The 55,253-nt window shown below is 72.3% G+C and carries 53 protein-coding genes and 1 tRNA gene (1 of these 54 running past the window's edge); 16 read left to right on the forward strand and 38 right to left on the reverse strand.

Translation table 11 applies throughout. From position 1 onward, the window contains the following. Positions 1-33 precede the first annotated feature (33 nt). From ACSBPG_RS28875 to ACSBPG_RS28885, 3 genes are all read right to left on the reverse strand, one after another. Positions 34-1,185, reverse strand: a complete 1,152-nt coding sequence (locus ACSBPG_RS28875; RefSeq protein ID WP_435540708.1) for a DUF6538 domain-containing protein — start codon at positions 1,183-1,185, stop codon at positions 34-36. 10 nt (positions 1,186-1,195) lie between these two features. Next, a tRNA-Glu gene (locus ACSBPG_RS28880) sits at positions 1,196-1,271 on the reverse strand. A gap of 72 nt (positions 1,272-1,343) precedes the next feature. Beyond that, positions 1,344-1,748: a hypothetical protein gene (locus ACSBPG_RS28885; protein WP_435540709.1), complete on the reverse strand. Its 405-nt coding sequence runs from the start codon at positions 1,746-1,748 to the stop codon at positions 1,344-1,346. 257 nt (positions 1,749-2,005) lie between these two features. Here ACSBPG_RS28885 and ACSBPG_RS28890 point away from each other — a divergent pair, with 257 nt between their 5' ends. Beyond that, a complete protein-coding gene (locus ACSBPG_RS28890) occupies positions 2,006-3,805 on the forward strand; it encodes a PHA/PHB synthase family protein (protein ID WP_435540710.1) in 1,800 nt (599 codons plus the stop codon). A gap of 144 nt (positions 3,806-3,949) precedes the next feature. On the opposite strand, the gene ACSBPG_RS28895 is transcribed toward ACSBPG_RS28890, so the two are convergent. The 6 genes from ACSBPG_RS28895 to ACSBPG_RS28920 form a co-directional block, all read right to left on the reverse strand. Further along, complete coding sequence (locus ACSBPG_RS28895) at positions 3,950-4,513, reverse strand: OmpA family protein (RefSeq protein WP_435540711.1); 564 nt, start codon at positions 4,511-4,513, stop codon at positions 3,950-3,952. A gap of 246 nt (positions 4,514-4,759) precedes the next feature. Further along, positions 4,760-5,278 (reverse strand): gamma carbonic anhydrase family protein, encoded by a 519-nt coding sequence (locus ACSBPG_RS28900; RefSeq protein WP_435540712.1) that lies wholly within the window; start codon positions 5,276-5,278, stop codon positions 4,760-4,762. Positions 5,279-5,343: 65 nt separating this feature from the next. Then, the gene (argC, locus tag ACSBPG_RS28905; RefSeq protein ID WP_435540713.1) at positions 5,344-6,396 is read right to left on the reverse strand and encodes an N-acetyl-gamma-glutamyl-phosphate reductase; all 1,053 of its coding nucleotides are present in this window, start codon (positions 6,394-6,396) and stop codon (positions 5,344-5,346) included. A gap of 118 nt (positions 6,397-6,514) precedes the next feature. Next, positions 6,515-7,009 (reverse strand): 30S ribosomal protein S9, encoded by a 495-nt coding sequence (rpsI, locus tag ACSBPG_RS28910; RefSeq protein ID WP_435540714.1) that lies wholly within the window; start codon positions 7,007-7,009, stop codon positions 6,515-6,517. Between the two features lie 4 nt (positions 7,010-7,013). After that, a complete protein-coding gene (gene rplM, locus ACSBPG_RS28915) occupies positions 7,014-7,478 on the reverse strand; it encodes a 50S ribosomal protein L13 (protein WP_435540715.1) in 465 nt (154 codons plus the stop codon). Between the two features lie 183 nt (positions 7,479-7,661). Further along, complete coding sequence (locus ACSBPG_RS28920; RefSeq protein ID WP_435540716.1) at positions 7,662-8,138, reverse strand: PaaI family thioesterase; 477 nt, start codon at positions 8,136-8,138, stop codon at positions 7,662-7,664. A 232-nt stretch (positions 8,139-8,370) separates the two neighbouring features. On the opposite strand from ACSBPG_RS28920, the gene ACSBPG_RS28925 reads away from it, so the two are divergent. From ACSBPG_RS28925 to ACSBPG_RS28945, 5 genes are all read left to right on the forward strand, one after another. Beyond that, on the forward strand, positions 8,371-9,285 hold the full coding sequence (locus ACSBPG_RS28925; RefSeq protein ID WP_435540717.1) for a DMT family transporter: 915 nt from the start codon (positions 8,371-8,373) through the stop codon (positions 9,283-9,285). Positions 9,286-9,445: 160 nt separating this feature from the next. Then, complete coding sequence (locus ACSBPG_RS28930) at positions 9,446-10,252, forward strand: enoyl-CoA hydratase (RefSeq protein ID WP_435540759.1); 807 nt, start codon at positions 9,446-9,448, stop codon at positions 10,250-10,252. Next, on the forward strand, positions 10,249-10,767 hold the full coding sequence (locus ACSBPG_RS28935) for a CoA-binding protein (protein WP_435540718.1): 519 nt from the start codon (positions 10,249-10,251) through the stop codon (positions 10,765-10,767). Before ACSBPG_RS28930 ends, ACSBPG_RS28935 begins: the two co-directional genes overlap by 4 nt. A gap of 29 nt (positions 10,768-10,796) precedes the next feature. Further along, entirely contained in the window at positions 10,797-12,089 is a 1,293-nt protein-coding gene (locus ACSBPG_RS28940; protein ID WP_435540719.1) for an O-acetylhomoserine aminocarboxypropyltransferase, read from the forward strand. Between the two features lie 163 nt (positions 12,090-12,252). Then, entirely contained in the window at positions 12,253-13,104 is an 852-nt protein-coding gene (locus ACSBPG_RS28945) for an SPOR domain-containing protein (RefSeq protein WP_435540720.1), read from the forward strand. A gap of 56 nt (positions 13,105-13,160) precedes the next feature. Here ACSBPG_RS28945 and ACSBPG_RS28950 read toward each other — a convergent pair whose 3' ends face one another. Together ACSBPG_RS28950 and cutA are read right to left on the reverse strand one after the other, a co-directional pair. Then, on the reverse strand, positions 13,161-14,384 hold the full coding sequence (locus ACSBPG_RS28950) for an MFS transporter (RefSeq protein ID WP_435540721.1): 1,224 nt from the start codon (positions 14,382-14,384) through the stop codon (positions 13,161-13,163). An 81-nt stretch (positions 14,385-14,465) separates the two neighbouring features. After that, positions 14,466-14,789: a divalent-cation tolerance protein CutA gene (gene cutA, locus ACSBPG_RS28955; protein ID WP_435540722.1), complete on the reverse strand. Its 324-nt coding sequence runs from the start codon at positions 14,787-14,789 to the stop codon at positions 14,466-14,468. A 79-nt stretch (positions 14,790-14,868) separates the two neighbouring features. Here cutA and ACSBPG_RS28960 point away from each other — a divergent pair, with 79 nt between their 5' ends. Beyond that, positions 14,869-15,192, forward strand: a complete 324-nt coding sequence (locus ACSBPG_RS28960) for a hypothetical protein (protein ID WP_435540723.1) — start codon at positions 14,869-14,871, stop codon at positions 15,190-15,192. A 193-nt stretch (positions 15,193-15,385) separates the two neighbouring features. On the opposite strand, the gene ACSBPG_RS28965 is transcribed toward ACSBPG_RS28960, so the two are convergent. From ACSBPG_RS28965 to ACSBPG_RS28975, 3 genes are all read right to left on the reverse strand, one after another. Next, on the reverse strand, positions 15,386-15,670 hold the full coding sequence (locus ACSBPG_RS28965; protein ID WP_435540724.1) for a hypothetical protein: 285 nt from the start codon (positions 15,668-15,670) through the stop codon (positions 15,386-15,388). Between the two features lie 202 nt (positions 15,671-15,872). Further along, positions 15,873-17,561, reverse strand: coding sequence for a methyl-accepting chemotaxis protein (locus tag ACSBPG_RS28970; protein ID WP_435540725.1), 1,689 nt, complete (start codon positions 17,559-17,561; stop codon positions 15,873-15,875). A 28-nt stretch (positions 17,562-17,589) separates the two neighbouring features. Next, positions 17,590-18,234 (reverse strand): hypothetical protein, encoded by a 645-nt coding sequence (locus ACSBPG_RS28975; RefSeq protein ID WP_435540726.1) that lies wholly within the window; start codon positions 18,232-18,234, stop codon positions 17,590-17,592. A 427-nt stretch (positions 18,235-18,661) separates the two neighbouring features. Here ACSBPG_RS28975 and ACSBPG_RS28980 point away from each other — a divergent pair, with 427 nt between their 5' ends. Next, positions 18,662-19,858 (forward strand): E22 family MetX-like putative esterase, encoded by a 1,197-nt coding sequence (locus ACSBPG_RS28980; RefSeq protein WP_435540727.1) that lies wholly within the window; start codon positions 18,662-18,664, stop codon positions 19,856-19,858. Between the two features lie 21 nt (positions 19,859-19,879). Here ACSBPG_RS28980 and ACSBPG_RS28985 read toward each other — a convergent pair whose 3' ends face one another. From ACSBPG_RS28985 to ACSBPG_RS28995, 3 genes are all read right to left on the reverse strand, one after another. Further along, positions 19,880-20,380, reverse strand: a complete 501-nt coding sequence (locus tag ACSBPG_RS28985; protein ID WP_435540728.1) for an SAF domain-containing protein — start codon at positions 20,378-20,380, stop codon at positions 19,880-19,882. After that, positions 20,377-21,306 (reverse strand): shikimate dehydrogenase family protein, encoded by a 930-nt coding sequence (locus tag ACSBPG_RS28990; protein WP_435540729.1) that lies wholly within the window; start codon positions 21,304-21,306, stop codon positions 20,377-20,379. The genes ACSBPG_RS28985 and ACSBPG_RS28990 overlap by 4 nt, the downstream gene beginning before the upstream one ends. Positions 21,307-21,406: 100 nt before the next feature. Next, positions 21,407-22,300 carry a calcium-binding protein gene (locus ACSBPG_RS28995; protein ID WP_435540730.1) on the reverse strand — a complete coding sequence of 298 codons (894 nt, stop codon included), beginning with the start codon at positions 22,298-22,300 and terminating at the stop codon, positions 21,407-21,409. A 208-nt stretch (positions 22,301-22,508) separates the two neighbouring features. Between ACSBPG_RS28995 and ACSBPG_RS29000 the strand changes: the two genes are divergently transcribed. Continuing rightward, entirely contained in the window at positions 22,509-23,117 is a 609-nt protein-coding gene (locus tag ACSBPG_RS29000) for a DUF4142 domain-containing protein (protein WP_435540731.1), read from the forward strand. Positions 23,118-23,120: 3 nt separating this feature from the next. Here the strand turns inward: ACSBPG_RS29000 and ACSBPG_RS29005 are convergent, their stop codons facing one another. From ACSBPG_RS29005 to ACSBPG_RS29030, 6 genes are all read right to left on the reverse strand, one after another. Next, complete coding sequence (locus tag ACSBPG_RS29005) at positions 23,121-24,791, reverse strand: Na/Pi cotransporter family protein (RefSeq protein ID WP_435540760.1); 1,671 nt, start codon at positions 24,789-24,791, stop codon at positions 23,121-23,123. A 105-nt stretch (positions 24,792-24,896) separates the two neighbouring features. After that, a complete protein-coding gene (locus tag ACSBPG_RS29010; RefSeq protein ID WP_435540732.1) occupies positions 24,897-25,403 on the reverse strand; it encodes a hypothetical protein in 507 nt (168 codons plus the stop codon). Beyond that, a complete protein-coding gene (locus ACSBPG_RS29015) occupies positions 25,400-25,939 on the reverse strand; it encodes a hypothetical protein (RefSeq protein WP_435540733.1) in 540 nt (179 codons plus the stop codon). Before ACSBPG_RS29015 ends, ACSBPG_RS29010 begins: the two co-directional genes overlap by 4 nt. Positions 25,940-26,143: 204 nt before the next feature. Beyond that, entirely contained in the window at positions 26,144-28,549 is a 2,406-nt protein-coding gene (locus ACSBPG_RS29020) for a TonB-dependent siderophore receptor (protein WP_435540734.1), read from the reverse strand. A gap of 123 nt (positions 28,550-28,672) precedes the next feature. Next, positions 28,673-29,671 (reverse strand): FecR family protein, encoded by a 999-nt coding sequence (locus ACSBPG_RS29025; RefSeq protein WP_435540735.1) that lies wholly within the window; start codon positions 29,669-29,671, stop codon positions 28,673-28,675. Beyond that, entirely contained in the window at positions 29,672-30,190 is a 519-nt protein-coding gene (locus tag ACSBPG_RS29030) for an RNA polymerase sigma factor (RefSeq protein WP_435540736.1), read from the reverse strand. It lies immediately after the preceding gene. Positions 30,191-30,537: 347 nt separating this feature from the next. Between ACSBPG_RS29030 and ACSBPG_RS29035 the strand changes: the two genes are divergently transcribed. After that, the gene (locus tag ACSBPG_RS29035; protein WP_435540737.1) at positions 30,538-31,281 is read left to right on the forward strand and encodes a sirohydrochlorin chelatase; all 744 of its coding nucleotides are present in this window, start codon (positions 30,538-30,540) and stop codon (positions 31,279-31,281) included. Positions 31,282-31,299: 18 nt separating this feature from the next. On the opposite strand, the gene ACSBPG_RS29040 is transcribed toward ACSBPG_RS29035, so the two are convergent. From ACSBPG_RS29040 to ACSBPG_RS29080, 9 genes are all read right to left on the reverse strand, one after another. Then, a complete protein-coding gene (locus ACSBPG_RS29040; RefSeq protein ID WP_435540738.1) occupies positions 31,300-31,545 on the reverse strand; it encodes a hypothetical protein in 246 nt (81 codons plus the stop codon). Between the two features lie 123 nt (positions 31,546-31,668). Beyond that, entirely contained in the window at positions 31,669-32,301 is a 633-nt protein-coding gene (locus tag ACSBPG_RS29045) for an MBL fold metallo-hydrolase (protein WP_435540739.1), read from the reverse strand. Positions 32,302-32,343: 42 nt separating this feature from the next. Beyond that, complete coding sequence (locus ACSBPG_RS29050; RefSeq protein ID WP_435540740.1) at positions 32,344-36,144, reverse strand: AAA family ATPase; 3,801 nt, start codon at positions 36,142-36,144, stop codon at positions 32,344-32,346. Next, entirely contained in the window at positions 36,141-37,385 is a 1,245-nt protein-coding gene (locus ACSBPG_RS29055; protein ID WP_435540741.1) for an exonuclease SbcCD subunit D C-terminal domain-containing protein, read from the reverse strand. Before ACSBPG_RS29055 ends, ACSBPG_RS29050 begins: the two co-directional genes overlap by 4 nt. Positions 37,386-37,467: 82 nt before the next feature. Then, positions 37,468-38,385, reverse strand: a complete 918-nt coding sequence (locus ACSBPG_RS29060) for a M23 family metallopeptidase (protein ID WP_435540742.1) — start codon at positions 38,383-38,385, stop codon at positions 37,468-37,470. 162 nt (positions 38,386-38,547) lie between these two features. Further along, a complete protein-coding gene (locus tag ACSBPG_RS29065; protein ID WP_435540743.1) occupies positions 38,548-39,051 on the reverse strand; it encodes a PRC-barrel domain-containing protein in 504 nt (167 codons plus the stop codon). Positions 39,052-39,117: 66 nt separating this feature from the next. Next, positions 39,118-41,253, reverse strand: a complete 2,136-nt coding sequence (locus tag ACSBPG_RS29070) for a tetratricopeptide repeat protein (RefSeq protein ID WP_435540744.1) — start codon at positions 41,251-41,253, stop codon at positions 39,118-39,120. Positions 41,254-41,398: 145 nt separating this feature from the next. Further along, the gene (locus ACSBPG_RS29075; RefSeq protein ID WP_435540745.1) at positions 41,399-42,274 is read right to left on the reverse strand and encodes a ParB/RepB/Spo0J family partition protein; all 876 of its coding nucleotides are present in this window, start codon (positions 42,272-42,274) and stop codon (positions 41,399-41,401) included. After that, positions 42,264-43,289 carry an AAA family ATPase gene (locus tag ACSBPG_RS29080; RefSeq protein ID WP_435540746.1) on the reverse strand — a complete coding sequence of 342 codons (1,026 nt, stop codon included), beginning with the start codon at positions 43,287-43,289 and terminating at the stop codon, positions 42,264-42,266. The genes ACSBPG_RS29075 and ACSBPG_RS29080 overlap by 11 nt, the downstream gene beginning before the upstream one ends. Positions 43,290-43,456: 167 nt before the next feature. Between ACSBPG_RS29080 and ACSBPG_RS29085 the strand changes: the two genes are divergently transcribed. From ACSBPG_RS29085 to ACSBPG_RS29095, 3 genes are read left to right on the forward strand one after another with little or no spacing between them, the layout of a single operon-like run. Further along, a complete protein-coding gene (locus ACSBPG_RS29085; protein ID WP_435540747.1) occupies positions 43,457-43,711 on the forward strand; it encodes an acyl carrier protein in 255 nt (84 codons plus the stop codon). A gap of 5 nt (positions 43,712-43,716) precedes the next feature. Then, positions 43,717-44,982 carry an AMP-binding protein gene (locus ACSBPG_RS29090; protein WP_435540748.1) on the forward strand — a complete coding sequence of 422 codons (1,266 nt, stop codon included), beginning with the start codon at positions 43,717-43,719 and terminating at the stop codon, positions 44,980-44,982. Further along, positions 44,979-45,728 carry an SDR family NAD(P)-dependent oxidoreductase gene (locus tag ACSBPG_RS29095; protein ID WP_435540749.1) on the forward strand — a complete coding sequence of 250 codons (750 nt, stop codon included), beginning with the start codon at positions 44,979-44,981 and terminating at the stop codon, positions 45,726-45,728. Before ACSBPG_RS29090 ends, ACSBPG_RS29095 begins: the two co-directional genes overlap by 4 nt. Positions 45,729-45,747: 19 nt before the next feature. On the opposite strand, the gene ACSBPG_RS29100 is transcribed toward ACSBPG_RS29095, so the two are convergent. The 4 genes from ACSBPG_RS29100 to ACSBPG_RS29115 all read right to left on the reverse strand — a co-directional run bounded on the left by ACSBPG_RS29100 (position 45,748) and on the right by ACSBPG_RS29115 (position 49,165). Continuing rightward, positions 45,748-46,830 carry a helix-turn-helix domain-containing protein gene (locus tag ACSBPG_RS29100; RefSeq protein WP_435540750.1) on the reverse strand — a complete coding sequence of 361 codons (1,083 nt, stop codon included), beginning with the start codon at positions 46,828-46,830 and terminating at the stop codon, positions 45,748-45,750. 85 nt (positions 46,831-46,915) lie between these two features. After that, positions 46,916-47,461 carry a hypothetical protein gene (locus ACSBPG_RS29105; RefSeq protein WP_435540751.1) on the reverse strand — a complete coding sequence of 182 codons (546 nt, stop codon included), beginning with the start codon at positions 47,459-47,461 and terminating at the stop codon, positions 46,916-46,918. Next, on the reverse strand, positions 47,449-48,039 hold the full coding sequence (locus ACSBPG_RS29110) for a hypothetical protein (protein WP_435540752.1): 591 nt from the start codon (positions 48,037-48,039) through the stop codon (positions 47,449-47,451). Before ACSBPG_RS29110 ends, ACSBPG_RS29105 begins: the two co-directional genes overlap by 13 nt. A 16-nt stretch (positions 48,040-48,055) precedes the next feature. Beyond that, positions 48,056-49,165 (reverse strand): hypothetical protein, encoded by a 1,110-nt coding sequence (locus tag ACSBPG_RS29115; protein WP_435540753.1) that lies wholly within the window; start codon positions 49,163-49,165, stop codon positions 48,056-48,058. Positions 49,166-49,412: 247 nt separating this feature from the next. Between ACSBPG_RS29115 and ACSBPG_RS29120 the strand changes: the two genes are divergently transcribed. Next, positions 49,413-50,837 (forward strand): hypothetical protein, encoded by a 1,425-nt coding sequence (locus ACSBPG_RS29120; RefSeq protein WP_435540754.1) that lies wholly within the window; start codon positions 49,413-49,415, stop codon positions 50,835-50,837. A gap of 312 nt (positions 50,838-51,149) precedes the next feature. Here ACSBPG_RS29120 and ACSBPG_RS29125 read toward each other — a convergent pair whose 3' ends face one another. Then, positions 51,150-51,566, reverse strand: coding sequence for a winged helix-turn-helix transcriptional regulator (locus ACSBPG_RS29125; protein WP_435540755.1), 417 nt, complete (start codon positions 51,564-51,566; stop codon positions 51,150-51,152). 65 nt (positions 51,567-51,631) lie between these two features. Here ACSBPG_RS29125 and ACSBPG_RS29130 point away from each other — a divergent pair, with 65 nt between their 5' ends. Continuing rightward, positions 51,632-53,038, forward strand: a complete 1,407-nt coding sequence (locus ACSBPG_RS29130) for an ester cyclase (RefSeq protein ID WP_435540756.1) — start codon at positions 51,632-51,634, stop codon at positions 53,036-53,038. Between the two features lie 284 nt (positions 53,039-53,322). Here ACSBPG_RS29130 and ACSBPG_RS29135 read toward each other — a convergent pair whose 3' ends face one another. Then, the gene (locus tag ACSBPG_RS29135; protein ID WP_435540757.1) at positions 53,323-54,399 is read right to left on the reverse strand and encodes an HPP family protein; all 1,077 of its coding nucleotides are present in this window, start codon (positions 54,397-54,399) and stop codon (positions 53,323-53,325) included. Positions 54,400-55,197: 798 nt separating this feature from the next. Between ACSBPG_RS29135 and ACSBPG_RS29140 the strand changes: the two genes are divergently transcribed. Beyond that, positions 55,198-55,253: the 5' portion of a hypothetical protein gene (locus ACSBPG_RS29140; RefSeq protein ID WP_435540758.1), read on the forward strand. Its footprint extends 205 nt past the window's final position; only the first 56 of its 261 coding nucleotides appear in the window; it begins with the start codon at positions 55,198-55,200; its stop codon lies beyond the right edge, outside the window.

Consider the following 55,253-nt stretch of genomic DNA (forward strand, 5'->3'; position numbering starts at 1 on the left):
CCGCTGTCCGCAGCCTCATCGACGGCGACTTCGCTATCGCCTGAACAACAGCTCGCGCCAACCCCGTGAGCAATTACCAGAAAACAGCGCAACCAGCGGAAAATAGGTCTTGTGATTTCGCGGTATGAAATCCCCAGGCTCGTCGATTCGGCTCTCTGACTTGCATCCGCGATAGAGGGGAGCATCGAAGATTACAGTCAACTCATCTACCGTGTAGGGCCGCCGGGATGGACTGTCTTCATCACCATCTTTGTCTGGCAAAACCACAACTCGCCGGGTTGGATTGTCGTGCGCAAGATGATTCGGAATGGCAAACTCATCAAAAAAGCAACTAACGTTACTGATATAGCGGCTAATAGTGTCCTGCTTTAGGAAATTTCCATCCCCCTTGTCGCTCGGAGTGTCCATCAACAATTCATGAAACCTCTGCAAATCACGGGTGTCGATTAGGCCAACAGCCTTGCCATCCAGCAAATCCGTAAGAATTCGAAAACAACGCCTGTAATTATACACACTACTTCTGCTAAGATTCCTCTTTTCAAGAAATTCATCGAGGAATTCGGAAATCGGAAGCCTCGCCTTTTCATCCAAGCCCTTGAGCGGATTGGGGGTGACCTGCGCCGCGATCGCCTCCATGCGTTCAATGATCACGCTGATCTGCTCGGACGGGACGCCCGGAGCCGCTCCCCGGGCGAGAGCTTGTTGCAGGCCACGGTTCACCGTCTCCAGCTCGGCCGCCTTCACGTGCGCTTTGGTCCCGGCCAGCGCCGTCCGGATCGTGGCGGCGTGGTGACGGAACTCGGCCTGTTGTTCCGGCGGAAGCTTATCGAGGTGTTCGATGAGCATCGCCTCGGACCACTCAGTGGCCCGTTTCATGAATTCGAGAAACGCTTCGGCATCCGCCGGGAGGCTGGTCATGCGCAGTCTCGCCATGAGGGTCTGAACCGCCGCATGAATGATGGCGGCGCGAGACTTTGCCGTGACCGGACAGGCGGTGCCAAGCGCCTTCTTCAACTCTCTCCGTCCGCCCAGCAACGGCACGAGGTCTCGGGGAACCCGCACGCGATAGGAGTACGTTGCGCCACGTCGGAGGAGGAAGGATTGCAAGCCCACGGCGACCCCACTGGTACACACGAGTGGTACACAGGGCCGTTCCGGCTTCCGTAAGTGCTTGAGTTGGCTCACGCGCGGAAAATGGCGTCCCCAAGGGGATTCGAACCCCTGTCGCCGCCGTGAAAGGGCGGTGTCCTAGGCCTCTAGACGATGGGGACCGCGTGGACGCGAGAGAACTAGCGGGCGGACGCCGACAAATCAAGGCCTTTTCTGCACGCCCGCCCGCACGCTCAGCCGCCGGCGGGGCGACCCGGCGTCAGGTCGGGGCGGGGCGGCACGGTCACCGGTCCCAGCTCGCGCTCCAGCGCCTCCGCCGCCGCCTTGGCGGCGGCGCGGTCGCTTTCGAGGGAGCGCAGGTCGCGCTGGCGCTCCGCCACGGTGGGGATGTCGGTGGGGCGCTCGGGCACCGTCGCCAGGTTGGGATAGGCCTTCTCCTCGCCCGTCATCGGGCGGACCGGCGTCTCGGGCAGGTCGCGCCGCGCGCCGGTCAGGCCGCCGACCAGGCCGGTGTCCAGGGTGCGGTCGCTGCACCCCGCCGCCAGCAGGCCAGCCGACAGCGCCGCCGCCGACACGACCGCCGACACGACCGCCGCCAGCGCCGCCGGCGCCCGGCGCCCCATCCCACGAACCCGCATCCCGCTCCCCACACCCATGCGACCCCCGCCCTGCTGCCCGCCCGTCGGCGCGAGCGGAAACACGAAACCTTAACCGGACGCGTGTATGACGCCCCTGCACCATCCGGCAACGACCCGTCGCGGACCCCGGTTCCGCCGATTCCGGTCGAACCGCCGGCCCCCGGCACACGAAGCCCGTTTCAAAAACCAGCCGGCTTTGTATAAACCTGAGCTTGCCCCAACCTGAAGCCCAAACGCGACCAAAAAGGACCGCACCCATGGCCGAAAACCAGGCCCCCGACGTGAAGCTGCCCGATCCCGTCGAGCTGTCCCGCGCGATGGCCCGCATCGCCGAGCAAAGCCAGCGCCTCGTCACCGAGTTCCTGGCGCGCCAGACCGGCGACGGCGCCGCGGCGGGGAACCCCGACCCCATGGGCATCGGCAGCGCGTTCCTGGAGATGACGACCCGCCTGATGGCGGACCCGGCCAAGCTGATGAAGGCGCAGATGTCCCTGTGGCAGGACTATCTGACGCTGTGGCAGCGCACCACCCAGCGCCTGCTGGGCCAGGAGGCGCCGCCGGTCATCACCCCGGCCAAGGACGACCGCCGCTTCAAGGACGCGGCCTGGGACGAGAACACGCTGTTCGATTTCATCAAGCAATCCTACCTGCTGTCGGCCCGCTGGATGCAGTCCACCGTCAACGAGGTCGACGGGCTGGACGACCACACCGCCCGCAAGGTCGACTTCTACACCCGCCAGTTCGTCGACGCCATGGCGCCCTCCAACTTCGTCATGACCAACCCCGAGGTGCTGCGCACCACCGTGGAATCCGGCGGCGAGAACCTGGTGAAGGGGCTGGAGCATCTGCTGAAGGACCTGGAGCGCGGCAAGGGCGAGCTGCGCATCTCGATGACCGACTACGACGCCTTCCAGGTCGGCAAGAACGTCGCGGTGACGCCGGGCAAGGTCGTCTTCCAGACCGACCTGATGCAGCTCATCCAGTACACGCCCACCACCGCGCAGGTGAACAAGCGGCCGCTGATGATCGTGCCGCCCTGGATCAACAAGTACTACATCCTCGACCTGCGCGAGAAGAACAGCTTCATCAAGTGGGCGGTCGACCAGGGACACACCGTCTTCGTCCTGTCCTGGGTGAACCCGGACGAGACGCTGGCGCGCAAGTCCTTCGAGGACTACATGTTCGAAGGCCCGCTGGCGGCGCTGGAGGCGATCCGCACGCAGACCGGCGAGGAGGACGTCAACGCCATCGGCTACTGCCTCGGCGGCACCCTGATGGCGGCGACCCTCGCCTACATGGCGGCCAAGGGCGACGACCGCATCAAGTCGATCACCTTCTTCACCACCATGACCGACTTCGCCGAGGCCGGCGAACTGTCGGTCTTCATCGACGAGGAGCAGCTCTCCTTCCTCGAGAGCCAGATGAACGAGAAGGGCTATCTCGACGGCTCGAAGATGGCCACGACCTTCAACATGCTGCGCGCCAACGACCTGATCTGGTCGTTCGTCGTCAACAACTACCTGCTGGGCAAGGACCCGTTCCCCTTCGACCTGCTGTACTGGAACAGCGATTCCACGCGCATGCCGGCGGCGATGCACAGCTATTACCTGCGCAACATGTACCAGAAGAACCTCCTGGTGCAACCCGGCGCCCTCACCCTGGGCGGCGTGCCGATCGACCTGCGCAAGATCAAGACCCCGTCCTTCTTCCTCTCCACCCGCGAGGACCACATCGCGCCGTGGAAGAGCACCTACGCGGCCACGCAGATCTTCGCCGGCCCGGTCAAGTTCGTGCTGGCGGCGTCCGGCCACATCGCCGGCGTCGTCAACCCGCCGGCCGCCGAGAAGTACTGCTACTGGACCAGCACCAAGCTGCCGAAGGCGGCTGACGACTGGCTGAAGGACGCCCAGCCGACCCCGGGCTCCTGGTGGCCGGAGTGGAACCGCTGGGTGGGCAAGCACGCCAACGGCAAGGTCGAGGCGCGCGACCCGGCCAAGGGGCCGCTGCCGGCGATCGAGGAGGCCCCCGGCGCCTACGTCAAGGAACGCATCGTCTGACCGGGCTTCCGGGACGGCCGCCGGGGACACGCGGCCGTCCCCGCCGGCCGGCCCACTCCGCGACCGGCGCGCCATGAAAAAAGGCCCCGGGGGATCGCTCCCCCGGGGCCGTTCTCGTCGCGCCGGACGACGTTCGTCCCGTGATCAGGACGACGGCATGTTGGCGCCGCGCGGCAGGATCTGGCCGCGGCGGTTCGACGGCTCGCGGACGTTCGGGCCGGTCTGGACCAGCAGCTGCGTCTCGCCCACGCCCTCGGTGGTGATGCTGGCCGCGGGGATGCCCTTGGCGACCAGCGCCTGCTTGATCGAGGCGGCGCGGCGCTCGGACAGGCCCTGGTTGTAGGCGGGCGGGCCCGACGTGTCGGTGTGGCCGATCACGTGGATGCGGGCGTTCTGCCCGGTGCCCACCGCGGCGACGACGTCGGAGATGATCCGGTCGGCGGCCGGCGTGATGTTCGACTTATCCCAGTCGAAGAACACCTGGTACTGCGGCTGCACGGCCGGCGCCGCCACCGGGGCGGCGGTCACCGGGCACGGATAGCTGCCGGCGTGCAGGACGGGGGTCCCGCCGGCGCTCATCACCGGGAGGTTCGCCGCCGTGAGGACGGGATTGCACCACTGTGCGGTCTGAGCGAATGCCTGAGACGCGAAGCCGGCGATGATGATCGCCGACGCCATGGCCAGTCCGTTTCGCATGCTGCTTTTCATCTGTTCTATCCTCCGGTTACCCTCAGCATCTCGATGCGACCGGTGCGCAACGTGCCCGGCAACGCCACGGCAACCGTCCTAACGCGCCACCGTTGACCGCGATCCCAAAATGACATAGGGATCGAAGCCGTTCCTTCCCATCGTCCGGAAGCCCTACAGGACTCTCCGCCTGGGCACGAAACCGCCGGGATCACACCTACCACCGCACTGGCCGTTCGTCGAGTGGGTACCCCAGCGAAAGCGGCCTCATGTGTCCCGATAGACACGGGCGAGGTCGACGTAGAGGTTCGCCAGGCGAGCGAATTCGGCACGGTCCCCCTCCTCGACGTCGCGCAGCCGCCGCGCCGGGCTGCCCGCCCACAATTCCCCGGCGCGGACGCGCTTTCCCGGCGTCACCAGGGCCCCGGCGGCGACCATCGCCTCCGACTCGACGAGGGCGTCGTCCATGATGCAGGCCTTCATGCCGATGAAGCAGCCGGACTCCAAGGTGCACGCATGCAACAGCGCGAGGTGCCCGACTGTGACATCGTCGCCGATGTAGGTCCCCTGTCCTGTCGAGGAGACGTGGACGACGGTGCCGTCCTGGATGTTGGTGCGGGCGCCGACGACGATGGCGTTGACGTCGCCGCGCAGGGTGCAGCCGAACCAGACGCCGCAGTCGGCGCCGACCGTGACGTCGCCGATCACCGCCGCGGTCGGGGCCACGTAGGCGCTGGGGTCGATGCGCGGCCGCACGCCGCGGAACGGCAGGATGACACCGGACATGGAGGCCTCCTCGGACGCCCGCCGTCCCCCGCCCCGCCCGGCGACGGGGCGGGGGACGGCCGTGCTCAGGGGAACAACGGCGCCTGCTCGAGCCCCGTCGTCTCGCCCAGGCCCATCAGGACGTTCATGTTCTGCACGGCCTGGCCCGAGGCGCCCTTCACCAGGTTGTCGATGACCGAGACGATGATGGCGCCGCGCGCGGTGCGGTCCGGGAACACGCCGATCAGGCAGTGGTTGGAGCCGCGCACGTGGCGGGTGGCCGGGGCGACGCCGGGCGGGACGACGCGCACGAACGGCTCGCCGGCGTACTTGCGGTTCAACGCCTCGCGCAGGTCGTCGGCGTTGGTGCCGTCGGTCATGCGGACATAGATGGTCGCCATCATGCCGCGGTTCATCGGCACGAGGTGCGGCGTGAAGGAGACGGTGAGCGGGCGGCCGGCGGCGAGGCGCAGCTCCTGCTCGATCTCCGGCATGTGGCGGTGCGAGCCGACGCCGTAGGCGTTGAAGCCCTCCGACACCTCGGCGAACAGGTTGGCCTGCTTGGCGTCGCGGCCGGCGCCGGAGACGCCGGACTTGGCGTCGATGACGATGCCGCCGGGCTCGATCATCTCCTCCAGCAGCAGCGGCACCAGGGGCAGCAGCGAGCAGGTGGGATAGCAGCCGGGGTTGGCGACGACCCGGGCCTTGCGCACGCCCTGCCGGTTCAGCTCGGTCAGGCCGTAGGCGGCCTCCTTCTGCAGGGCGGGGGCGCGGTGCTCGTGGCCGTACCAGGTCGCGTACTCGGCGACGTCGGCCAGCCGGAAGTCGGCGGACAGGTCGACGACGCGCAGGCCGTTGGGGATGCCGGCGACGATCTCCTGGGTGGTGCCGTGCGGCAGGGCGCAGAACACCAGGTCCAGCCTGTCCCAGGGGACGTCCTCGATCTTGACGAGGTCGGGCAGCCCGTGGCCGGCGAGGTGGGGGAACACCTCGGCGATCGGCTTTCCGGCCTGGCGTTCGGCGGTGAGGACCGTCAACTGCGCCGCCGGATGGCGCAGCAGCAGGCGCACGAGTTCGGCGCCGGTGTAGCCGCTGGCACCGAGGATGCCGATGCGGATCGGGGTGAGGTCGTTGGCCATGGGATCTCTCTCGACACGCTGGACGCTGCCCGCGGGGGCAAGGACGATAACACGAAAAGGGGGCGCCCCGCGCGGGACGCCCCCTTTTCCTGACGGTGAACGGCGGGGCCGGTCGCGCTTAGCGCTTGGAGAACTGGAAGCTGCGGCGGGCCTTGGCGCGGCCGTACTTCTTGCGCTCCACGACGCGGGCGTCGCGGGTGAGGAACCCGGCGGCCTTCAGCGGCGGCCGCAGGGCCGGCTCGTAGTAGGTCAGCGCCTTGGAGATGCCGTGGCGCACGGCCCCGGCCTGGCCCGACAGGCCGCCGCCGGCGACGGTGCACAGCACGTCGAACTGGCCGGCGCGGTCGACCAGCGAGAAGGGCTGGTTGATCATCATGCGCAGCACCGGGCGGGCGAAGTAGACCTCCAGGTCGCGGCCGTTGACGGTGATCTTGCCGGTGCCCGGCTTGACCCACACGCGGGCGACGGCGTCCTTGCGCTTGCCGGTGGCGTAGGCGCGGCCGAACTTGTCCAGCTTCGGCTCGGCGGTCTCGGCGGGCGCGGCCTCGGTGCCGGTCGCACCGGCAGCCTGCAGATCCTTCAGGCTGGAGATGGTGGTGGTGACCTGAGCCATGGGATTACGCGCTCCGCTTGTTCTTCGGGTTCATCGCGGCGATGTCGAGCGCGGCAGGCTGCTGCGCCTCGTGCGGGTGGGCGGGGCCCTTGTAGACCTTGAGATGGGTCATCTGGCGACGGCCCAGCGGCCCGCGCGGGATCATGCGCTCGACCGCCTTCATGATGACCCGCTCGGGGAAGCGGCCGTCGAGGATCTGGCCCTTGGAGCGGCCCTTGATGCCGCCGGGATAGCCGGTGTGCCAGTAGAAATAGTCGTCGCGGCGCTTGTTGCCGGTCAGCTTCACCTTCTCGGCGTTGACGACGACGATGTGGTCGCCGCAATCCATGTGCGGGGTGAAGGTCGGCTTGTGCTTGCCGCGGAGCATGTTCGCCAGGATGCTGGCGAGCCGGCCGAGAACGACGCCGTCGGCATCGACGACGTACCACTTCTTGTCGATGTCGGTCGGCTTCAGATTGAAGGTCTTCATCGCCACACTCGTTCGCGTGAATCGTGGATCGGCGGACCGCCGGATCCCGCGGCGCCGAAGCGGCCGGTTTTGTACGGGGACGCAGGCCCCGAGTCAACCGAAAAAAACACCAGCATATTCAAGGTGTTGGCAGAGAGGTATCAGGATACCGTCCGGCAAAGAGCATTGATCTCAAAGGATCTTTTACGGACCCGCGGAATCGTGGTATCCCGCTACCGCGACGGTGACCGGGTCGTGGGGCGGGATGGAGTAGGTCCCGGTGGCGTGGGCGACCGGCTCGGCGGAGCCCTCGGAGAACAGCAGGATCTCGCCATAGGCGAGCCGCTTGCCGAGCTTCAGCACGCGCGCCTCGCACAGCAGCGCCACCGGGGCGGGGCGGCGCAGGAAGTTGATGGTCATCGAGGTGGTGACCGCCAGCTCGACCCGGCCGATCAGCGACAGGACGGCGGCGTAGAGCGCCACGTCGGCCAGGCCGAACATGGCCGGCCCGGTGACCGTGCCGCCGGGCCGGACGAAATCGTCCTTGTAGGGCATGCGCATGCGCACGAAGCCGGCCGCCAGCTCGTCGATGACGATGCCGAAGTTGCCGACGAGCGGCACGCCCTCGCGGATCAGCGCCTCCAGGTCGGCCGCGGCGATGGCGGGTTGCTGTTGGGTCACGGGCTGCCCTCCCCTGTCGTCTTCGTTGGCGTCGGCCCATCGTAGCGCACGCCATACGGAACCGCACGGTCCGGCGTGCGGCGGGTGCGCCGCCCGCACGCCGGCGGACGGCGTCCCCTCCCCCGTTCCCGGCGCGGCCGCGGCGAGCAACGCTGCCATCCCGCGGCGGACGTTGCCGGATCGATTGATATACTAGTACTGTGCGCAACCCATTCCCTCAGGATGCGACATCGTGGATTCCCTGGAGAGGCCGGCGGCGCCCGTCATCGACGCGGCGGGAGCGTCCGCACGGGCGGGCGTGGCGTGGATGGTCGCCACCACCTTCCTGTTCGTCAGCCAGGACGCCATAACGCGCGTGCTGGTGCAGAGCTACCCCGTGCTCGAGGTGGCCTGGGCGCGCTTCGCCGTCCACCTCGTGCTGGCCGCCGCCCTGGTCGGCTGGCGGGCGCCGGGGCTGCTGGTGTCGCGGCGGCCGGGCCTGCAGCTCGTGCGCTCGCTGATGCTGCTGACCGTCACCCTGCTGATGATGACGGCGCTGGGGCTGCTGCCCTTCGTCGACGTCACGGCGATCCTCAATTCCACGCCGGTGCTGATCACCGTGCTGTCGATCCCGTTGCTGAAGGAGACGGTGGGCTGGCGGCGCGGCCTGGCGGTGCTGGCGGGGTTCGCGGGCGCCCTGCTGATCGTCGGGCCGGCCAGCGGCGCTTTCCAGTGGACCGTGCTGCTGCCGCTGAGCGCCGCGGTGGCCAACGCGCTCTACCAGATCATCACCCGCATGCTGAAGACCAGCGACCCGACCCTGACCACCTTCTTCTACACCAGCGTCGTCGGGACGGCGGTGTGCTCGGCCGCGCTGCCGTTCGTCTGGGAGACGCCCGACCTGACCGCGGCCGGGCTCATGCTGCTGCTCGGCAGCCTGGGGGCAAGCAGCCATTTCTGCATGATCCGCGCCTACACCGCGGCCCCCGCCGCGGTGGTGGCCCCCTTCGGCTACACCACCCTGGTGTGGGCGACGGGCTGGGGCGTGCTGGTGTTCGCCGAGGTGCCGGCCTGGACGACCCTGCTCGGCGCCGGGGTGATCGTCGCCAGCGGCATCTACATCCTCTACCGCGAGCAGGTCCGCGCCCGGCCGGCGCGCCGTCCGTGAGGCGCCGCCCCGGCGCGCATTGCACAAGCGCGGAACGTCCTTTCCGGAGTTTATACAAGCCCGCCGTTCCGGATTCCCGTTGAACTTTGCCGCGCCTTGCCGTCTGATGCCCCGGCCCGCCCCGGCGGGCGACCGATCGACGAAGGAGGGGAGCATGGCGATGAGCGCGACCGGCGCGCCCTGCGGCGACACCGAACCCCTGGTCCGGCGCGCCGACCGCGACGGGGTGGCGACGCTCACCCTGAACCGGCCCGGCGCCCGCAACGCCCTGTCGCTCGCCATGATGCGCGCCCTGACGGCGGCGCTCGAGGCGGCGGCGGCGGACGCGGCGGTGAAGGCGGTGGTGCTGGCCGGCGCCGGGCCGGCCTTCTGCGCCGGCCACGACCTCAAGGAGATGCGCGCCAACCCCGACCGCGCCTTCTACGAGGAGACCTTCGCCACCTGCACGGCACTGATGCTGACGATCCAGCGCGTGCGGCCGCCGGTGATCGCCCGCGTCCACGGCGTCGCCACCGCCGCCGGCTGCCAGCTCGTCGCCACCTGCGACCTCGCCTACGCCGCCGACGACGCCCGCTTCGCCACGCCCGGCGTCAACATCGGCCTGTTCTGCTCGACGCCGATGGTGGCGCTGACCCGGGCGGTGGGCCGCAAGGCGGCCATGGAGATGCTGCTGACCGGCGAGATGGTCGACGCCGGCCAGGCCGTGCGGATCGGCCTGATCAACCGGGCGGTGCCGGCCGAGCGGCTGGACGCGACGGTGGCGGACGTCGCCGCGACCATCGCCGGCAAGTCGCCGCTGACCCTGGCGGTCGGCAAGGAGGCGTTCCACCGCCAAGTCGAGATGCCGACCGCCGAGGCCTACGCCTACGCGGCGGAGGTGATGACCCGCAACATGCTGGCGCGCGACGCCGAGGAGGGGATCGACGCCTTCCTCGCCAAGCGGACGCCGGTGTGGTGCGGCCGATGAGCGGGGAGCGGCCGGTGGACCACGACAGCTACAGCGACGACTTCATCCGCGGCGTGCTGGAGCGCGTCCGCTCCATCGCCGTGGTCGGCGCCAGCGACGATCCGGTGCGGGCCTCCTACTTCGTGCTGAAGTACCTGAAGGACAAGGGATACCGCATGATCCCGGTGAACCCGAAGCTGGCCGGCCGGGAGATCCTGGGGGAGCGGGCCTACGCCGCGCTGGCCGAGCTGCCGGAGCCGCCCGACATGGTCGACATCTTCCGCAACGCCCGCGCCGCCGACGGCATCGTCGACGAGGCCATCGCGGCGGGCGCCAAGGTGGTGTGGATGCAGCTCGGCGTGCGCAACGACGCGGCGGCGCGCCGGGCCGAGGCGGCCGGCCTGACCGTGGTGATGAACCGCTGCCCGAAGATCGAGTACCAGCGCCTGTTCGGCGAGATCGGCCGGATCGGCGTCAACTCCAACGTCCTCTTCGGCGCCAAGCGCCCCGTCAAGAGCTTCAAGAAACTGATCTGATCCAGGACCAAACGAGGGGGGATCGCCTTATGAGCGAGCAGAAGACGTTCGGCTTCGAGACCCGCGCCATCCATGCCGGGGCGGCGCCCGACCCGGCCACGGGCGCGCGCCAGGTGCCGATCTACCAGACCACCGCCTACGTGTTCGAGGACGCGGACGAGGCGGCGTCGCTCTTCAACCTGCAGAAGGTCGGCTACATCTACTCCCGCCTGACCAACCCGACGGTGTCGGCGCTGGAGGAGCGGATGGCCAACCTGGAGGGCGGTGCGGGCGCCACCTGCACCGGCTCCGGCCACGCCGCGCAGATGCTGGCCCTCTTCCCGCTGATGGGGCCGGGCGACGACTTCGTCTCCTCCAACAAGCTCTACGGCGGCTCCATCAACCAGTTCAAGAACAGCTTCCCCCGGGCCTTCGGCTGGAAGGCGACCTTCGCCGACTTCGACGACCTGGACGCCGTCCGGCGCGCCATCGGCCCCAACACCAAGGCGCTGTTCTGCGAGAGCCTGGCCAATCCCGGCGGCGTCGTCAGCGACCTCGAGGCGCTCGGCCGCATCGCCGCCGACGCCGGCATCCCGCTGATCGTCGACAACACGCTGGCGACCCCGTACCTGTGCCGGCCCATCGAGTGGGGCGCCACCCTGGTCGTGCACTCCACCACCAAGTTCCTGTCCGGCAACGGCACGTCGCTCGGCGGCGTGGTGGTCGACAGCGGCACCTTCGACTGGTCGAAGGACGGCAAGTTCCCGGCCCTGTCGGAGCCGGAGCCGGGCTACCACGGCCTGCGCTTCCACGAGACGTTCGGCCACCTCGCCTTCACCATCCACGGCCACGCCGTGGGGCTGCGCGACCTCGGGCCCAGCCAGGCGCCGCTGAACGCCTTCCTGACCCTGAACGGCATCGAGACGCTGCCGCTGCGCATGGAGCGCCACTGCGCCAACGCGCTGACGGTGGCGCGCTTCCTGGAGAGCCACCCCGCGGTCGCCTGGGTCAGCTACGCCGGCCTCGACTCCTCCGCGTACAAGGCGGCCGCCGGGAAATACCTGTCCAAGGGCGCCGGCTCGGTCTTCACCTTCGGCCTGAAGGGCGGCTACGAGGCCGGCGTCAAGCTGGTGGAGAGCGTCGAGCTGTTCAGCCACGTCGCCAACCTCGGCGACAGCCGCTCGCTGATCATCCATCCCGCCTCGACCACCCACCGCCAGCTGCCCCCCGAGGCGCAGGCCGCCGCCGGCGCCGGACCGGAGGTGATCCGCCTGTCGATCGGCATCGAGACCGCCGACGACATCGTCGCCGACCTCGACCGCGCCCTGCGGGCGGCCGGCTGACGGTCGCCCGCCCCTCCCCCTTTGGAGAGGGGGAGGGGCGGCGCGGTGGGCGTATCCGCGCCCAACCCGACCCTTCCCTTGACTCCGACGCGGACGGGGTGGACCCTACACGAACGGTCGCACCGACCCGACCGGACGCGCCGACCACGCCGGGGGAAGCCGCATGACTCTCGTCCGCACCGCCAGCGTGGCCGTGGTGGCCGCCGCGGCCGGCCTGGGCCTCGCCGGCTGCGCGGGAATGCCGGTGGCCGTGAGCGTGGCGTCCCTCTACGTCGACACGGTGCTGTTCCTGCGCACCGAGAAGTCGGCAGGCGACCATCTCATCTCCGCCGTCGCCGAGCGCGACTGCGGCCTCATGAACATCCTGCGCAGCGGCCGCCTCTGCGAGGACGCGCCGCCACCGCCCCTGCTCGTCGCCGTCATGCGCGAGGTCGAGGGGGCGCCGCCGGACGGCCCGGAGAGCGGCGGCGGCGCCCCGCCCCGCACCGCCGCCGCGCCGGACGGCGTGGAGGTGGCGGCGGCGCCGGTCGGCACGGTCAGCGACGCCGACCCGCCGGCCACACCGTCTGCGGTCGCACCAACTGCGGTCGCACCGTCAGCGGCGGGCGGGGTGCCGACGACGACCGCCGCGGAGGCCCCCGTCGCCGGCACCCGCACCGTCGTCGCGGCGGCGGTGGACGCCCCCACCGGAATCGTCGGCCCGGCCGGCACGCCCGCGTACCATGCCGCCGGACGCCTGCTGGTGGTCGTCGGCAGCTTCACCCGCCGCGACCAGGCGGAGGAGCACCGGCGCCGCTTCGGCCCGGGCACGCTCGTCGTCGAGGCGGTGGTGGACGGGCGCACCCGCTACCGGGTGGCGCTCCCTCCGGCCGGCCGCGCCACCGCGCTGCGCCAGCTCGGCCGGGCACGGGCCGGGGGAATCGCCGACGCCTGGCTGCTGCCGTGGGACGGTGCCGTCCCGAGCGCCAGCGCGCTGGCGGCCCTGCCCGCCGCCGACGGGCCGGACCGCCTGTGACCGACTTTCCGTGACCGGAGGCGCCGGCCGGGCGAGCCGGCCGAACGGAGGCCGCGTCAGTCGCCGCCGGCGGGCGCCGCCCCGACGCCGGCGGCCAGCGCCACCGGTTCGCGCCGCTCTCCCGGCAGCAGCAGCGCGGCCAGGAAGGCCGCCCCGACCAGCAGGGACAGGGTGGCGTAGAGCATCTGGAAGCCGCCGAACCGCTCATAGAAGAAGGCGACCATCTGGATGGCGACCGGGCCGGCGCCGAAGGACAGGATGAACTTGGCGCCGAAGGCCAGCCCGCGGTGGCGGCCCGGCGTGAAGCGGGCCAGCAGCAGGCTCTCCGCCGGGATCTGCACCTGGGAGGCGATCACCACCAGCGCCGCCGCGCCGACCAGCGGCACCCCGGCCAGCACCGCCAGCGCCGCCATCAGCGGCACCTGGGCGAGCAGGCACAGCACGTAGATGCGCTTCACCGGATAGCGGTCGGCGAGATGGCCGCCGATCAGCTGCGGGACCGCCGCCGTGAGGTAGACCGCCGTGACGAGGCCGCCGATGCCGAAGGTGCCGCCGCCCACCAGCCCCGCCAGCCGCTCCTCGAACAGCTTGGGCAGGACCACCTGCATGGCGCTGAACATGAGCCCGGCGGACACCATGGTCACCGAGAGCACGAAGAAGGCGCGCACCACGTCGCCGCGCGCCGGCGCCGGCTGCGGCTTGACGTCGTTGCTGCGGTCGACCACCAGCCCGGCGGCGATGCAGGCGGCCAGCGCCGCCCCGACCACCAGGCTGAGCACGCCGGGGACGATGAAGGCGGCGCGCCAGGACCACAGATCGGTGAGCCCGCCGGCGACCACCGCCGCCGAGGCCACGCCGACGGTGCCGAACAGGCCGAGATAGCCCAAGGCGCTGCCGCGGTTGGTGGCGTTCTTGACGACCCACGACATGCCGATGGGGTGGTAGATGGAGGCGCCGAGGCCCATGAGGGCGAGGGCGATCCACAGGGCGTCCGTCCCGTCGGCCAGGCCGGCGGCGATCGAGCCGATGCCGGTGACGACGAAGAAGATCGCCATCATCCGCGAATCGCTCCAGCGGTCGCCGAGCCAGCCGGCCAGCGGCGCCGTCAGCCCGATCATCAGCGAACCCAGCGTCCACAGCCGGATCAGCTCGTCGTAGGGCACCTTCCATTCCCGTTCGAGGACCAGCACCACGGTCATGAACAGCCCGGTGATGACGTGCATCAGGGCGTGCCCGACCCAGGAGAACGCGACGGCGAGGCGGGCGGACGTGTTGGTCATCGAACGTCTCCGCAGGTGGATGGTTCGCCGGACCATCTCACGGGCCGCGGCGGCCCGTCCAGCGGCCGCACCGCATGGCGGTCATGCCGTCTCCCGGCGCAACCAGGCGAGGTAGGCGGGGCTTCCCAGATCCACCGGCAGCGCGACGACGCAGGGGACCTCGTAGCTGTGCAGCGCGCGCACCCGCTCCGCCAGCCGGTCGAACAGGCCGGCCGTGGTCTTGGCGACGAAGGCGACCTCCTCGGCCGTTTCCACCGCCCCCTCCCAGCGGTAGATTGAGGTCATCGAGCCGAGGAGGTTGACGCAGGCGGCCAGCCGCTCCTCCACCAGCGCCCGGCCGATCGTCTCGGCCTCGGCGCGCGAGCCCGCGGTCATGTAGACGAAGACGAGGTCCTGCCCGGCCATCTCCCACCCCCGATGCTGCAAACGCCACGAAATGTCCCTAGAATGGCCCGACTCTGCCACAGCGACGCCGAGGCGGCCAATGCCCCGATCGCCCGACCGCGCCGACCCCCGCCCGCCGACCGACGCGGAGGCGGCGTGGCTGCGCCGCGGCCTCGACCAGCCCGGCGGCAAGCTGCCGCTGTTCGACGAGGACGGGCAACGGGTCAGGGCGCGGGTCGTCCGCGTCTGCCTGGAGCGCGGCTGGGCCGAGCGCTGGTTCGCCAACCCCCTGAAGCCGGACTGGCTGGTCTGCCGGCTGACCGCGGCGGGACGCGACGCGCTGTTCGGGCGCAGCCGCATCATCGCCATCGACTTCCGCCGTCCCCAGGCGACGGGCGGGACGGATCGCGGCGGCGCCTGTTGACGGGTCGTCGACCCCGCACAGGAGGGAGCCATGTGGAAATGGGCCAAGCGCTACGCCCTGCTCAAGGGCGTGATGCGGATGCTGCGCCGCCGCGGCCGCTAGAGCGGGATCGCTTCTGGCCGGATCGACCAGAAGCGATCTTGCTCTAACCGTGCCGTCCGGGCCCGACGAGGTCCGGCCCGGACGGGCCCGGTCACGCCCTGCCCACCGCCGTGCCGCCGGCGCGGTCGATGGCGCCGAGCCGCGCACGGATCTTGGCGACGACACCGTCCACCAGCGCCTCGGCCGCCCCCTCGGCGACGCCACGGCGGGCCAGCAGCGCCAGCGTCACGCGGCGGTAGCCCTGGAGGGCGGCGTCGCGCAGGTCGTGGGGCACGCCGGCGAGATAGGCGGCGAGGCGCTCGGCCGCCTCGTCGGCGGCGATGCCGACGGCCGGCGAAGCGAGGCCGGCACGGGCTGCATCGGGTAGGGTCTGCATGCCGTTCTCCGTTGTCTGCAGCCTCCGAGATGGGGTTGCGGACCATCGGGATCAGCACGCACCATGGGAGCAGAGCCGAATGCCCCGCCCCCTCCTGTTGGGGCCGTTCGAGCGCCCTCCCCCTCCCCTTCGCTCCACAGGATCGCCGGAAGCCGGGCCGGCGACCGGCGAGGCTCCCATACGAAAGGAGGCGCCCCTCCGGTCAGGCGGCCCGGATGCCGTGGAGGAAGGTCTCCACCTCCCGGCGGAGCAGATCCGACTGCCGGCTCAGCCCGTCGGCGGCGTCGAGCACCTGCTTGGCCGCCGTCCCGGTGTGACCGGCGGCCTGGGTCACCTGGCCGACGTTGCTGGACACCTCCTCGGTCCCCCGCGCCGCCTCCTGGACGTTGCGGGCGATCTCCTGGGTGGCGGCCGTCTGCTCCTCCACGGCGCCGGCGATGGCAGTCGCCACCTCGTTGATGGCGGCGATCGTGCGGCCGATGCCGTGGATCGCGCCGACCACCCCGCCGGTGGTCTGCTGCATGGCCGTCACGTGGGCGGCGATCTCCTCGGTCGCCCTGGCGGTCTGGTTGGCCAGGCTCTTGACCTCGGAGGCGACGACGGCGAAGCCCTTGCCGGCCTCGCCGGCGCGCGCCGCCTCGATGGTGGCGTTCAACGCCAGCAGGTTGGTCTGGCTGGCGATCGAGTTGATCAGCTCGACCACGTCGCCGATCTTCTGCGCCGCCTCGTTCAGCGCCCCGACGTTGGCGTTGGTCTCCTCCGCCTCGCGCACCGCCCGGCCGGCGATGTCGGTGGAGCGGGTGACCTGGCCGGCGATCTCGCGCAGGGTGCTGGCCATCTCCTCGGTGGCCGTGGCGACGGTCTGGACGTTGGCCGAGGTCTGCGCCGCGGCGCTGGCCGACGCGGTGGCCTGCTGGTTGGTCTGGTCGGCGATGGTGGCCATGTCGTGCGCCGTCCCGTCGAGCTGGCGGGCGGCGCTGCCGACGCTTCCGAGGATGCCGCCGACCGTCGCCTCGAAGCGCTGGACCAGCTCGTCGAGGGTGGCCGCGCGCCTGGCCTCGGCGGCGTGCTCGGCGAGCTGTTCGGCGGCGAGCCGGTCGGCGCGGATGGCGTTCTGCTTGAACACCTCCACCGCCTGCGCCATGGCGCCGATCTCGTCCCTGCGGTCGAGCCCGACCACGGTGACGTTGCGGTCGCCTTCGGCGAGCCGGCGCATGCGCTCGGTCATGTCGACGATCGGCCGGGCGATGACGCGCCGGGCCAGCAGGGCGACACCGATCCCCAGCACCAGGACGAGGGCGACGCCGATGCCGACCGCCAGATAGGTGGTCGTGAACGCCTGCTGCTGGGCGACGGCGCTCGCCGCCAGCCGGGTCTTCTCGGCCTCCGCCACCTCGGAGGCCAGGGTGCGGATCACCGCCGTGTGCACGTCGCCGGTGCCGACGGACTCGAGCATGCGCGCCTCGTTCACCGTGTCGGGGTGCCGCATCAGGCGGAACTGCCGCGCCACCACCTCGTCGTGCCAGCGGGCCACCAGCGCGCCGGCCCTGGCGAGACGCTCCTGCTGCACCGGCTGCGCGGCGGTCAGGGTCTTCAACTGCGCCAGGGTCTCGTCGAACCGGCCCCGGGCGGCACGGTACGGGTCGAGATACGCGGGGTCGCCGCTCAGCAGGAAGCCGCGCAGCGCCGTCTGCTGTTCGGCCAGCGCGGCGGTCATCCGGTCGGCCTCGTCGACGACGCGGTACGCGGTCACGGTGGCCGCGACGCTGCCCTCGATCGCCACGACCTGGGTGTAGGAAATCCCCGCCATCGCCGCCGTCGTCAGCAGCACGGCCAGCACCGCCCCGATCACCTTGGCGGCGATCTTCAGGTCGTTCACCTTCTTGAACATCGGTCCCTCCCGGGCGTGTGTGATGTGGTCAGCTCTTGGGCTGCTTGGAGCGGCGCTCGGCCAGCTCGTCCAGATCGACCTCGAACGTCGCGGCGCCGACGGGCCGGCCGGTGTCGGGATCGACGATGGTGAAGTCGACCTGCTGGCGCCGCGTCCCGGTTTCCCCGCTCACCTCCACGTCGCCATGGTTGACCGCGTCCGGACCGGCCAGGAACGTCTTCTGGAACTTCGCCTCGTCGCCCTGCCAATAATCGGAGGTGACGCTGCTCTGGCCGACGTTCAGCCCACGGTTGTCGATCACGAAGGCCTCGGTGATCAGCCCGTTGGATTCGGCCTTCACCTTGATCAGGTAGTTGGACAGCGGGCTGCCCATGAGCTGGGCGATCAGCGGCTGTTCCGCCGCCTTGGCCTCCTGGCGCCAGCGCGCGTCGAGCGCGTCGATGGTCGCCTGGTCGAGCGCCGCGTGCCGCTCGTTCTGCGCCCGCAGGGCGATCAGCACCACCGGCTTGGTCACCAGCGTGCGAAAGGAGGCGAGCAGGTCGTCGCCGATCTCCTGGGCGTGCGCCGGCACGGCGAACACCACCAGCGCAGCCGCCCAACACAGGACCGCCGCCCGACGGCGGCGCCCCTCCCCCGCGGCCGGAGCGGTTCCGGTCAGGTGCGTGGCGTCCATCGATCCGGACCTCCGCAATTGGCAGTGGTGCCAACGTACCCACGGTGGCATTAAAAACATGCTACGCCTTCCCTCTTCCCAGATCCCATGCGGCATTCCGCAGCGCATGAACGCCCCGTGCGAAACGATTTGCATTCTGCGAAAACACTGGCCGGCCGGCAGCGCGATTCCCGCCGATCATCAGTGTGCGTACGCAACGCGGCATGTTTCGTAGCAATACGAATGCCAGGAGGCATTCTCGTAAGCCGTCCAACGAACCGGCAGACGCCGCGAACTTTATTTCTCATCGTGGAATCATTCTGTACGGCCGCGCTTCGGCTGGCGGTTCGGCCGGCGCCCCCTGCCCTTCGCCCGGCTGGACAAGACCGATTGCGGCCGTACACTCGCCGCTAAACCGAACCGGGAAACCATACGGGGGAGGAACCGCATGCGTACGTCTCTGGCGTGGATGGCCAGCGCCCTGGTGGCGGCCGGATTGGCTGTGGCGTCACCGGCCTTCGCCCTCGACGCCCTCGTCGAGAAGAAGGTGTTCGAAATGCCGAGCTACACGACCACCGGCGGCGCGACGATCAGGAACGTCCGCGTCGGCTGGGAGAGCTACGGCACGCTGAACGCCGCCAAGGACAACGTGATCCTCGTCACCCACTTCTTCAGCGGCAGCTCGCACGCCGCCGGCCGGTACAAGGCCGACGACGCGCAGCCGGGCTACTGGGACGCCATCATCGGGCCGGGCAAGCCGTTGGACACCGACAAGTACTTGATCGTGAGCTCCGACACGCTGGTCAACCTGGGCGCCAAGGACCCCAACGTGGTCACCACCGGCCCCGCCTCGATCGATCCGGACACCGGCAAGCCCTACGGCATGCGCTTCCCGGTCGTCACCATCCGCGACTTCGTGAACGTCCAGAAGGCTCTGCTCGACAGCCTCGGCGCCCGCTCGCTGCACGCGGTGATGGGGGCGTCGATGGGCGCGCTCCAGGCGTTCGAGTGGGCGGCCGCCTATCCCGGAATGGTCGAGCGGGTCATCCCCGTGATCGGCGGCGCCGAGGCCGATCCGTTCCTGATCGGCTGGCTGAACGCCTGGGCCGCCCCCATCAGGCTCGACCCGAACTGGAACGGCGGCGACTACTACGGCAAGACGGAGCCGACCCGCGGCCTCGCCGAGGCGCTGAAGCTGGTCACCCTGCAGGCGCAGTACTGGGAGTGGGCCGACGCCGCGTTCGGCCGCAAGTGGGCGGAGGAGGGCAAGGACCCGCGCGCCGCCATGGACAACCGCTACCTCGTGGAAGCGGCCCTCGACAGGGCCGGGGCCGCCCGCGCCGCCACCAGCGACGCCAATCACTTCCTCTATCTGGTGAAAGCCAACCAGACCTTCGTCACCGGCAACGGCAGCACCCTGGAAGAGGGGCTGGCGAAGATCACGGCGCCGGTCCTGCTGATCCCCTCGCGCGAGGACATCGTCTTCTTTCTCGATCGCCACATGGGACGGCTGAAGGACACGCTGGCCGCACGCGGAGTCCCGGTGCGCTACAGCGACGCCATCACCGCGACCCGCGGCCATCTCGACGGCGTGCTGAACATCGCCGCCGCCGGGGAGACCATCGCCGCCTTCCTGGCGGAGTGAGGCGCCGCGCCGGCCGTACCGTCAGCCGACGACGCCGTAGTCGAGCGGCGCCCCGGCGTCGAGGTCGTAGAGCGCCGCCCGCCCGAGCAGATGGTCGGCGAAGGCGGCGCCGACGCCGGCGCCGCCCACCTCCTCGGCGAGGTCGGCGGCGGTCAGCACCGTGCCGCGGGGCAGCGCCCGCGCCGCCCGCAGGGTGCGGCGGTCGCGCACCAGCAGGTCCAGCCGGGCCAGCGGCGACGGCATGAAGACCACGTCGCCGGGCGGACGGTGGCGCATGGCCGCCTCGAACGACGCGAGCTCGGTGCACAGGAAGCCGATGCGCGCGCCTTCGGCGGCGAACACCGGTCGCCGCGGGTCGTCGGTCGGCACCAGGACGTCGTAGCGGCCGGCCAGCTCGGCGAGGCTGCCGACGAGCGTCTCGTCGAAGCGGCCGGCCCATTCGGGCAGCGCCGCGATGTCGGCCGCCACCGCGGCGCTGCTCAGCAGAATGGTCTTGGCCGTCATGGTGCGCATCATGTTCATCGTCCGGCCTCCGCCATGACCCGGCGCAAGGCGCCGCGGTCGAGCACGCCGGGGCACGCCTTGGCGAAGGCGATGACCGCCTGGTCCAGGTTCATGCCGAGGCCGTTGGCGATCCTCAGCCCGCGGGCCCGCGCCGACGCCAGCAGCGCGGTCTCGGCCGGCTGGTAGACGATGTCGTAGACCAGGGCATCGGCGGGCAACAGGGCCAGGCGCGCGCCCCCGTCGGAACTGGGGACGTCGGAACCGAGGGCGTCGGAACCGAGGGGACTGCCCGCCGGCCCGCCGGCGAAGCCGACCGCGCTGGCGTTGACCAGCACGTCGGTGCCGGCCAGCACGGCGTCGGCGACGGGCCAGGGCACGACGCGGACGCCGTTCCCCAGGGCGGCCGCCAGAGCCTCGGCGCGCTCCTGCGTACGGTTGGCCAGCGTCAGCGACGCCACCCGCCCGGCCAGGAAGGCGGCGACGGCCCGGCCGGCGCCGCCGGTGCCGAGCACCAGCACCCGCTTGGCGGCGAGGCGCCCGCCGGTCAGGTCGTCGAGCTGGGCGAGCGCGCCGGCGCCGTCGGTGTTGGCGCCGACCAGGGCGGCGCCGTCGCGGTACAGCGCGTTCACCGCGCCGATGGCGGCGGCTTCCGGCTCGACCCGGTCGAGGAAGGGCACGATCGCCTGCTTGTGCGGCATGGTCACCGCCCCGCCGAGGAAACGGACGTCCGCCCTGAGGGCGTCTACCAGCGCCGCGAGGCGGTCGACCGCCACGTCCATCGGCACCATGCGGGCATCGACCCCGGCGGCGGCGAACGCCGCGTTCCACAGGAGCGGCGAGCGCGCGCCCTTGGACGGGGCGAGGCCGAGAATGGCGGCGTAGCGGGCGGTGTCGCGGGTGACCGGATTGTCGATCAGTCCGGGGAACAGCGCTTCGGTCGACAACGGCTGGGCATCCTGGGACGGCGGTCGTGTGGGCCCGTCCTACCGCGCCGCGCCCCGCGGATCAAGTCCGACGCGCCGGACGGTCGCGCGGCACGCCGCCTCATCCGGCGATGAACCAGTCGCTGGACACCTGGCTCGCCGCGACGCCCTTGAGGGTCAGCGTGTCGCCGGTGGCGAGCCGGATCACGGCGTCGCCGCCGGTCGAGGTCGCCACGGTGTAGGAGGGGTTGCCCAGCAGCTGGATGCGGTCGCCGGCGCTGGTGTTGAAGTCGAGGATCGTGTCGTTGCCGGCGGTGGCATGAAAGACGAAGACGTCGTTGCCCGAACCGCCGGCGAGCACGTCGTCGTCCCGGTTGCCGAACAGCCAGTCGTTGCCGTCGCCGCCGCTGAGCGTGTCGGCGCCCTGTCCGCCGAACAGCGTGTCGGTGCCGGTGCCGCCGTCCATGACGTCGGCGGCGACCTGGCCGTACAGCAGGTCCTCGCTGTCGCCGCCGAACAGGGCGTCCTCGCCCTGCCCGCCGAACAGCGTGTCGGCGCCGGAATCCCCGTACAGCACGTCGAGGCCCTGGTTGCCGTAGAGGGCGTCCTCCCGGTTGCCGCCGTAGAGGGTGTCGTTGCCGGAGTTGCCGGCGATCCGGTCGTCCTGCGACCAGCCGTACATCACGTCGTTGTAGATGTAGATGTCCTGCCGGCTGAACGATCCGGAGAACAGGTCGCGCCACGACAGCGTCAGGTCGGCGACGGTGGCGGACGGGATGTTGTCGACGAAATCGTACTCGATGCGGGTGATCGTCCCGGTGATGCCGCCGATGTATTGCGACCCGCCGAAGCTGCCGTAGTAGGCGTTGACGTACGTCTCGCCGTCGACGGTCTCCTGCAGGATGATCTTGTCGGTGGCGTAGAGGAGGATCGTCGCCTTGACCGGATCGACCGCCGCCGTGGAGAGATTGTCGAAGCTGTTCTCGTTCAGCGGGGTAACGGCAACCCTTGCCATGATCAATCTCCGATCCGTCTCGCGATTCGCCCTAAATGCTTATAAAAGTCGAACCTCCGGCTGTCCAGAGCCGCGGTTGCGCCGCCACCGCGACACGGGCGCGCGGCGGTTGCGAAGCCGCACCGGAACCGTCGGCCGGCGGGCACGGTTGAGCGGGAAACGGGGCGCTCCCGAACCACCCGCCCCACCGCAGCAAGGAGGACATCCCATGCGCCGCGCATTGCTCCTGTCCGTGGTCCTCGCGGCCTCCCTGCCCGGTGCCGCCCTCGCGCAGCCGGGCGGTGCCGGCGGCGGCCGGCCGGCGGCGGCCGCGCCGCACGCGCAATGGTCGCAGCAGGACCGCTCGTTCGTCCGGTCGGCCATGGCCGGGTCGCGGTTCGAACGGCAGGCGGCCCAGCTCGCCCTGACGAAGGCGCCGGACGACGCGCAGCTCCAGCGCTTCGCCCGGCGCATGGACGAGGATCACGCGGCCATGGCCAACCGCCTGCTGGCGATCGTGCCGCCGCGCGGTGAGGCGCCGCCGGCCGACATGACGGCGACGCAGCGCGACGCGCTGAAGCGGCTGCAGGGCCTGTCCGGCGACGCCTTCGCCGCCGCCTACATCCGCGGCCAGGTCGCGGCCCACGAACACGACGTCGCCGCGTTCGAGCGGCAGGCCGAGCACGGCGACGTCGCCATGCTGAAGACCTTCGCCGAGGACTCCCTGCCGACCCTGCGCGAGCACCTGGAGTTCGCCCGCGACCTGCAGCAGCGGCTGGCCGTCGCCGAGGCGCCGGCGGGCGTGCCGGGCAAGAAGCCGACGCCCAAGCCGCAGTGACGGTCAGGCGTCGCGCTTGCGCAGCGCGGCGAACCCGGCCTGCGACTTCAGACGGCTGCCCCGCAGCTCGCCGCCCCGCTCCAGGATCGGGTAGGCGACCGCGGCGGCGTGGGCGTTGATCCGCTTGAGGTCGCGCATCACGTCGAGGAACAGCGCGCTCTCCTCGATGCCCTCGCCGCCGTCGCGGCGGATGCGCTCGAGATGGCCTTCGGCGGCGGCCCGCTCGAGCTGGCGGACGGCGTCCTTCTCGCCGACGAGCTGGCGGGCCAGCCGCAGATCCTCGGAGATGAAGATGCCGAGCGCGGTGCGCAGGTTGTCGAGCGTGCGCCGGTGCAGCGTCTCGACCGCCTGCAGGTCGTCGGGCGGCAGGCGCAGGCGGTGGCGGGCCTTCTTGGCGGCGAGGTCCATCAGGTTCTTGTCGATGATGTCGCCGATGTGCTCCAGGTTGATGGCGACGGCGAGGATCTCGCCGGCGCGCCGGCCGTCCGCCTCGTCGAGATGCTCGCGCCCCAGCTTCACCAGATAGAGCTTGATGGCGGTGTGCAGCCGGTCGACTGCGTCGTCCATCCGGCTCACCTCCGCCAGCGCGCGCTCGTCGTCGCCGCGCAGGACGTCGAGGCTGCGGCGCAGCATCTCCTCCACCAGGTCGCCCAGGCGCAGCGTCTCGCGCACCGCGCAGGCGAGCGCCTCCGACGGCGATTCCAGCGCCGATTCGTCGAGATGCCGGGGGCCGACACCCTCGTCGGCGGTCTCCGGGTCGGGCAGCGCACGGGCCGCGAGGCCCGCCGCCACCCCGGTGAGCGGCAGGAATCCCACGGCCAGGACCGCGTTGAAGGCGACATGGAACAGCACCACCGCCTCGGCGTCGGCCGGCCCGTCCAGCCACAGCGCCGCCGCCGGCAGCGCCAGCAGCACGCCGACGCCGCGCATGGCGAGATTGCCGAGGGGCACGCGCCGCGCCGCCGCCCCCTCCTTCAGGGTCGCCAGGACCGCCGGCACCGCGCCGCCGAGATTCGCGCCGAGGACCAGCGCCGCCGCACCGTCCAGGTCGAGCAGCCCGCTGCCCGCCAGCGAGGCGACGAGAAGCACCATGGCGAGGCTGGAATGCAGCAGCACGGTGACCGCCGCGGCGACCAGGACGGCGATCAGCGGTTCCCCGGCGAGTGCGGAGAGCAGGGCATGGATCAGTTCGGACCCGCGGATCGGCAGGGTGGCCTCGCCGAGCAGCCGCAGGGCCAGCAGGGCCAGCCCGACGCCGACCAGCGTCCGCGCCGCGGCGCGGCGCTGGCGGCTGCCTTCGCCGGTCGCGAACAGGACGCCGCCCAGCAGGACGAGGCCGGGCGACAGCCAGTGCAGGTCGAGCGACAGCAGCCGCGCCACCACCGCCGTGCCGACGTCGGCCCCCAGCATCACCGCCAGGGCGGCGGCGGTGCTCATCAGGCCGCGACCGGCCGTGGCCGCCGCCATCAGGGCGGTCGCCGTGCTGCTCTGCAGCGCCAGGGTCACCACGGTGCCGGCGGCGAAGGCGAAGAGGCGGTTGCGCGTGCCCAGCCCCACCCAGCGCCGCAGGTCGGCGCCGAGGGCCCGGAACACGCCGGTGCGGACCAGCCGCAATCCCCACAGGAGCAGGGCGACGGCGCCGCAGATGTCGACCAGGACGAGAGTCGGGGAGATGGCGGTTCTCCGGCGTCAGGAACGCTGTCACGAAACCGTAACATTCCTGGCGCGCTTCCGATCCCTCCCCTTTCGTCGGATCGGCCGCCGTCCGAACGGCGCAGGTCAGTGAAGCGTCGTCGACGGCGGGTGATGGGTGGCGACCGGCAGCGCGGCGCGCACCGGCGCCGCGCCCCGCCGGTCGGGAACCCGCAGGCCGCAGGCCAGCAGTTCCGTCGCCAGGGCCCGCAGCGCCGGACCGGCCAGACGGGCGCCGGCGGGCGGCAGCAGGGCGCGGGTCAGGAACAGCGCGGCCGCCCCTTCCCCGGCCTGATGGAGGGCCAGGACGTCGAGCAGCAGGCGCTCGTGATCGCCGAGCGCCGGACATTGCGGGCCATGGACGGTGATCGTCGTCCCCGGTCCCACGGCGGCGATCAGCAGCGTCATCGCACTGTCGAGGGCCGGCACCGCCGGGGCCGCCATGGCCTGGCGGAACGCCGCGTCGATGGCGGGCAGCAGGGGGGTCCCCGTGCAGGCGCCGGCGACCCACGTCCGCACACCCCACAGCACCAGCCGCTCCGCCGGGGTCAGGACGGCCTGGGCGGCGGTTTCGCCGATGCGGGCGGCGGTCACGGGACGGACCTCGCCAGGACCGGCGGCGCGGCACCGCCCCCGGCGGCGTCCGGGACGACGGCCGCTCCGTCGCCGCCCTGCAGGACGGGCAGGCTGAGGCCGGCCCGGGCCAGCGCCCGGGCGAAGCTGCGCAGCGGCCCGCGCACCCGGCGGCAGGCATCGGCCGTGAGGAGCGGCCGCAGGACCATCAGCACGTCGACGGCGTCGTCGCCCTGGGCCAGGGCCACGGCGTCGACCAGCCGGACCTCGTCGGCGGTGAGCCAGGGCGAATGGACCGGCGCCAGCGCGACGGCGCGCCGCGAGCCGTCGGCGACGGCCGACATCAGCGCGTCGAGGGGAGCCACGGCGTCCGCCCCGCCGATCTTGTCGAAGGCCGTGCCGAAGCGGCGCACGGCGTTGGGGTCGCCGACGTCGGCGGCCAGCCACAGCCGCATCGTCCAGACGACGAAGCGGGTCGCGAACGCCAGCTCCTCCCAGGGCAGCGGGGCCGGCACGACGGGCGGGCCGGCGAGCGCGGCGGTGGCGGCGGTGGTCATGGGGCGGTGCCTCCGGTCGTCGGAACGCTCAGTCAATGAGATTGCGAGTCGTTCTCATCTTTTCGACTCCCTACATGACCGAGGGGCCCGCGTCAATGGCGTATTTGCGAATGCGAGTGACTCGCGCCAATGCCCGGGTGGGCGGCAGGGCCTCGACGGGGCGTTACGGCCCGAAGGGGACGTTCGGGCCATAACGTTGATGCGTCACCAATTGTACTTCAACGTGGCGAGAACCTTCCGCCGGTCGCCGTAATAGACCGTGCCGTAGTAGTCGGTGGACACGTACTTCTTGTCGAACAGGTTGGTGGCGTTGACCGCCGCGCTGACGTGGTCGGTGATCTTGTAGTCCACGCCGGCGTCGAAGACGGTGTAGGAGTCGACCTTGGTCGTGTTCCCGGGATCGCCGTAGCTGGAACCGACGAAACGCACGCCGATGCCCGAGGTCAGGTCGCCGCGGGCACCCTCGCCCGGGATGGTGTAGTCGAGCCAGGCCGACGCCATGTGTTCGGGCGTTTGGCCGGGGCGCTTGCCGACATTGCCGGCAATGCCGTCCTTGGTGACCTCGGCGTCCCAGTAGGCGTAGGCCACGGTCAGGTTCATCCGGTCGTCCAGAGCCATCTTGCCTTCCAGCTCGATGCCCCGCACCTCGACCTCGCCGATCTGGCTTTGCACGCTCGGGCTGACGTTGACGGGCACGTTGGTCTGGGTCAGGTCGAACAGGGCGAGGGTGAACAGGGCTTCCACGCCCTGCGGACGGTATTTCACGCCGACCTCGTATTGCCTGCCCTCCTGCGGCTCGAGGGCCCCCTGTACGGCATAGCCGTTGAAGGTCGGCGCCACCAGCGGCTGGAACGATTCGGAGTAGTTGGCGTACAGCGCCACGGCCTCGGTCGCCTTGTAGGTCAGGCCAACCCGCTTGGTGAACGCGACGTCCGTGCTCTCGTCCCTGGTCGCCAGGTCGGGATAGTCGACCTCGGTCTTGACGTGGTCGTACCGTCCGCCGAGCGTCAGGATCCAGCGCCTGTCCAGGGTGAGCTGCTCCTGCACGTACACGCCGAGCGCCTTCTGTACGGGCGTCCAGTTCACATACGGGCCCAGCGTGATGCAACCCCTGCCGCAATAGACCGGGTTGCTCAGGTCGACGCCGGGAGCGCTGCCGTAGAGCGCGATTTCATGGTTCTTGTCGTAGGAGAAGTCGACGCCGACCAGCGTCTTGGTCTCGACCGCCCCCCAGCCGCGATCGTACTGGAGCTGGTTGTCGATGGCGAAACGGTTCACCGTGCCGTCGACGGCGAAGGCCGCGCGGTCCGCCGTGGGATCGGCCGAGAGGGCGTAGACCTGCTCGTAGTCGAGCGTCAGATGGGTGTAGCGGGCGTTCTGGCGGAACGCCAGCCGGTCGGTGACCGGATGCTCGAGCAGGTAGCCGACATCGATCTGCTCGGTGTCGAACTTGTTGAAATCCGGTTCGCCCAGGAAGGTGTCGGCGCCGACGTCGGCACCGGCCGGATAGCCGTAGCCGGCATTGCCCTTGCGCTTGCTGTAGTCGGTCAGCAGGGTCAGCGAGGTGCCGTCGGGCGACTTGGCGGTCAGGGCGGGGGCGACGTAGATCCGGTCGTCGTTGGAATAGTCCCCGTCGTGGTCGCCGTCCTGGCCCATGGCGGTCAGCCGGTAGCTCCAGATCCCCTGCTCGTCCAGCGGCCCGCCGAAGTCCGTCCCCGCCTCGACATGGTCCTCGCCGAAGGTGGTGTACGCCTCGCCGTGGGGATCGGACTGCGGCCGCTTGGTGATCGAGTTGACCAGTCCGCCCGGACCGTTGAGACCGAACAGGGTGGACGTCGAGCCCTTCAAGACCTCGACCCGCTGAAGCCCGTAGGGTTCCAGGCGGCTGGTCGTCCAGCCGGGAATGCGCATGGACAAGCCGTCCCGATAGTTGCCCAGGGTCGTCTGCTGGAAGCCGCGGATGGCGAAATAGTCGTAACGGTCGTCGGAACCGTATCCGTCCACCACGACGCCGGAGGTGTAGGACAGGGCCTGTTGCAGGTCATGGACGTTGCGCCGTTCGAGCTCCTTCTGCGTCACCACCGAGACGGCGGCGGGAAGTTCCAGGATGTCCGTGTCGGTCTTGCTGCCGGTCGCCGAGCGCTTGGCGACGACCGTCACGTCCGGCCCCATCGGACCGTCGAAAGCCTGGGCCGGCGTCGCCCCCTCGACATTCACCGGGGCCAGCATCATCGCGCCGTCGGCCGTCGCCTTTTCCAGAATCACGTTGTGGGGATTGGTGAAGTTCCAATGCAGGCCGCTCCCGGCGAGCAGGCGTTGCAGCCCGTCGTTGACGGAGAAGGTGCCGACGACTCCCGGGGACTGCAGCCCCGCCACGTCCTCGCTCTTGTAGGCGAAGGCCAGCCCGGCCTGATCGGCGAAACGATCCAGGGCGGTGCCCAGCTTCTGCGGCGGGACGTTGAAGGCACGCACATCCTCCGCCTGCGCCAATTGCGTCGCGGGCTGCGCCGCCGCGGCCTGCACCGGATGCGACAGGGCCGCCGCAGCCGCCACCATCAGGCCCATTCCGGCCAGGCGGCGCCCCCGTGCCCCCTTTCCCCCATTCCACATGCTCACTCTCCCGCGCTGCGATCCATGACAGGCGAAGATGCAAATGACTTGCATTCGCTCGCCCTATCGGTAGACCGAACGAGACGGAGCAAACCGGTGGAACTTTTTCGTCCCGGGCAAATTTTACCGCAGGATCACCAGATATGGCGTCAGGCGGGTGACCGACAGGCCATGCGTGGCGGCAAGGGCATCGATGCCGCCGTCGAGGTCGTCCAGCGCCACACGGGCGGTGACCGGCTGAAGATCGCTGCCGTCGCGCAACAGCACGATCCTGCCGGCGCGGTAGCGGCCGATCTCGGCCAGGGCGTCGGCCAGGGGACGGTTGCGGATGACGATCTGGCCGCGCAGCCACGCCGTCTCCGTCGCCGGATCGAGGGTGCGGACCGTGCCGGGGCGGTCGCCCGCGCCATAGCGGACCTGCTGGCCGGCCGTGACGAGAACGCCCCGCTCCACCCCTGCCGCCGCAGGGGAGTCCACCCGAACGGTTCCCTCGGCCACGGTGACGACCGCGGCGGCACCCGCGTCGCGCACCACGAAGGCGGTTCCCACCGCCGTGGTCCGGCCGCCCTCGGCCGCGACCTCGAAGGGCCGGGCGGCATCCTTGCGGACCTCGAAGTACGCCTCGCCCCGCAGCAGGCGGACCTGCCGGAGGCCGGGGGAATAGGCCACGTCGATGGCGGTGTCGGTGTTGAGATGCGCCACCGTGCCGTCCGGCAGCGTCAGCACGTGGCGATGGCCGATGCCGCTGTAATGGTCCGCCAGCATCCCCATGGGTTGGACGATGCCGGTCGTCACCAACAGCGCGAGGCAGGCGCCGGCGACGCCCGCGGCCAGCGTCGGCCGCCGCCATGGCCGCGCCCGCTGCCGGCCGACGGCCGGCGCCTCCTGGCGCGGACCGGCGCGCCCTCGGGGGGCGAAGGCGGCCTCCAGCGGCGCGACCTCGTGCCACAGCCCCTCGATCTCGGCATAGGCGGCGGCGTGGCGGGGATCGGCCTCCCTCCATGCGGCGAAGGCGCGCCGGTCCGCCTCGGCGACGTCGCCCGAGGAGAGCCGCAGAAACCAGTCCTGCGCCGCGTCGTCGACGGGATCGCGGCCATCGGCCTGCGGGACGGCGGCCGACATTCAGGCGTCTCCCGGCCCGCGACTCGCCCGGAACTTCCGGCGCGCCTTGAGAAGTGCGTCCATCACGACCTTCAGGTCCGTATACGCGGTGGTCACGCTGATGCCGAGTTCCGCGGCGGCCTCGGCCTGGGATCTGCCTTCGTAGCGGCAGAGATGAAACACCTGGCGGCAGCGCTCGGGCAACGCGGCGATGACCTCTTCCATCAAGCGCAACTCCATGCGGGCCGCCATGTACCGCTCCGGCGTCAATTCCTCGCTCTGCCGCCACACCAGCCCGTCGGCCTCGGCCAGAATCTCCTGGCGCCGCCGCTCGGCACGGACATGGTCGGTGGCGAGATTGGCGGCCAGCTTGAACAGGTAAGCCTTGCGGTCGCGGATGTCCTGATGGTCCTTGACGTTGCACAGCTTCAGGTAAAGGTCGTGGGCGATGTCCGCGGCCAGCGTGGAGGAGCCCAGCCGCCGGGCGAGAAAGCGCACCAGTTCCCGTTCGTGCTCGCTATAGGCCTGCAACAACAGCATCCCGGCAACGCCCCCAATCGTGCCGCCCTGGGCACCCCGGCGACTCGTCGGACGCTGACCCTAGGGAAATTGCGAACGATTATCAATAGGGCGTACTCTGTGGCCACCGGCCTGGCCGCGTCACCAAGGGAGGACATGCGATGACCGTCGACCGACGAACGATGCTCGGAATGGCCGCGGCCCTGGCATTGGGATCGGCGTTTGCGACCACGGCGGCCGCCGCCCCGGAGGACGCCTCCCGGGGCATTCTTCTCCTCGCCCACGGCTCCCACCGGTCGCATGGCGCGGGGCACGGCGACCATGCCGCTCACGGTGGCCATGGCGGCCACGGCGGAGCGGCCGCCGACGTGTGGAACGACAACGTCGAGCGGCTGGCCGAACGGCTCGACACGGCGCACCCGACCGAGGTCGCCTTCGGCATGGCCGATCCGCAGGCGATCCAGGCGGCGGTCGACCGACTGACGGAGCGCGGCGTCAGCGACATCGTGGCGATCCCGCTGTTCGTCTCCTCCTACAGCCCGATCATCGGCAACTTCCGCTACATACTCGGGCTGCAGGACCATCTGGCGCCGACCACGGCGCTGAAGCACCTCGACCGCGTCCACAGCGACGCCCGCTTCCGCTTCTCCGGTGCCATGGATGCGCACCCGCTGATCAGCGAGATCCTTTTGGACCGGGCCCGGGCCGCCACCGACGATCCCGCCGCCAGCCACGTGGTGCTGATCGCCCACGGCCCCAACACCGAGGAGGAGAACCGGCTGTGGCTGCGCGACATGGCAGCCCACGCCGAGCGGCTGCGCACCGCCGGCGGCTTCCGCGCGGTCAGCGTGCTGACCCACCGCAACGACGCCCCCGCGGCGGTGAAGGAGGCCGCCCGCGCGGCGTTCCGCGGCGAGGTGGCGGAGGCGTCGAAGACCGGGCCGGTGGTGGTGGTGCCGCTGCTGCTGTCGGCCGGCGGCATCGAGGCCGAGGTCCGCGACGACCTCGCCGGCCTCGATTTCCGTTTCGCCGATCCGCTGATGCCCCATGCCAACCTGGAGCGCTGGGTCCTCGCGTCCTTCGCCGAACGCGTCCCGGCGGCCTCCCGTTAGCTTGGCCCGGTCGCCGCGTCAGGCCCGCCCACCACCGCCGCCGCCGCCGCAGGCGAAGGTCTCGAGGCGGGCACGAACGCGGCGGACCGTGTCCGCGGCCAAGCCGGCGGCGTCCTCGCGCGGCAGGCCGCGGCCGACCAGCAGGTCCTCGACCAGGCGGTCGTAGACCTCCAGGGCCAGGATCTGCACGTCCGCCGCATAGCCGGCCAGGGTGAGGGCGACGTCGGCGGCGACCTGCTCGGCGACCAGGGACGATGGGATCATCGGCGGGGGCTTCATCGACGGGACCTCGGAGGCGGCGGGCGCCGACGCGCCTCCACCGCGAAGGAGCGCGCGCCTCCGCGCATGGTACCGCCCGGCGGTCACCGGCGCCGGTGACAAGCGACGTCAGGACACCAGGAAGGGGTTGTGCAGGCGCTCCTGCCCCAGGGTCGACATCGGCCCGTGGCCGGGAATGAAGGCGACGTCGTCGCCGAGCGGCAGCAGCTTGCCGTGGATGGCGTCGATCAGCGCCGCATGGTCGCCGCGGGGGAAGTCGGTGCGGCCGACGGAACCCTGGAACAGCACGTCGCCGACCACCGCCAGCCGGGAGGCGGCATGGAAGAAGACCACGTGGCCCGGCGTGTGGCCGGGGCAATGCCGGACGGCCAGGGTCTGCGCGCCGACGGTGACGGTGTCGCCCTCGTCCAGCCAGCGGTCGGGGGTGAAGCTCCGGGTCGGCGGGAAGCCGAACATCTGGCTCTGCATCGGCATGCCGTCGATCAGGAAGCGGTCCTCCCGGTGCGGGCCCTCGATCGGCAGGCCGAGGCGGGCCGCCAGGTCGGCGACACCGCCGACGTGGTCGATGTGCCCGTGGGTGACCAGGATCTTCTCCGGCGTCACACCCGCCCGCTCGATGGCGCGCAGGATGCGGTCGACGTCGCCGCCGGGGTCGACCACCGCCGCCTTCATCGTCGCCTCGCACCACAGAACGCTGCAGTTCTGCTGGAAAGGCGTCACCGGTACGATGGCGTACTTCATGCCGATCCTCTGACTCGTCGGGCCCGTCGCGCGGAGGCGACCTTACGCGGCGACGGTGGCGGAGGGCAAGGGCAGGTCGCCGTCCGCCGCCACGCCGCCGCCCTCGGCCACCGCCACCGTGCTGCGCCCGCCGCCCAGCGGCGTGACGCGGACCTGCACGCCGATGCGGTCGACCATCGCCGGGACGTGGCTGATGACGCCCACCTGCCGGCCCGAGGCCTGCAGCGCCTCCAGGCACGACAGGGCGACGTCCAGGCTGTCGGGATCGAGGCTGCCGAAGCCCTCGTCGATGAACAGGGTGCCGATGCCGCCGGCCCCCGCCCCGGCCGCCCCCGTCCCCACCGCCATCGACGACAGGCCGAGCGCCAGCGCCAGCGACACCAGGAACATCTCGCCGCCCGACAGGCTGTGGACGCCGCGCACCTCGTCGCCCATCTCGCGGTCGACCACCTGGATCTCCAGGTCGGCCCCGGCCACCCGTTCCAGCCGGTAGCGCCGCGCCAGGTCGTCGAGATAGCGGTTGGCGTGCCCCAGCAGCACGTCGAGGCTCAGGCTCTGGGCGAAGTTGCGGAACTTGCGCCCGTCGTGGGAGCCGATCACCTGGGCCAGCGACGCCCACACCGCGTGGCTCGCCGTCTGCGTCTCCCACGCCCCGTCCATGGCGGCGCGGCGGGCGCGGCTGTCGGCGTCGGCGCGCAGCCGGGCCTCCAGCTCCGCCAGCCGGCCGCGTCCCGCATCGAGCGCCCGGACGGCGGCGGCCAGCGCCGCCTCGGCTTCGGCCGCGTCCGCCGCTGCCGCGGCGGTCCGGTCGCCGCCGTGCTCGACGCGCAGGCGCTGCCGCTCGGCCAGCCGCATCGCCGCCTCGCCCCGCGCCGTGTCGAGCGCGGCGAGCGCCCCCTCCTCCGCCGCCAGCCACGCCTCGTCGTGGGACAGGCGGCGGCGCGCCTCCTCCACCGAGAGGCCGCGCGCCCCGGCGTGCGCCGCCAGCACCTGGGCCGCCGCCGCCGCGTCGGCCGCGCAGCGCCGCGCCGCCTCGCCCCGCGTGGCGTGCTCCTGCTCCGCCGCCGAGGCCCGCGTCGCCGCGGCGTGGCGGGCGTGGGTCGCCTGCTCCAGGGCCTGCTCGGTGCGGCGGCGTGCGTCGGCCAGCCCGGCCTTGACCGCCGCCACCGGCTGCCCGTCGAGGAGGCCGGCGCGGTCCGTCCGCAAGGCGGCGAGGCGGGCGGCGAGGCCCTCGGCGCGGGCGCGGGCGCGCGCCTCGGCCGCCGCCGCGGCCTCCCCCTCGGCGGCCTTGGCGGCGGCCGCGGCGGTCTGGTCGGCGGCCTGGCGCAGCTTGGCCGCGTGGGCCTCCCGGTTGCGCAGGAAGGCGGCGGCGCGACTGGCGTAGCCGCTGCGGAAGGCGTCCGCGTCGCGGCGCAGCGCATCCTGCCAGCGCACCACGCCGGCGAACGGCGCCGCCAGCTCGGCCAGCGCCTCCTCCAGGTCGCGGCCGGCGCGGTCGCGGGCCGCCGCGGCCAGCGCGTGATCGTGGCGGGCGGCGGCGAGACGGCGGTCGGCCTCGTCCGCCGCCTCGGTCGCCGTGGTGCAGGCGGCTTCCCGTTCGCGCAGCGCCTTGACCGCCGCATCCAGCCGCCGGGCGTGGGCCAGCGCCGCCGCTTCCGCGGCCGCCAGCTCGGCGAGCGCGCCGTCGGCGGCGCCCAGCCGGTCGGCCACCGCGGCGGCCAACCCGTCGTCCCACGGCGCCGCCGGGAAGGGGCGGTCGCCACGGGATGCGCTCCACCGCCGCGCCAGGGCGTCGCGCTCGGCCGCCAGGGCGGCACGCTGGCGCTCCAGCACGGCGAGCCGGTCGCGGGCGGCCCGGGCGGCGGCCTCGTGCCCGCCGTGCGCGTTGACGAGCCGGTTGACCTCGCGCTTCAGCGCGTCGACCCGCTCCGCCTGGTCGTCGGCGACGCGGGACAGGGCGCTGCCCGGTCCGGCCCAGGGATGATGGTCGGAGCCGCAGACCGGGCAGGGCTCGCCGGGGCCGAGCTGGCGGCGCAGGGTCTCCACGTCCTCGCGCCGGGCGAGATGGAGACGGCGCAGCGCCGCCTCCGCCTCGGCCAGGGCCGCCTGCCGCCGCTCCAGCTCGGCGCGGGCCGAGGCGGCCGCCGCCTCGTCGGCGGCGGCGGAGTCGCCGAGCGCGCCGTGTTCCGCATCCGCCGCGGCGCCGTCACGAACGAGCCGGGCGGCGTCCTCGGCGAGGCGGGACAGCAGCGACAGGGCATCGCGCTCCCGCGTCGCCTCGGCGCGCTGGCGGCTGACCGCATCGAGGGCCGGCACCGCCTCGCCCTGGACGGCCGCCAGGACCGCCGCCGCCTCGTCGCGGGCGGCGCGGGCGGCGTCCCGCGCCGCCACGCGCGCGGCACGGTCGCGCTCCAGTCCGCCGACGGCCTCGGCCAGTCCGGCCAGCCGCGCCGCGCCAGCCGCCGCCGCCGTGCGCGCCTCGGCGTAGCGGACGAGCACCGCATCCCACCGGCCCCATTGTTCCGCCACGGGCGCCAGGGCCGTGTGCCCGGCGAGCCACTGCTCGAGGCGACCCGCCTCCTCCTGCAGGGCGGCGGCGGCGGCGTCGAGGGCGGCGCGCTCCTCCCCCCGCGTCCGGCGGTGCCGCGCCGCCTCCGCGTGCTCGCCGGCGGCGGCGGCGTGCTCGCCGGCCAAGGTGTCGATCCGGCCGTCCAGCGCGGCGGCCCGCTCCAGCTCCGGTTCCAGGTCGGCTTGGCGCCGGCAGGCCTGTTCGAAGCCGCGACGGGCCTGGGCGTGATGGTCCGCGGCCTGCTCCAGAGCGTGGCGGGCGGTGGCCAACACCTCGGCGGCCCGCGCCTCGGCGGCGGCCGCCTCGGCGGCGTCGCCGGCGCTGCGGTCGGCCGCATGGATCAGCGGGCGCAGCGGCTGGGCGAGGCGCACCGCCTCCACCGCCTGCCGGCGCGGCGCCGCCGTCTCGCACGCGGCCTGCGCCGCCGCGAGAGCCCGCTGCGCCTCCTCCTCGGCGGTGGCGAGCTGGCGGTCGCGGCGATGCCAGTCGACGACCCGGCGCGCCGCCTCCGCGACGCCCTCGCCGTCCGCCACCGCGCGCCGGGCGGCCTCCGCCTCGCCCTCCAGGACGGCGCGCTCCTCGTCCGGCAGCACGGCGATGGCGCCGCGCCGGGCGGCCAGAGCGTCGAGCGCGCGCTGCTCGGCGGCGCAGCGCTCGTGCGCGGCCACCGACAGGCGGGAATAGATCTCGGTTCCGGTGAGCAGTTCCAGCAGCGCCGAGCGGTCGCGCGCCGGCGCCTTCAGGAACGTGGCGAAATCCCCCTGGGCCAGCAGCACCGAGCGGCGGAACTGGTCGAAGCTGAGGCCGAGGCGGTCGCGGATCTCCGCCAGCACCTGCGTCTTGCCGTCGCCGTAGCGCTCCGCCCCGTCGCGGGAGGTCAGCGTCATCTCCTGCTTCTGCAGGCGGCCGCGGGCCTTCAGGCCGGCGCGGCGGATCGACCAGCGGGCGCGGTAGGCGGCGCCGTCGACGCCGACGAAATCGACCTCGGCCCAGCCGGAGCCGGCGCCGCGGCGCAGCACGGCGCGCACGTCGGTGGAGCGGATGGCGTCGGGATCGCCGTCGCGCCCCAGCAGCACCCCCTGCCCGTCCGGCAGGCGCGGGATGGTGTCGAAGAGCGCCAGGCACAGGGCGTCGAGGATGGTGCTCTTGCCGGCCCCGGTGGGGCCGGTGATGGCGAACAGCCCGGCCCGGCGCAGCGGGGCGGCGTCCAGCTCGACGGCGAAGGGCCCGTCGAGGCTGGCGAGATTGCCGCCGCGGATGGCGAGGATCCTCATGCGTCCCCCTGCACGGTCTCCAGGAGTTCGTGGAACGCGGCGACGAGGGCCGCGTCGGGGTCGCCGTCGTGCTGGCGCCGGTAGGCGAGGCGGAACACCTCGTCGGGCTGCAGCGCCGCCAGTTCCAGGCCGGGCGCGCTCTCGGCCAGGGCGTCGCCGCTGCCGGTGAGCTGCACCGCCAGCTTGAGGAGGCGCACCGGCCGGCCGTCCAGCACCGCCGTCACCTCGTCGCGCAGGCCGGGGCGCGGCTCGTCGAGCGCCACGCAGACCTCCAGGAACGGCCAGGCCTCCGCCGCCAGCGAATCGTCGAGGGACAGCGCCCGCAGCGCCGCCAGCGCCTCTTCGGGCGGCGCGAAGCGCCCCCGCCCGGGGACGCGGTGGACGGCGACGGCGCGCGGCACCGGCAGCGCCCGCCAGCCGGCCAGCCGGCCCGCGGCGAACTCGGCCAGCACCACCTGGTGGGGATAGGGCTCCTCGTCGAGGGCGAGGGGGATGGGGGAGCCGCTGTAGCGCACGCACTCCCGCCCGCCGACGCACTGCGGCCGGTGGAGATGGCCGAGCGCCACGTAGGCGGCGTCGGCGGGGAAGATGTCGCCGGGCAGGGCGTGCAGGTTGCCGCCGAGGATCTTGCGCTCGCTGAGCTCCGACACGGCGCCGCCGTGCATGTAGCAGTGGCCGGTGAGGACCAGCGCCTCCCCCGGCGCCAGCGCCGCCCGGCCGGCCGCGGCCGCGGCGGCGTAGAGGCGGCGCACCCCCTCGATCAGGGGGTCGACGCCGTCGCCCTCCTCCACCGCCGGCAGGTCGGCCGGGCGCAGGTACGGCACGGCGACGCAGCGCGCCGCCACCGCCCCGTCGGCGCCGCGCAGCGGGATCACGCGCTGCGCCGGATAGCCGCCCTGCCCGTCCGCCGCCGCCCCGCCGACGACGTGGACGCCCAGTTCGGTGAGCAGCGGCGACGGGGCCTCCAGCCGGCTGCCGCTGTCATGGTTGCCCGCCAGCACGACGATGTCGAGGTCGGGAAAGCGCCGTTTGGCGCGCGCCACGAACCGGTAGAACTGGGCGAGCGCCGGAATCGGCGGATTCTGTCCGTCGAAGACGTCGCCGGCCACCAGCAGCGCGTCGGCCGCGTGCTCGGCGATGCGGTCGAGCAGCCAGTCGAGGAAGCGGGCATGCTCGTACGTCCGGGCGACGCCGTGCAGCGTCTGACCGAGATGCCAGTCGGCGGTGTGGATGAGGCGCATGGTCCCAAGGGCAGCGGTGCGTTGCGGCGGAGTGTACGCGGGTCCCGCCGTGCGGCGCAACGCCGCCGCCCCGCCGGCGGCCTCACTCCAGCGTCACCCGCCGCGTCATGTCGACCACCGTCGCGCCGTCGCGGGTCAGCGTGTAGCGGCCGCTGTAGGTGCCGGGCGGCCAGCCGCCCGGCGGCGTCCGGCGCCCGGCGAAGGCGAAGGACGACACCTTGCTGTCGTCGATGGTGTCGCGGCGGTCGAAGACGGGCTTGCCGTCCGGCCCGTCGATGCGGAAGCGCTGCTCGTCGCCGGCGAGCACGCCCATGACGTCGGCCCAGAAGACCAGCGCCGCGCCGCCGCGCGGCAGCCGCTCCGACGCATAGTCGCCTTCGCGGGCATTTTCGACCTTTGGTTGTGATGCGGCGAAGCCGGCGACCAGCCCGGCGGTCGGCTGGTAGGCGAGGCGCTGCTGGGCGGCCGGCGTCCACATGGGATGGCGCGGCCCCTCGCAGCCCGGCGGGTCGTCGGTGCCGACGAAGGGATCGACGAAGGCGCCGTCGTGGCGCGCCTCGAAATGGACGTGCGGGAACTCGGTGTTGCCGGAGAGGCCGACCAGCCCCAGCGCCTGCCCGGCCGCCACCCGGTCGCCGGGCTTCACCCGCACGCTGCCACGCTTCATGTGGGCGTACTGGGTCTCCCAGCCGTCGTCATGGACGACGACCACGCTGTTGCCGGCGTCGCGCCCCTTCAGGGCGTCGCGGCCGATGGTGCGGACGTTGACGTCGTCCATGCCGTCGCGGATGGCGCGCACGGTGCCGGCGGCCGCCGCCAGGACCGGCACCCCGCGCTCCAGGGCCGGCATGTCGGCGACGCGGAAATCGGTTCCCTTGTGGCCGTCGTAGCTGAGGCGGCCGCAGGTGTAATCGGCCCGCCCCGGTCCGGGGTCCTGGTCGACGTAGTTCTGCACCCAGCAGGTCTTGCCAAGCGTGCAGTCGATGGGGATGTCAAACATCGGCTCCTCCGCCGCGGCGGGCGCCGCCGCGATGAGAAAGGCCAGTGGGGCGGCCCGGACGATCCGGCGCATGGGCAATCCTCGGTCATGGTCCGACGGAGGGCATGGTGCACACCCCGGCGCGCCGCGCAACCACCTTGGCCCCGTCATCCGGCGCCTGCCCTACTGAACGTCCGGCTGCGGCTCGGCGAACCAGCCCGGCAGCGGCGCCAGGCCGGCCGGCCACGTGCCGCCGCCCCGCGACACCCGTTCGAAGGCCGCCATCGCCTCGTCCTCGTCGACGCCGGGCCGGGCGGCGAGGTCGGCACGGGTCAGCCCGTCCACGGCGATCCGATCGTCGCGCAGGGCGACCCGCCCCTTCTTGATGTCGACGCCGACCTGCTTGCCGGCAACCATCGTGTCGTCCAGGGCGACGACGAGGATGCGGGCGTTGCCGCGGACGTCGACGAGGACGTCGGCCACCTCGCCCAGCCGTTCGCCGTTCCGGCCGACGACGGTGCGGCCGATCAGTTCCGGCGTCGCCGGCGGCGCCGGCGGTGGGAGGACGGCCACGCCGGGCGCGTCGCCGGCCGGGCCGGCCGGCGCCCCCTCGGCGGCGGCCGGCGCCCCGGACAGCACGCCGGCGATGCCGGCCGCCATGGCCGTCAGCCTCAGTCCCTTTCGCATGTCGGACCTCCTTGCGAAGCGGTGGCGACGGGTCGCCCCCCTTCAACGGCGGCCCGACCGACCTTGTTACGCGCGAAGGCCCGCCGCCCATGCGCGCAGGTCGCGCGCCAGACGGTCGATGACCGGCGCCCAGTCGCCCGCCTTCTCCTGATGGTAGAGCCGCAGGCTCGGGTACCAGGGGCTGTCGTCGCGGCCGGTCAGCCAGCGCCAGCAGCCGTCGAACCGGGACAGCACCCAGACCGGCTTGCCCATGCCCCCGGCGAGGTGGACCACCGACGTATCGACGCCGACGACCAGATCGAGATGGCTCACGAAGGCGGCGGTGTCGGCGAAATCGCCCACGCCGTCCATCCAGTCCACCAGCTCGAGGCCCGGCGGCGGTTCCTTCGCCTGGGCCGACGCGTCGTCGCCCTTCTGCAGGCTGTAGAAGCGCACCCCCGGCGTACCCGCCAGCGGCGCCAGCTGGGCCAGCGCGATGGAGCGGCGGCGGTCCACCGCGTTGGCGCCCGGCACCTCCTTGCGCGGGTTGCCGGCCCACACCAGGCCGACCCGCAGCCGGCCGTCGGCCGGCAGGCGGCCGCGCCACGTTTCAACTTCAGCGACGGGCGGGTGAAGGTAGGGGATCTCCGCCGGAATCGTCTCCAGCCGCGTGCCGAAGGCCAGCGGCAGGCTGAGCAGCGGACAGTGCACGTCGAAGGCGGGCAGGGGATCGCCCTTGGCGAGGATCTGCGCCACCCCCTGCCCCAGCATCGGCGCCAGCAGCCGCACCAGCGGCCCCTGCACCTCCAGCACCACCCGGGCGCCGCGGGCCGCCACCATCGGCGCGTAGCGCACGAAGTGCAGCGTGTCGCCGAGCCCCTGTTCGGCGTGCAGCAGGATGGTGCGCCCGGCGATGTCCTCGCCCGTCCACTGCGGCTGCGGGAAATCCCGCGGCGGCGTTCCCTTGTTGCGCCAGCGCCATTCGTACTTGGCCCAGCCCCGCGCGAAGTCGCCGCGCGCCAGCAGGGCCAGCGACAGGTTCCAGTGGGCGTCGACGTACTCCGCGTCGAGCCCCACCGCCCGGTCGAAGCTGGCGATGGCGCCGTCGAGATCGCCCTTGGCCTGGAAGGCGTTGCCCATGTTGTAGAAGGCGTAGGGCGGGGCGTTGCCCGGGGTGACGGCGCGGCGGTAGCACTCCATGGCGCCGTCGAGGTCGCCCTTGAACTTCAGCACCACGCCGAGGTTGATGAAGCCCTCGGGGAAGCCGGGCCGGACCGCCAGGGCGCGGTGGAAGGCCGCCGTCGCGGCGTCGAGCGCATCGCGTTCCTTGAGCGCGGCGCCCAGGTTGTTGAACGCCTCGGCGTAGTCCGGGCGCAGCGCCAGCGCCCGTTCGAGGGTGGGCACCGCCTCGTCCAGCCGCTCCAGTCCGGTGAGGGCCAGGCCGAGGTTGTTCCAGGCGTCGGCATGGCCCGGGGCGAGGCGCAGCGCGCGGCGGTAGAGCGGTTCGGCCTGCGCGCCCCGGTCGGATTCCCGCAGGGCGTTGGCGAAGCTGTACCAGCCGTCGGCGTGGTCGGGCCGCAGCGCGGCGGCGCGGCGCAGCGTCTCGGCGGCCTCCGCCGGCCGCCGGTGTTCCTTCTGCGCCACGCCGAAGTTGCAACGCAGGTCGGAGCGGTCGGGCTGCACGCGGACGGCGCGCGCGAAGGCGGCCAGGGTCCGCCCGCCGCCGGCCGGCCCGAGCGCCAGCCCGAGATTGTTCAGCGCCTCCGCGTGGTCGGGGCGGACCGCCAGCGCGCGCCGGAAGGCGGCCATGGCGCGCCCGTCCCGCCCGAGGTCGCGCAGCGTCAGGCCGAGGTTGTTGTGCGCCTCGGCGTTCTCCGGCTGGAGCCGGGCGGCGGCGGCGAAGCGGGCGGCCGCCTCCCCGGGCACGCCGGCGGCGCGCAGCGCGTTGCCGGTGTTGTAGTGGACGCCGGCGTTTCCCGGATCGATCATCAGTGCGTTGCGCAGACAGGCGACGGCCGCGCCGACCCTGCCCTGCGCGCGCAGCGCCGCGCCCAGGTTGGCCCGCGCCCCGACATGGCCGGGCCGGCGCGCCAGCACGCGGCGGTACAGGGCCTCCGCCTCGGCCAGGCGGCCGGCCTGGTGCTGCTTCACCGCGAGCGCCAGCAGCGCCTCCGGCGTGTCGGAGGCGGCGGGGGTGCTGCGGGGGGCGGAGACGGTGGTCATGCGCGGCGGGCTTCGCTGGGGCAGGGGGATTATTCGACGTCTAATCGCGGGATCGATCACATCGGGGAAGGCCCCCATGCGCGGCATGGGGAGGGTGGGGGCGAAGCGTGCATCGGCGCAGCCACTCGCGGGATCGATTAGACGTCTAATCGCCGATCATGGCGTCGATCTCGTCGCGCAGGTTCCGCAGCTCGTCCCGGCGGGCCTCGTCCAGCGGCACCCCGTCGCGATCGAGCGCGCGCAGGCGGAACACCGTCCGGCGCAGGTTGCGCAGCAGCGGATCGTAGGGCGGCACCGGGCCGGCGGCGACCGCCCCACCGTCCCTGCGGGCCTGCTTGGCCTGGCGGATCTCCTTGACCGTGAGGCCGTCGCCGGCCCGCGTCCACAGCGCCCGCTGCACGCCCGCGTCGCCCAGCTCGGCCAGCTCCATCAGCACGGAGACCGAGACGCCCGGGCGCGCCGGCACCTCATCCAGGATGTCGGCGGGCAGCTTGAGGATGCCCAGCAGGCGGGCGACGTATTCCTGGGAGCGGCCGATCAGCACCGCCGCCTGTTCCTGCACCAGCCCCTTGTCCTCGATCAGGCGGCGCAGCGACTGCGCCAGCTCGATGGGGTGCAGGTCGACGCGCTGGACGTTCTCCAGGAGCGCCAGCGCCTGGGGATCGTCGGTGTCGATGACGAGCGCCGGGATGGCCTCGCGCTCCAGGCTGTGGAAGGCCCAGTAGCGGCGCTCCCCCGCGACGATGCGGAAGCGGTCGGGCGCCACCTCCTGCACGTTGATCGGCTGCAGCAGGCCTCTCTGGGCGATCGAGGCGGCCAGCGTTTCAATATCAGCGTGCCGGGCGTCGCGCCGCGGCTGCTCGGGATTCGGCTCGACCTGGGCGAGCGGGATCTCGCGGTAGCGCATGCGGCTGGACAGGCCGAACAGGGCGGCGTTGGCCGCCGCCCCCGAAGCGGTGCCGGCGCGGCTCAGCGCCTTGCGGAACTGGGCGGTGTTGGACAGGTCGAGCTTACGCGCCATGGCGCACTCCTTCCTTGGCTAGCTCCAGGAGCGCGTCGGCGATCTCCTGGTAGCTCTCGGCTCCCGCCGAATTCGGGTTGATGGCGAGACCCGGCCGGCCGGCCATGACGCTCTTGGTGTAGTCGGCGGCGCGCTTCACCGGCGAGAACAATCGCAGGTTCTCCGCCGCCGCCAGGTCCCGCAGCTCGCTCATCACCTGCTCGTCCTGCAGGCGGCGCGGGCTGTACATGGTGGGCAGGATGCCAAGGATGCGCAGGTGGGGGTTCACCAGCTCGCGCACGCCGGCGATGGTCTCGAAGAGCTGGGGGATGCCCATCATCGACAGGAGCTCGGTCTGCGTCGGGATGAGGAGCTGGTCGGCGGCGTTCAGCACCGACACCGTCAGCTCGCCCAGGTGCGGCGGGCAGTCGAGCACGACGTAGTCGTAGTGGCCGGCGAGCTGGGCGATCTTGGCGCGCAGGATCAGGGTGCCGTTGGGCTGGCGCAGCAACTCGCGGTCGGTGGCCGCCAGGGAGATCGAGGCGGGCAGCAGATCGAAGGCGCCGTCGCACACCGGCGTCACGAACTCGCGCATCGGCCGTGTCGACTTCAGCGCGTGGGTCAGCGTCGCCTTGCCCAGCTCCTGCTCGTGCGGATCGGTGCCGAGATGGACGGTGGCGTTGGCCTGGGGGTCGCAGTCGATCAGCAGCACCCGGCTGCCGGCGGACGCCAGCAGCCAGGCGACGTTGACGCAGGTCGTCGTCTTGGCGACGCCGCCCTTCTGGTTGGCGGCGCAGAAGACGACGGGGGCGCCGCGCGCGGCGACGGCGGGGATGCCCACCGGCTCGGTCCCGTCCTTGAGCGCCGAGGCGACGATCTGCGGGATGCGTTCGGCCCCGGTTTCCCAGCGCGAGATCTTCGCCCGGTCGTAGCGGCGGCTCAGGCGTTCGTTGAGCCAGGAGACCAGCGCCTGCTGGTTCATGCCGCGCTGCTCTCGGTAGCTGCGCAGCTCCTCGCCCGTCATCTCGTGCGGCACGGGGGCCTCCTTCGCGTGGGAACGGCGCCACCTTCGGGTAGGTTGACGGTGTGTGTCAACTCCGGTGATGCACAGGTGACGACGGCCAGCGTGACGGCGGTTGACAGGGGCCGCAAATTGCGGGAAGCAGGATCACCGTCCCCCTTGCCAGCCGGGCCCCGCCAGCCATGACCCCCGCCGAATCCCTCAGCCTGATCGTCGAGCTCCTCGCCGCCAAGCTGCGCGAGAAGGGGCTGGAGCCGCCGGCCATCGACGCCGGCACCCGGCTGCTGGGCGGCGACCTCGGCATCGACTCGCTGGACCTCGCCACCGTCGTCGTGGAGCTGGAGGAGCGCACCGGCAAGGACCCCTTCCGCGAGGGCTTCGTCACCTTCCAGACCGCCGGCGAGCTGGCGGCGCTCTACGCCGCGGCACCGGGCTGAGCGCCATGGACGGGCCCGTCCGGCGCCTGACGGAAGGGGCGGGCGACCTCCTGGTCGACGACCGCCGGGTCGACGCCGCGGCGCTCGGCCGGCGCGTCACCGCCCTGGCGCAGCGGTTGCGGGCGGGCGGCTGCCACCGGCTCGCCGTCGCCACGGCCGAGGCCGACACGCTCGCCGCCGGGCTGCTCGCCGCACTCGCCGCCGGCGCCGACGCCGTGCTGCTGCGCGACCCGGCGGAGCCCGAGGGGCTGGAGCCGGGAGCGGTGCTGGGCGACGGCGACGCCCTGACCCTCCGGCCGGGCGGGGCAGGGCAGGGAAACGGCGAGGTGTGGCTGGCGACCTCCGGCACCACCGGCACGCCGAAGCTGGCGCGCCACCGCCTGCCCGCCCTGCTCGGCCGCATCCCCGAACGCCGGGTCGCGGACGGGCGGCGCTGGCTGCTCACCTACCACCCCGCCAGCTTCGCCGGGCTGCAGGTGCTGCTGACCGCGCTGTCGTCGGGCGCCGGGCTGGTGGCGACCGCCACCCCCTCGGTCGCCCGGCTGGCCGACGCGGCGCACCGCCACGCCCCGGGGTTCGCCAGCGGAACGCCGACCTTCTGGCGCGCCTTCCTGACCGCGCTGGGGCCGGACGCGGCGGCGGTGCCGCTCACCCGCATCACGCTCGGCGGCGAAGCCGCCGACCAGGGCACGCTCGACCGCCTCGCCGCGGCGTGGCCCGCCGCCGGGATCGCCCACATCTACGCCTCCACCGAGGCCGGGGCGCTGTTCGCCGTCAAGGACGGCCGGGCCGGCTTCCCCGCGGCCTGGCTCGACGGCGGCGTCGACGGCTGCGCCCTGCGCATCCGCGACGGCGTGCTGGAGGTGCGCAGCCCGCGCGCCATGCGCGGCTACGCCGGCGGGGGGCCGGCGTCCGGCTGGCTGGTCACCGGCGACCGGGTGGAGCGGGTGGGGGACCGCGTGCTGTTCCGCGGCCGCGCCGACGGCACCATCAACGTCGGCGGCGCCAAGGTCCAGCCCGAGGAGGTGGAGGAGGTGCTGCTGGCCCTGCCGATGGTCGCCGACGCCCGTGTCTACGGCCGCCGCAACCCGATCACCGGCGCCCTGGTGGCGGCCGAGGTGGTGCTGGTGCCGGGCAGCGACGAGGCCGAGGCGCGGCGCCTCCTGCTCGACCGGGCGCGGGCGCTGTTGCAGGATCACAAGGTGCCGCGCGTCGTCAACTTCGTCGCGGCGCTCGCCACCGGTGCCACCCACAAGAAGGCGCGGACATGACCGACCTCAACGCGCGCGCGGTCCTCGTCACCGGCGGCAGCCGCGGCATCGGCCTCGCCATCGTCGAACGGCTGCTGGCCGAGGGCTACCGGGTCGCCACCTGCAGCCGCAGCCGCAGCCCGGCCCTCGACCGGCTGGAGGCGGCGCACGGCGCCGCGCGGCTGCACCGGATCGCCTGCGCCATCGGCGACCCGGCGCAGGAGGAGGCGCTGTTCGCCGGCCTCGCGGAGTGGCTCGACGGGCAGGACCTCTACGGCCTCGTCAACAACACGGGCATCGCCGGGGAAGGGGTGCTCGCCACCTTCCCGACCGTCGACGCCGAGCAGCTGCTGCAGGTGAACCTGCTGGGCGCCCTGCGGGTGACCCGCCTGGCGCTGCGCCGGATGCTGCGCCAGCCCCCCGGCGGGAGGATCGTTTCCATCAGCTCCATCGTCGCCCAGCGCGGCTACACCGGCCTCGCCGCCTACGCCGCCAGCAAGGCCGGGCTCGACGGCATGACCCGCGCCCTGGCCCGCGAGGTCGGCCGCCGCGGCATCACCGTCAACGCCGTGGCGCCCGGCTACGTGGCGACCGAGCTGTCGGCCTCGCTGGGCGAGCGCCAGCGCGCCCAGATCGTCAACCGCACGCCGCTCGGCCGCCTGGCGGAGCCGGCCGAGGTGGCGGCCGTCGTCGCCTTCCTGGTGGGCGAGGACGCGCGCTTCATCACCGGACAGACGCTGGTGGTCGACGGCGGGATCACCTGTTGACGGGTGGCGGGACGCCCCTCTACAGCGCGATCGCAAAGGCCCGGAAGGACCGGCGCCCGGTCAGCTCGCGCACCACGCCGCGGTCGGCAAGGCGGGAGAGCAGGCCGCGCGCGGCGCGGTCGGTGAGGGCCAGGGCCGACGCCGCGTCCTCCGCGGTGAGCGCCGGCCGCTCGGCCAGCAGCGCGGCCAGCGCCGGCAGGCTGGAAGCCCGCCGCGGCGGACAGGCCAGCAGGATGGCGCGCTCCGCCGCCTCGAGTCTTCGCTGAAGTTGCAACCCCTCCTCGCTCGAACGGACCAGCGCCTCCAGCAGGCTGCGGGTCCACGCCGCATCGGCCGCAGGCCGGTAGCGGTCGCGGTGGCCGAGGAAGCCGGTGGCGACCGCCGCCACCGGCAGGGCGAGCCAGCCGCCGCGACGCAGCCACATCTCCGCCAGGATGCGCCCGGGGGCGCCGGCCACCGCGTCGGCGGCGCCGCTGCCGTGCCAGCGCGCCAGCACCGCCGCCGCCGCCACCGGCGGCGCGCGGTCGGCGAGGGCGCGCAGCGCGGCGCCGTCCAACGCCCGCTCGAGCGCTTCGCGCACCACGTGCGGCGTCGCCAGCCGGCCGGTCAGCCAGCGCACCCGCTCGTCCTCCACCGGCGCGCCCTTCAGGCGCAGGCGGGCGAAGGCGCCGAGCCGGCGCGGCGTGAAGATCTGGCGGGGCGTCCGCACGGCGGCGGAGCGCAGCATGCCGAGCACCCACCGCCCGGCGCCGAGGTCGACGTCGCCCGGGCGCGGCAGCGTATCAAGTTCAGCGAGCAGCAGGTCGTCGACATCCACCATGTCGCCGTCGAGGCGGGCCGAGGCCATCGCCTCGCGCAGCTGGCGCCGCGCCAGCCAGCCGCGCCGGCGGTGCTCCGGCAGCATCGCCACGGTGGCGTCGAGGCGCGCCAGCCCGGCCGCGGCGTCGGCCAGCAGCGCGGCGTCGGCGCCGTCCAACGGCGGAGGGGCCGGGGAGGGGACGGCGGGGCGGGCGGGCGGCGCACCGTCGGGGGAGCCGTTGGGCGCACCGTCGCGGGCGCCGTCGAGGGCGGCGTCGAATTCGTCGAGAAGGCGGTTGCCCATGGCGGGGCGTTCCCGTGGCGGCTTCGGCGACCCCTTGCATAGCCGACCGCCGGCCCCCCGTCAGCCCCGAAGCGGAGCGGCCGGCTCAGCGCCGCTCCGCCGCCTTGCCGAACTCCGCCGTCTGCATCTGGACGATGAGCTCGGGAAGCGGCGAGGGCGCCACCGACAGGATCTGGTAGCCGGCGCTGCGGGCGAAGCGCAGCATCGTCCGTTCCCGCGCCAGCCGCTCGTTCTCGGCGACCACCAGATAGGGCCGCGTCCCGCTCCACGGCAGGTTCCGGCCGGCCGCCTTGACGGTGACCAGCCAGACCTCGCCGAGACGCCCTTCGAGGCGGTCGAACACGTAGTAGCGCACCGGCCGCGCCTGGCGGCGTGCGGCGAGCATGCCCCTGACCCGCTCGAGATCCTGCTGCGCCTTCTCGACCGCCGCCTTCCACGATCGCAACTCGGCCTCCACGCGGCCGTTCGCGTCGCGACGCTCCGCGGCCTCGCCGGCGTGGCCCTTGATCTGGTCGACCAGCGCCGCGCGCTGGCGTTCGACCTCCCGGCGCTTGCGGCGCAGGCAGCGGTCGACGGCGACGTTGGCGGCGATCAGGGCGCCGAGGGTGAAGACGCCGACTACGCCGCCCATTTCGCCGCCCCCGCCGACGCGTCCGCCGATGCCCTGGCGTCGCGGATCGGCTTCAGCGGACGCGCGGCGAGCCCGCTGCGCGCCGTGAAGGCGGACGCGACGATCTCGCCGGCCTGATCGCGGGTGGCGGTCCACACCTCGGCGACGTTGGTGAACTTCCAGATGTCCTTGTGGAACACGACGTTCTTCGAGCTCACCTGGCCGAGCCCGGCGGGGCAGGAGACGGCGTAGCGGAAGCGGCGGTGCGCGGCGGCGGGCGCGCCGATCTCGTGCACCAGCTCCACCTGGACGGCGTCGAGCGCCTTCAGCGCGGCCACCGCGTCGCGGCGCGCGTCCTTCAGCGCCTGCAGGGCGCGCTTGCTCTGCTCCACGTCCGCACGCAGCTCCTGGGCGCGCAACTCCTGGGCACGAATCTGCCGCTTCTGGCGGGCCACGAGCTGGCGGCCCGAGGCCAGCCGGACCCGGGCGGCGATCAGCCGCACGGTGTCGACGACGGTCGCCAGGACCAGCGCCCCCGCCAGGGCGGCGGCGACGATCCAGACCACGACGTCCATGGCGAGATCGACGGTCGCATCCATGTCTCCCTCTCCCCCGTCAGGCGGCGACGGCGGCGCGCTCCAGGCGCCGCGCCATCTCCTCGTCGAAGGCGCCGGTCCGCCAGTCCTCGTTGGGCAGCACCCGGCGCGACTTGGGATGGGCGAGCTCGGCCAGGGAGGGCGCCTGGGTGGCGTTGAACTCGCTCTTGGGCACGATCGGCAGCAGGCGCATGATCTCGGCGACCCGCTGCGGCTTGATCTTGCCCTGCGCCACCGCATCGTCCCAGAGGTCGAACACGTAGGCCCAGCCGTCGAGCAGCCACGACAGCCGCTCCAGGTCGGCCTTGAGGGCGCGCACCTTGGCGTCCCAATGCACGAGGAAGGGCACGATGTCGCCGACGCCCTGGTCGGCCGAGCGGAACAGGTCCTGGCTGACGCCCAAGGTCACCTGCGCCACCTCCGCCATCTTCTGGCTGACGGCGCCGAGGTCGGCGCAGGCCACCGCGTCGCGGAAGGCGCCGAGGCGCTGCACCAGCCGGCGCAGGCCGCCGCGCTGGCCGTCGGCGTCGAAACCGACGGGCTGCAGCACGATGCTGAGTTCATGGATCCTGCCGAGGCAGTTCTGCGCCGAATCGCCGATGCAGGCGGCCAGCCGGCGGAAGGCCTCGCGGACGGCCGCCTGCCCCTCGGCCGAGTTCACGTAGTCCAGCGTCAGGGCGCGGCCGCGGACGTCGAGGCCGGTCAGCTCGATGACGCGGACCAGCAGATGATGCTTGGTCGTGACCTGCTCGTCGGCGGCGCACTCGATGGTGCGCCGGCCCAGCTCGATCATGTCGGCCCCGCCGAGGCCGCTGCGCGCCACCCGGTAGGCCGCCAGCCGGAAGCGGTCGGGCGTCGCCGCGCCGGAGAAGGAGATCTCGGCGTGCAGCGCCCGGTCGTGCAGGGTCAGGCGGAACAGGTCGGGGATGACGGCCCACGGCAGGACGTAGACGCAGCGCCCGCCGGAGAAGCCGTCGACCAGCACCTCCAGCCCACCGTCCCGTCCGCGGCGGACGCGGGCGTACTGCAGCGCCGGGGTGGTGAACGGCACGGTCGTCCCGCGCTTCTCGAAGGTCGAGGGCGAACCGTTGAGGAATGTGGCGTCCGTCAGTTCGAGGCTGTCCGGCATCGTGTTCTCTCCGAAGGACCGTCGTTCGGGCGTCTGCGTGCCATCGCCGATGGGGACACGGCCTCTCCCGTCGACGCCGCCCGTCCGCACCGGCACAACCAGAATTAGGGTAAGGACGGCACCAACGCTTCCCCCAAATCGGCATTACCCCCGCGGACGCATGGTGGTAGCCCGCGAAGCCATCTGACAGCACAGCCGCGGATACCAACATGGAGGACGTCGCCTCCCTTCTCCGACAGGACCGACCATGGCCGAGATCGCCGAGACCCTGGACATCGCCGCGCTTTCGGACGAGAAGGCGCGCAAGGTCTACGCCCTGGTGGAGATGATGCCGTCGGCGTCGGTCCGCACCGCCTTCCTCGGACGGATGCGCGACCACCTGCGGCGCATCCGTCCGCCGCGGCGGATCACCCCGCTGCGGGTGTTCTGCCAGCCGTTCGAGCCGCTGCTGTGCAACGCCGTGCCCAAGGCGGCACCCCTCGGCCACGTCCCCCGCGCCATCCTCCAGCCGCTGTGGACGCTGCTGGAAGGCCACGTCGCCGACCGGTCCGTCCTGCAGCGGCTGGAGCGGCTCGGGCTCGGGGTGCCGCCCGACGCCGACGCGCTGGAGCCGGCGTACGGCGCCTTCGAGGCGGCGCTGGCCGCGCTGGCGGAGCGGGCGGCGGCCGATCCCGGCCTGGCCGCGCGCGGCACGGCGGTCCAGGCCGACTTCTGGCAGCTGGTGGCGGACATCCTCGCCGTCTACCGCATGCGCGGCCATCTCGCCGAGGCGAAGCGCCACATCGTCGCGGCCAGGGCCATGGGCGACGACGGCGGGGCCTGCGCCCGGACGGTGTCGGACCTCGCGCTGGACGCCACCGACGGCGGCCGGGAACGGCGCCGGCTGATGCTGTTCTTCCTCTGCCTGATCCTCGGCGGCGACACCGCGCCGTACATGAACGGCGTCGTCGACGCCCTCGCCGCCGCCATCGACCCGGCGAACCGCGAGGTGGTGGACGAGCTGTGCCTGAACGTCGCGACCCGCGAGGGCGAGCGGATCGACCGCCTGCTGCGCATCCCGGTGGAGACGCCGGAACAGCTTCTCGACGCCGCCGACAGCGTGCAGCAGACCCTGGACTCCCTGCGGTCCCTGCGCGGCGTCTCCGGCCGCCAGGGCCGCCGCGTCGCCCACCGGGTGAGGGAAGCCCAGCGCCAGCTGCGCGCGTTCCTGGACGAGCGCTTCCTCGCCGCCGTCGCCGAGAACATCCGCACCTTCTCCGCGGCGTCCGCCGCCGATCTGCCGTCGGCCGACGACCTGGAGGACCTCTCGCGCACGGTGCAGGCGCTGGCCCAGGTGCAGACCGCCGCCAAGGAGGTGCAGCTCGACGCCACCTACCAGGCCCAGGTCGACCAGCTTCGCGCCCGGGTCCACGCCCGGGTGGCCCGCGCCATGGCGGCGCGGCTGGACACCCCGGAGCCGGCCAAGCGGTCGGCCCTGTCGGTCGCGGCCGGCATCGTCCGTTCGCTGGAGCCGGTCTGCCCGCCCGACAGTCTGGTGGCCATGCTGGAGGACTGCACCGGGCGCGCCGGGGTGGCGCTGGGCGCGTCGCGCGAGCGCTTCCTGGTGTCGTTCGTCCGCTACGTCAACGCCGACGTCGGCCGGGGCGGCGACCGGGACGGCGACCGCGCGTGACCGGACGCCCCGCGGCGGCCGCTCGGCCCGGGCGGCGGCGCGGGCGGGCGGTGCGCAGGGGCCGCCGAATTGCGACAACCGCCGCGTCCCCATCGAGGCGCCTGCGGCGGCTTCACAGGGTGGATCTTCGGATGGGCAACTTGCCTTTTCCTGCTTGGAAGAAACCAGCGATACGGAAACTGGAAAGCAATTGATTTCCGCATCACCCCGGCCATGCCGGGACACGATCATCGAGCGCCGCCGACGCCGAGGCACGGCAGGACCGCCGCCACCTGCCGGTGAACCGCCGTCCGGCATGCGGCAGGCGACGCGTCACTCCCTCCGATCATAGCGAACCCGTGCCGTGCGGAATGCCTCCGCGTTGTCGATGACCCAGGTCCACAGCGGGATCATGCCGACCAGCAAGCCGCGGCCGAGATCGGTGAGGCCGTACTCCACGCGCGGCGGCACTTCCCCGTAGTCGTGCCGGGCAATCAGCCCGTCGCGCTCCAGCTGGCGCAGCGTCCGCGTCAGCATGCGCTGCGTCACGCCGTCCAACCGCCGCGCGAGAGCCGCGTGGCGCAAGGTTCCGTCCGCCCCGAGCGCGTACACCACGGCCAGCGACCAGCGATTGCCGGCGTGGGCCAATATCTCGCGCTTCAGACCGTCGTCGGCTTCGCTGAGCGCCTCGCAGGCTTCCTTGGAACGGCGAATGACGTCGGAGAAGTCCGGATGATCTTGCAGTATCAAAGCTGTGCCTTCTTCTGCTCGTGTTGTCGATGGACCATGTTGGTGGCTCCCAAGGAGACACGAACATGTCAGATAGCATCACCACCGACGATTCCATCCTCGTACTCGGCGCCGGCGAACTTGGAACGGCGGTGCTGGTGGAGCTTGCCCGGCTTCGCGGGCTGGGCCGCGTTCCGTCCATTTCCGTACTGCTGCGATCGGCACACGGCGATCAGATCCCCGCCCTACGCGCGCTCGGCGTCGACGTCGTCGAAGCGGATCTCGCGACGACGGGCGTCGCCGAACTGGCCGCGATCTTCGCGCGTTTCACCCAGGTCATCTGCTGCACCGGCTTCGTCGGCGGACCAGGCACCCAACGCAAGATCACGGCGGCCGTCCTCGCGGCGGGCGTCGCCCATTATGTGCCGTGGCAGTTCGGCGTCGACTATGACGTGGTCGGCCGGGGCAGCGGCCAGGAGGTGTGGGACGAGCAGCTCGACGTCCGCGACATGCTGCGCGCCCAATCGGCGGTGACGTGGACGATCCTGTCCACCGGCATGTTCACCAGCTTCGTCTTCCTGCCCGCGTTCGGCCTGGTCGATCTGCAGCGCAACCGGGTCCATGCGCTCGGCGACTGGGACCATCGGCTGACCGTCACCACGCCGGAGGATATCGGGCGCCTGACCGCCCTGGCGGTCGCCTCCCGCCCGATGGTCGACGGCCGCATCCTGTTCGTCGCCGGCGACACCTTCACCTACCGCCAGCTCGCGGACACGGTCGACCGGGTTCTCGGCCGCAGCGTCGAACGCGTCCTCTGGACCGTGCCCGAACTGGAGGCCGAGGTGTCGGCCCATCCCGACGACGCCATGCGCAAGTATCGGCTCGCCTTCGCGCGCCCGGAGGGTGTCGCGTGGCCGGTCGACAGGACCTTCAACGCCGAGCGGCAACTGGCGGTCGTCGACCTGGCGACCTGGCTGCGACGGTGGCGCGATTGCGACGGAACGCCAGCCCCGGACTGGACGGTCGAGGCGGTGCACGACGATCGCGCGGTGCGGATGGCCCTGCCCGAGGAAATCATAGGCCCGCCGGGGACAGGCGACGACGCCGTCGCGGCGACCGCCCGGAGCTACTACGGCTTTTGGAACAATGGCAGCGAGCTTCTCTTCAACGAGACGGTCTCGCCCGGTTGCGTCGATCACACGCTCCCGGCCGGCCGGCCGCAGGGACCGGCCGGCCTGATCGCCGCGCAACGCAGGTTTCGCGCGGCCTTCCCCAACGGCCGCGTCCATGTCCTGCAGCAGATCGTCGCCGGCGACCGCGTCGTCAGCCTGCTTCGCGTCACCGGCCGCTTCCTCGGCCAGCGCGACGGCACCCAGGGGAGAGGCCAGCGGATCGACTATCTCGCGACCGACATCATGCGCATCGTCGATGGCAGGATCACCGACACCTGGCACGTCGAGGACCACGAGAGCCTTCACCGCCAGCTTCGATGACGCACGATCGGCAGCGCCATGGCGAGACGCCGACGGCGCCGCTCGGCCTGCGGCAGCCGTCGTGCGGAGGAGACAGGGGAGCCGAGATGTCGCTGACGGCAGCGGTTCGCGGCGGCGAGTTCGCGACGGCGATCTCGCGACGGCATCAGCCAAGGCGGTGGCGCCAGGTCCAAGGCGGCTGGTCCCATCGGTCCGCCCGGTCGCTCCTCCGCTCCCACGGTCCCGGCGACGGGAAACCCCCGTTCGGGTCGGGCCGGCGCGCACCGGTCTTCGACCGCCCGACCCTATGCGGCATGCCGGGCGGACCGCGTCAGAGCGGCACGCGCCAACGCCACCAGCAGGTCGGTCTGGGTCACGATGCCGAGGAGCGCCTGTTGAGGGTCGACGATCATGACTTCGTGCACCCGCCCGTCCGACAGATGTCGGAGCAGGTGAAAGGCCGGCGTGTCCGGCCGCGCGGTGATCGCGGGTACCATGATGTCGGCAATGCGCAGGCCGGGGCGGGCAAGCTGCCCATGCCCGACCATGCCGACCACGGCGGACCGCGCGTCGACAACGGGCAGCGTCCGGAAGCCGTGGGCCACGAGCTTCTCCCGCGCCACGCTCGGCACCTCGTCCATGCCCACCGCAACGACGGCACGTGACATGATGTCGGCCGACCGGATGTCCGGCTTCAGTCTCTCCATCGCCCGGAGTTCGGCTTGCAGGAACAGGGTCTGGAGGTCCTCGCTGCTGATGTCGAGGGCCTCGCCGAAGTCCTCGATGGCCTCATCGAGATCGTCCGTCGTGATCCCGACCCGCATCTGAGGCGGCGGATCGGCCGTGGCATGCGAGCCGACCGGCTTGGCCGCCGTGACATGCGGATAGGAGTGCCCCGAGAATCGGTGGAACGCCCAACCGGCGGCCACCATGAGCGCCGAGTTGATGGCGACCGGCGACAGGACGAAGTCGAACCCGGGGCCGATCACCTGCGGGCCGGCCAGCACGGCCGTCAGCGCCGCCGCCCCGCCCGGCGGGTGCAGGCATCGCGTCACCGACATCACGGCGATCGCCACGGCAACGGCTAGAGCACCGGCGAGCATGGGATCGGGAATGAACCGCGCCACCAGAACGCCGACCAGAGCGGAAAGCGTGTTCCCCCCGATGATCGGCCACGGCTGAGCCAGCGGACTGGACGGGATGGCGTACAGCAGGACGGCGGTCGCCCCCATGGGGGCGACGAGCGCCGGGGAACTCAGGACATTGCGACATATGAGTCCCGTCAGGGCGATGCCGAGCAGGGCACCGCCGCAACCGACGAGGCGATCCTGCAGGTGCGCCCCTGCCAGGATCGGTCGGAACAGGGCAGACCGCGATTTCATCGGCCACACCGCACGTCGTTTGCCGCGTTCTGATCGAAGCGCATCGTTTCGATTCCCCTTCTTCTTGGGATTTGCGGATGCTCTGCAATTTTCATCGCCGGATCGAGAGCGAAAGGAACAATTATCGGCGCATGAGGAAGACACAAGCGACCGACGCCATTATGATCGCCGCAGTCAACACCACATCGTCGACGCATTTATTTTTCTCAATGGCGTAAATCACCAACCAACCGGCACAACACACCAATGTCAGGAGAACGAATCGGCCCGGCGCCATCTTTTTCACAGCAGGCTCCCGAGGGCTGTTCTGCTGGCAGGGCAGCATATCCGCCTCCTTGCTTGTCTCTATGGCGTCATCGTCTGTCTCTACCCGGCACTGGCTGAGGTGAGGCCCGTCTCGACAGAGTGCGGCCACAGGCCGATGCCGCCATTCGTGCGTCGACATCGCCCGGGACCCCGGCTCCTTCTCCCCGCGGTCACGGCAAGCCGACGTCACGGAGGCGACCCTACGACCTGAAGTTAACTTGAGGTCAAGGGCCGTTTCACCGGGCGGCGCCCCTCGCTCCCCAAAGGACCGGCCGCGGGCACCGGGACGGCGGCCGGATTGCCGCTCGAAGCTCGGCCAAGGCCGGGCATCCCCCTGCCGACACGCTGTCCAAGGCGGATCACGCGAATTTCGACCTTGACCTCAAGTTAACTTGAGGCTGCAGGCTGGACTCGACCGCTTGGCCGCACTTGCGGAAGCCGCCGCGCTCATGGGGGGTGAGGCGGCACGCTCGAACGTGAAGGGAGGCTGCCGTGATCTCTCCGACGTCGGTCGATTGGGCGACGCTCAACACGCTCCGCGCAACGCC

The organism is Azospirillum sp. ST 5-10 (genome assembly GCF_051225715.1).
Classification (GTDB): Bacteria; Pseudomonadota; Alphaproteobacteria; order Azospirillales; family Azospirillaceae; genus Azospirillum.

What these genes read in the sequence shown, in the direction of transcription:
- ACSBPG_RS28885 (WP_435540709.1), bottom strand. Translation starts at nt 1,748, where the DNA reads ATGCGGGTTCGTGGGATGGGGCGCCGGGCGCCGGCGGCGCTGGCGGCG.
- ACSBPG_RS28890 (WP_435540710.1), top strand. Translation starts at nt 2,006, where the DNA reads ATGGCCGAAAACCAGGCCCCCGACGTGAAGCTGCCCGATCCCGTCGAG.
- ACSBPG_RS28895 (WP_435540711.1), bottom strand. Translation starts at nt 4,513, where the DNA reads ATGAAAAGCAGCATGCGAAACGGACTGGCCATGGCGTCGGCGATCATC.
- ACSBPG_RS28900 (WP_435540712.1), bottom strand. Translation starts at nt 5,278, where the DNA reads ATGTCCGGTGTCATCCTGCCGTTCCGCGGCGTGCGGCCGCGCATCGAC.
- argC (WP_435540713.1), bottom strand. Translation starts at nt 6,396, where the DNA reads ATGGCCAACGACCTCACCCCGATCCGCATCGGCATCCTCGGTGCCAGC.
- rpsI (WP_435540714.1), bottom strand. Translation starts at nt 7,009, where the DNA reads ATGGCTCAGGTCACCACCACCATCTCCAGCCTGAAGGATCTGCAGGCT.
- rplM (WP_435540715.1), bottom strand. Translation starts at nt 7,478, where the DNA reads ATGAAGACCTTCAATCTGAAGCCGACCGACATCGACAAGAAGTGGTAC.
- ACSBPG_RS28930 (WP_435540759.1), top strand. Translation starts at nt 9,446, where the DNA reads ATGAGCGCGACCGGCGCGCCCTGCGGCGACACCGAACCCCTGGTCCGG.
- ACSBPG_RS28935 (WP_435540718.1), top strand. Translation starts at nt 10,249, where the DNA reads ATGAGCGGGGAGCGGCCGGTGGACCACGACAGCTACAGCGACGACTTC.
- ACSBPG_RS28940 (WP_435540719.1), top strand. Translation starts at nt 10,797, where the DNA reads ATGAGCGAGCAGAAGACGTTCGGCTTCGAGACCCGCGCCATCCATGCC.
- ACSBPG_RS28945 (WP_435540720.1), top strand. Translation starts at nt 12,253, where the DNA reads ATGACTCTCGTCCGCACCGCCAGCGTGGCCGTGGTGGCCGCCGCGGCC.
- ACSBPG_RS28950 (WP_435540721.1), bottom strand. Translation starts at nt 14,384, where the DNA reads ATGACCAACACGTCCGCCCGCCTCGCCGTCGCGTTCTCCTGGGTCGGG.
- cutA (WP_435540722.1), bottom strand. Translation starts at nt 14,789, where the DNA reads ATGGCCGGGCAGGACCTCGTCTTCGTCTACATGACCGCGGGCTCGCGC.
- ACSBPG_RS28960 (WP_435540723.1), top strand. Translation starts at nt 14,869, where the DNA reads ATGCCCCGATCGCCCGACCGCGCCGACCCCCGCCCGCCGACCGACGCG.
- ACSBPG_RS28965 (WP_435540724.1), bottom strand. Translation starts at nt 15,670, where the DNA reads ATGCAGACCCTACCCGATGCAGCCCGTGCCGGCCTCGCTTCGCCGGCC.
- ACSBPG_RS28970 (WP_435540725.1), bottom strand. Translation starts at nt 17,561, where the DNA reads ATGTTCAAGAAGGTGAACGACCTGAAGATCGCCGCCAAGGTGATCGGG.
- ACSBPG_RS28975 (WP_435540726.1), bottom strand. Translation starts at nt 18,234, where the DNA reads ATGGACGCCACGCACCTGACCGGAACCGCTCCGGCCGCGGGGGAGGGG.
- ACSBPG_RS28980 (WP_435540727.1), top strand. Translation starts at nt 18,662, where the DNA reads ATGCGTACGTCTCTGGCGTGGATGGCCAGCGCCCTGGTGGCGGCCGGA.
- ACSBPG_RS28985 (WP_435540728.1), bottom strand. Translation starts at nt 20,380, where the DNA reads ATGAACATGATGCGCACCATGACGGCCAAGACCATTCTGCTGAGCAGC.
- ACSBPG_RS28995 (WP_435540730.1), bottom strand. Translation starts at nt 22,300, where the DNA reads ATGGCAAGGGTTGCCGTTACCCCGCTGAACGAGAACAGCTTCGACAAT.
- ACSBPG_RS29000 (WP_435540731.1), top strand. Translation starts at nt 22,509, where the DNA reads ATGCGCCGCGCATTGCTCCTGTCCGTGGTCCTCGCGGCCTCCCTGCCC.
- ACSBPG_RS29015 (WP_435540733.1), bottom strand. Translation starts at nt 25,939, where the DNA reads ATGACCACCGCCGCCACCGCCGCGCTCGCCGGCCCGCCCGTCGTGCCG.
- ACSBPG_RS29020 (WP_435540734.1), bottom strand. Translation starts at nt 28,549, where the DNA reads ATGTGGAATGGGGGAAAGGGGGCACGGGGGCGCCGCCTGGCCGGAATG.
- ACSBPG_RS29025 (WP_435540735.1), bottom strand. Translation starts at nt 29,671, where the DNA reads ATGTCGGCCGCCGTCCCGCAGGCCGATGGCCGCGATCCCGTCGACGAC.
- ACSBPG_RS29030 (WP_435540736.1), bottom strand. Translation starts at nt 30,190, where the DNA reads ATGCTGTTGTTGCAGGCCTATAGCGAGCACGAACGGGAACTGGTGCGC.
- ACSBPG_RS29040 (WP_435540738.1), bottom strand. Translation starts at nt 31,545, where the DNA reads ATGATCCCATCGTCCCTGGTCGCCGAGCAGGTCGCCGCCGACGTCGCC.
- ACSBPG_RS29045 (WP_435540739.1), bottom strand. Translation starts at nt 32,301, where the DNA reads ATGAAGTACGCCATCGTACCGGTGACGCCTTTCCAGCAGAACTGCAGC.
- ACSBPG_RS29050 (WP_435540740.1), bottom strand. Translation starts at nt 36,144, where the DNA reads ATGAGGATCCTCGCCATCCGCGGCGGCAATCTCGCCAGCCTCGACGGG.
- ACSBPG_RS29055 (WP_435540741.1), bottom strand. Translation starts at nt 37,385, where the DNA reads ATGCGCCTCATCCACACCGCCGACTGGCATCTCGGTCAGACGCTGCAC.
- ACSBPG_RS29060 (WP_435540742.1), bottom strand. Translation starts at nt 38,385, where the DNA reads ATGTTTGACATCCCCATCGACTGCACGCTTGGCAAGACCTGCTGGGTG.
- ACSBPG_RS29065 (WP_435540743.1), bottom strand. Translation starts at nt 39,051, where the DNA reads ATGCGAAAGGGACTGAGGCTGACGGCCATGGCGGCCGGCATCGCCGGC.
- ACSBPG_RS29070 (WP_435540744.1), bottom strand. Translation starts at nt 41,253, where the DNA reads ATGACCACCGTCTCCGCCCCCCGCAGCACCCCCGCCGCCTCCGACACG.
- ACSBPG_RS29075 (WP_435540745.1), bottom strand. Translation starts at nt 42,274, where the DNA reads ATGGCGCGTAAGCTCGACCTGTCCAACACCGCCCAGTTCCGCAAGGCG.
- ACSBPG_RS29085 (WP_435540747.1), top strand. Translation starts at nt 43,457, where the DNA reads ATGACCCCCGCCGAATCCCTCAGCCTGATCGTCGAGCTCCTCGCCGCC.
- ACSBPG_RS29090 (WP_435540748.1), top strand. Translation starts at nt 43,717, where the DNA reads ATGGACGGGCCCGTCCGGCGCCTGACGGAAGGGGCGGGCGACCTCCTG.
- ACSBPG_RS29095 (WP_435540749.1), top strand. Translation starts at nt 44,979, where the DNA reads ATGACCGACCTCAACGCGCGCGCGGTCCTCGTCACCGGCGGCAGCCGC.
- ACSBPG_RS29100 (WP_435540750.1), bottom strand. Translation starts at nt 46,830, where the DNA reads ATGGGCAACCGCCTTCTCGACGAATTCGACGCCGCCCTCGACGGCGCC.
- ACSBPG_RS29105 (WP_435540751.1), bottom strand. Translation starts at nt 47,461, where the DNA reads ATGGGCGGCGTAGTCGGCGTCTTCACCCTCGGCGCCCTGATCGCCGCC.
- ACSBPG_RS29110 (WP_435540752.1), bottom strand. Translation starts at nt 48,039, where the DNA reads ATGGATGCGACCGTCGATCTCGCCATGGACGTCGTGGTCTGGATCGTC.
- ACSBPG_RS29115 (WP_435540753.1), bottom strand. Translation starts at nt 49,165, where the DNA reads ATGCCGGACAGCCTCGAACTGACGGACGCCACATTCCTCAACGGTTCG.
- ACSBPG_RS29120 (WP_435540754.1), top strand. Translation starts at nt 49,413, where the DNA reads ATGGCCGAGATCGCCGAGACCCTGGACATCGCCGCGCTTTCGGACGAG.
- ACSBPG_RS29130 (WP_435540756.1), top strand. Translation starts at nt 51,632, where the DNA reads ATGTCAGATAGCATCACCACCGACGATTCCATCCTCGTACTCGGCGCC.
- ACSBPG_RS29135 (WP_435540757.1), bottom strand. Translation starts at nt 54,399, where the DNA reads ATGAAATCGCGGTCTGCCCTGTTCCGACCGATCCTGGCAGGGGCGCAC.